This is a genomic window from Aureimonas sp. SK2 (assembly GCF_029813115.1).
Classification (GTDB): domain Bacteria; phylum Pseudomonadota; class Alphaproteobacteria; order Rhizobiales; family Rhizobiaceae; genus Aureimonas.
The window spans coordinates 1-55,259 of sequence record NZ_JAPZDS010000019.1 but is presented as its reverse complement, the minus strand read 5'-3'; the positions used below and the strand labels follow the sequence as shown (position 1 = coordinate 55,259).

Annotated in this window: 54 protein-coding genes; 37 read left to right on the top strand and 17 right to left on the bottom strand. The window is 67.4% G+C overall.

The annotated features are described in order from the left end of the window. Nucleotides 1-40: 40 nt before the first annotated feature. The 5 genes from O5O54_RS19405 to O5O54_RS19385 all read left to right on the top strand — a co-directional run bounded on the left by O5O54_RS19405 (nucleotide 41) and on the right by O5O54_RS19385 (nucleotide 4,085). The gene (locus O5O54_RS19405; RefSeq protein WP_279483501.1) at nucleotides 41-946 is read left to right on the top strand and encodes a DMT family transporter; all 906 of its coding nucleotides are present in this window, start codon (nucleotides 41-43) and stop codon (nucleotides 944-946) included. After that, on the top strand, nucleotides 943-1,578 hold the full coding sequence (locus O5O54_RS19400; protein ID WP_279483500.1) for a molybdenum cofactor guanylyltransferase: 636 nt from the start codon (nucleotides 943-945) through the stop codon (nucleotides 1,576-1,578). The genes O5O54_RS19405 and O5O54_RS19400 overlap by 4 nt, the downstream gene beginning before the upstream one ends. A 120-nt stretch (nucleotides 1,579-1,698) precedes the next feature. Beyond that, nucleotides 1,699-2,496 carry an ABC transporter substrate-binding protein gene (locus tag O5O54_RS19395; protein ID WP_279483499.1) on the top strand — a complete coding sequence of 266 codons (798 nt, stop codon included), beginning with the start codon at nucleotides 1,699-1,701 and terminating at the stop codon, nucleotides 2,494-2,496. An 87-nt stretch (nucleotides 2,497-2,583) separates the two neighbouring features. Beyond that, nucleotides 2,584-3,291, top strand: coding sequence for an ABC transporter permease (locus tag O5O54_RS19390; RefSeq protein ID WP_279483498.1), 708 nt, complete (start codon nucleotides 2,584-2,586; stop codon nucleotides 3,289-3,291). Then, a complete protein-coding gene (locus O5O54_RS19385) occupies nucleotides 3,288-4,085 on the top strand; it encodes an ABC transporter permease (RefSeq protein WP_279483497.1) in 798 nt (265 codons plus the stop codon). Before O5O54_RS19390 ends, O5O54_RS19385 begins: the two co-directional genes overlap by 4 nt. A gap of 38 nt (nucleotides 4,086-4,123) precedes the next feature. Here the strand turns inward: O5O54_RS19385 and O5O54_RS19380 are convergent, their stop codons facing one another. Continuing rightward, a complete protein-coding gene (locus tag O5O54_RS19380) occupies nucleotides 4,124-4,840 on the bottom strand; it encodes a TetR/AcrR family transcriptional regulator (RefSeq protein ID WP_279483496.1) in 717 nt (238 codons plus the stop codon). Nucleotides 4,841-5,020: 180 nt separating this feature from the next. Here O5O54_RS19380 and O5O54_RS19375 point away from each other — a divergent pair, with 180 nt between their 5' ends. Then, nucleotides 5,021-5,887, top strand: a complete 867-nt coding sequence (locus O5O54_RS19375) for an NAD(P)-dependent oxidoreductase (RefSeq protein WP_279483495.1) — start codon at nucleotides 5,021-5,023, stop codon at nucleotides 5,885-5,887. 21 nt (nucleotides 5,888-5,908) lie between these two features. Here the strand turns inward: O5O54_RS19375 and O5O54_RS19370 are convergent, their stop codons facing one another. Next, entirely contained in the window at nucleotides 5,909-6,397 is a 489-nt protein-coding gene (locus O5O54_RS19370; RefSeq protein WP_279483494.1) for an Lrp/AsnC family transcriptional regulator, read from the bottom strand. Between the two features lie 160 nt (nucleotides 6,398-6,557). Here O5O54_RS19370 and O5O54_RS19365 point away from each other — a divergent pair, with 160 nt between their 5' ends. Genes O5O54_RS19365 through O5O54_RS19355 form a run of 3 tightly spaced genes read left to right on the top strand, consistent with a single transcriptional unit; the run spans nucleotide 6,558 to nucleotide 9,029 of the window. Next, entirely contained in the window at nucleotides 6,558-8,063 is a 1,506-nt protein-coding gene (locus O5O54_RS19365) for a HAMP domain-containing sensor histidine kinase (RefSeq protein WP_279483493.1), read from the top strand. 41 nt (nucleotides 8,064-8,104) lie between these two features. Next, nucleotides 8,105-8,326, top strand: a complete 222-nt coding sequence (locus tag O5O54_RS19360; protein WP_407061734.1) for a DUF1289 domain-containing protein — start codon at nucleotides 8,105-8,107, stop codon at nucleotides 8,324-8,326. Between the two features lies 1 nt (nucleotide 8,327). After that, nucleotides 8,328-9,029, top strand: a complete 702-nt coding sequence (locus O5O54_RS19355) for a TIGR02281 family clan AA aspartic protease (RefSeq protein ID WP_279483492.1) — start codon at nucleotides 8,328-8,330, stop codon at nucleotides 9,027-9,029. A gap of 7 nt (nucleotides 9,030-9,036) precedes the next feature. Here the strand turns inward: O5O54_RS19355 and O5O54_RS19350 are convergent, their stop codons facing one another. Together O5O54_RS19350 and dusA are read right to left on the bottom strand one after the other, a co-directional pair. Continuing rightward, complete coding sequence (locus tag O5O54_RS19350; protein ID WP_279483491.1) at nucleotides 9,037-9,852, bottom strand: sulfite exporter TauE/SafE family protein; 816 nt, start codon at nucleotides 9,850-9,852, stop codon at nucleotides 9,037-9,039. Nucleotides 9,853-9,868: 16 nt separating this feature from the next. Next, entirely contained in the window at nucleotides 9,869-10,867 is a 999-nt protein-coding gene (gene dusA / locus O5O54_RS19345; RefSeq protein ID WP_279483490.1) for a tRNA dihydrouridine(20/20a) synthase DusA, read from the bottom strand. A 128-nt stretch (nucleotides 10,868-10,995) separates the two neighbouring features. On the opposite strand from dusA, the gene O5O54_RS19340 reads away from it, so the two are divergent. The 7 genes from O5O54_RS19340 to O5O54_RS19310 all read left to right on the top strand — a co-directional run bounded on the left by O5O54_RS19340 (nucleotide 10,996) and on the right by O5O54_RS19310 (nucleotide 18,437). Then, entirely contained in the window at nucleotides 10,996-11,277 is a 282-nt protein-coding gene (locus tag O5O54_RS19340) for an acyl carrier protein (protein ID WP_279483489.1), read from the top strand. Between the two features lie 76 nt (nucleotides 11,278-11,353). After that, nucleotides 11,354-12,559 carry a beta-ketoacyl-ACP synthase gene (locus tag O5O54_RS19335; protein WP_279483488.1) on the top strand — a complete coding sequence of 402 codons (1,206 nt, stop codon included), beginning with the start codon at nucleotides 11,354-11,356 and terminating at the stop codon, nucleotides 12,557-12,559. 44 nt (nucleotides 12,560-12,603) lie between these two features. Further along, nucleotides 12,604-13,887, top strand: coding sequence for a beta-ketoacyl-ACP synthase (locus O5O54_RS19330; RefSeq protein WP_279483487.1), 1,284 nt, complete (start codon nucleotides 12,604-12,606; stop codon nucleotides 13,885-13,887). A gap of 20 nt (nucleotides 13,888-13,907) precedes the next feature. After that, the gene (locus O5O54_RS19325) at nucleotides 13,908-14,951 is read left to right on the top strand and encodes a zinc-binding dehydrogenase (RefSeq protein WP_279483486.1); all 1,044 of its coding nucleotides are present in this window, start codon (nucleotides 13,908-13,910) and stop codon (nucleotides 14,949-14,951) included. Next, nucleotides 14,948-15,871, top strand: coding sequence for a lipid A biosynthesis lauroyl acyltransferase (locus O5O54_RS19320; protein WP_279483485.1), 924 nt, complete (start codon nucleotides 14,948-14,950; stop codon nucleotides 15,869-15,871). The genes O5O54_RS19325 and O5O54_RS19320 overlap by 4 nt, the downstream gene beginning before the upstream one ends. 94 nt (nucleotides 15,872-15,965) lie before the next feature. After that, complete coding sequence (locus O5O54_RS19315) at nucleotides 15,966-17,966, top strand: bifunctional diguanylate cyclase/phosphodiesterase (protein ID WP_279483484.1); 2,001 nt, start codon at nucleotides 15,966-15,968, stop codon at nucleotides 17,964-17,966. Between the two features lie 141 nt (nucleotides 17,967-18,107). Continuing rightward, the gene (locus O5O54_RS19310) at nucleotides 18,108-18,437 is read left to right on the top strand and encodes a response regulator (protein WP_279483483.1); all 330 of its coding nucleotides are present in this window, start codon (nucleotides 18,108-18,110) and stop codon (nucleotides 18,435-18,437) included. Between the two features lie 197 nt (nucleotides 18,438-18,634). On the opposite strand, the gene O5O54_RS19305 is transcribed toward O5O54_RS19310, so the two are convergent. Then, nucleotides 18,635-18,781 (bottom strand): hypothetical protein, encoded by a 147-nt coding sequence (locus tag O5O54_RS19305; protein WP_279483482.1) that lies wholly within the window; start codon nucleotides 18,779-18,781, stop codon nucleotides 18,635-18,637. 246 nt (nucleotides 18,782-19,027) lie between these two features. On the opposite strand from O5O54_RS19305, the gene O5O54_RS19300 reads away from it, so the two are divergent. Next, a complete protein-coding gene (locus O5O54_RS19300; protein ID WP_279483481.1) occupies nucleotides 19,028-19,981 on the top strand; it encodes a YbhN family protein in 954 nt (317 codons plus the stop codon). Between the two features lie 8 nt (nucleotides 19,982-19,989). On the opposite strand, the gene O5O54_RS19295 is transcribed toward O5O54_RS19300, so the two are convergent. After that, nucleotides 19,990-20,805, bottom strand: a complete 816-nt coding sequence (locus O5O54_RS19295; protein WP_279483480.1) for a DUF1194 domain-containing protein — start codon at nucleotides 20,803-20,805, stop codon at nucleotides 19,990-19,992. A 143-nt stretch (nucleotides 20,806-20,948) separates the two neighbouring features. On the opposite strand from O5O54_RS19295, the gene O5O54_RS19290 reads away from it, so the two are divergent. Next, complete coding sequence (locus O5O54_RS19290; protein ID WP_279483479.1) at nucleotides 20,949-22,694, top strand: hypothetical protein; 1,746 nt, start codon at nucleotides 20,949-20,951, stop codon at nucleotides 22,692-22,694. Between the two features lie 78 nt (nucleotides 22,695-22,772). Here the strand turns inward: O5O54_RS19290 and O5O54_RS19285 are convergent, their stop codons facing one another. The 5 genes from O5O54_RS19285 to O5O54_RS19265 form a co-directional block, all read right to left on the bottom strand. Then, entirely contained in the window at nucleotides 22,773-24,227 is a 1,455-nt protein-coding gene (locus O5O54_RS19285) for an aspartate aminotransferase family protein (protein ID WP_407061733.1), read from the bottom strand. 10 nt (nucleotides 24,228-24,237) lie between these two features. Next, nucleotides 24,238-25,251 carry an NAD(P)-dependent oxidoreductase gene (locus O5O54_RS19280; RefSeq protein ID WP_279483478.1) on the bottom strand — a complete coding sequence of 338 codons (1,014 nt, stop codon included), beginning with the start codon at nucleotides 25,249-25,251 and terminating at the stop codon, nucleotides 24,238-24,240. Further along, a complete protein-coding gene (locus O5O54_RS19275) occupies nucleotides 25,248-25,688 on the bottom strand; it encodes an EamA family transporter (RefSeq protein ID WP_279483477.1) in 441 nt (146 codons plus the stop codon). The genes O5O54_RS19280 and O5O54_RS19275 overlap by 4 nt, the downstream gene beginning before the upstream one ends. Before the next feature lie 134 nt (nucleotides 25,689-25,822). Further along, a complete protein-coding gene (locus tag O5O54_RS19270; RefSeq protein WP_279483476.1) occupies nucleotides 25,823-27,169 on the bottom strand; it encodes an FAD-binding oxidoreductase in 1,347 nt (448 codons plus the stop codon). Further along, on the bottom strand, nucleotides 27,162-28,604 hold the full coding sequence (locus O5O54_RS19265; RefSeq protein WP_279483475.1) for a UbiA family prenyltransferase: 1,443 nt from the start codon (nucleotides 28,602-28,604) through the stop codon (nucleotides 27,162-27,164). The genes O5O54_RS19270 and O5O54_RS19265 overlap by 8 nt, the downstream gene beginning before the upstream one ends. A 485-nt stretch (nucleotides 28,605-29,089) precedes the next feature. On the opposite strand from O5O54_RS19265, the gene O5O54_RS19260 reads away from it, so the two are divergent. Continuing rightward, the gene (locus O5O54_RS19260) at nucleotides 29,090-29,908 is read left to right on the top strand and encodes an outer membrane protein (protein ID WP_279483474.1); all 819 of its coding nucleotides are present in this window, start codon (nucleotides 29,090-29,092) and stop codon (nucleotides 29,906-29,908) included. Nucleotides 29,909-29,992: 84 nt separating this feature from the next. Here the strand turns inward: O5O54_RS19260 and O5O54_RS19255 are convergent, their stop codons facing one another. Further along, entirely contained in the window at nucleotides 29,993-30,454 is a 462-nt protein-coding gene (locus tag O5O54_RS19255) for an RpiB/LacA/LacB family sugar-phosphate isomerase (protein ID WP_279483473.1), read from the bottom strand. A gap of 106 nt (nucleotides 30,455-30,560) precedes the next feature. After that, entirely contained in the window at nucleotides 30,561-31,535 is a 975-nt protein-coding gene (locus O5O54_RS19250; protein ID WP_279483472.1) for a sugar-binding transcriptional regulator, read from the bottom strand. Nucleotides 31,536-31,754: 219 nt separating this feature from the next. On the opposite strand from O5O54_RS19250, the gene tkt reads away from it, so the two are divergent. From tkt to fba, 3 genes are all read left to right on the top strand, one after another. Continuing rightward, nucleotides 31,755-33,758, top strand: a complete 2,004-nt coding sequence (tkt, locus tag O5O54_RS19245; protein WP_407061732.1) for a transketolase — start codon at nucleotides 31,755-31,757, stop codon at nucleotides 33,756-33,758. Between the two features lie 87 nt (nucleotides 33,759-33,845). After that, nucleotides 33,846-34,610, top strand: a complete 765-nt coding sequence (locus O5O54_RS19240) for a triose-phosphate isomerase (RefSeq protein WP_279483471.1) — start codon at nucleotides 33,846-33,848, stop codon at nucleotides 34,608-34,610. Between the two features lie 19 nt (nucleotides 34,611-34,629). Next, complete coding sequence (gene fba / locus O5O54_RS19235) at nucleotides 34,630-35,697, top strand: class II fructose-bisphosphate aldolase (protein ID WP_279483470.1); 1,068 nt, start codon at nucleotides 34,630-34,632, stop codon at nucleotides 35,695-35,697. 51 nt (nucleotides 35,698-35,748) lie between these two features. On the opposite strand, the gene O5O54_RS19230 is transcribed toward fba, so the two are convergent. Both O5O54_RS19230 and O5O54_RS19225 read right to left on the bottom strand, forming a co-directional pair. Then, nucleotides 35,749-36,540 (bottom strand): inositol monophosphatase, encoded by a 792-nt coding sequence (locus tag O5O54_RS19230; protein ID WP_279483469.1) that lies wholly within the window; start codon nucleotides 36,538-36,540, stop codon nucleotides 35,749-35,751. Nucleotides 36,541-36,583: 43 nt separating this feature from the next. Then, nucleotides 36,584-37,483: an ROK family protein gene (locus O5O54_RS19225; protein WP_279483468.1), complete on the bottom strand. Its 900-nt coding sequence runs from the start codon at nucleotides 37,481-37,483 to the stop codon at nucleotides 36,584-36,586. A 172-nt stretch (nucleotides 37,484-37,655) separates the two neighbouring features. Between O5O54_RS19225 and O5O54_RS19220 the strand changes: the two genes are divergently transcribed. The 3 genes from O5O54_RS19220 to O5O54_RS19210 all read left to right on the top strand — a co-directional run bounded on the left by O5O54_RS19220 (nucleotide 37,656) and on the right by O5O54_RS19210 (nucleotide 40,572). Then, nucleotides 37,656-39,125, top strand: a complete 1,470-nt coding sequence (locus tag O5O54_RS19220) for a protein adenylyltransferase SelO family protein (protein WP_279483467.1) — start codon at nucleotides 37,656-37,658, stop codon at nucleotides 39,123-39,125. Between the two features lie 179 nt (nucleotides 39,126-39,304). Continuing rightward, entirely contained in the window at nucleotides 39,305-40,069 is a 765-nt protein-coding gene (locus O5O54_RS19215; RefSeq protein WP_279483466.1) for a cytochrome c oxidase assembly protein, read from the top strand. Then, nucleotides 40,066-40,572 (top strand): CopD family protein, encoded by a 507-nt coding sequence (locus tag O5O54_RS19210; RefSeq protein WP_279483465.1) that lies wholly within the window; start codon nucleotides 40,066-40,068, stop codon nucleotides 40,570-40,572. The genes O5O54_RS19215 and O5O54_RS19210 overlap by 4 nt, the downstream gene beginning before the upstream one ends. Here O5O54_RS19210 and O5O54_RS19205 read toward each other — a convergent pair. Further along, nucleotides 40,550-41,050 carry a DUF2231 domain-containing protein gene (locus tag O5O54_RS19205; protein ID WP_279483464.1) on the bottom strand — a complete coding sequence of 167 codons (501 nt, stop codon included), beginning with the start codon at nucleotides 41,048-41,050 and terminating at the stop codon, nucleotides 40,550-40,552. The two genes, O5O54_RS19210 and O5O54_RS19205, sit on opposite strands and share 23 nt — an antisense overlap. A gap of 48 nt (nucleotides 41,051-41,098) precedes the next feature. Between O5O54_RS19205 and coxB the strand changes: the two genes are divergently transcribed. Genes coxB through O5O54_RS19190 form a run of 3 tightly spaced genes read left to right on the top strand, consistent with a single transcriptional unit; the run spans nucleotide 41,099 to nucleotide 44,627 of the window. Further along, complete coding sequence (gene coxB, locus O5O54_RS19200; RefSeq protein WP_279483463.1) at nucleotides 41,099-41,767, top strand: cytochrome c oxidase subunit II; 669 nt, start codon at nucleotides 41,099-41,101, stop codon at nucleotides 41,765-41,767. Further along, a complete protein-coding gene (gene ctaD, locus O5O54_RS19195; protein WP_279483462.1) occupies nucleotides 41,764-44,274 on the top strand; it encodes a cytochrome c oxidase subunit I in 2,511 nt (836 codons plus the stop codon). The genes coxB and ctaD overlap by 4 nt, the downstream gene beginning before the upstream one ends. Next, nucleotides 44,271-44,627: a hypothetical protein gene (locus O5O54_RS19190; protein ID WP_279483461.1), complete on the top strand. Its 357-nt coding sequence runs from the start codon at nucleotides 44,271-44,273 to the stop codon at nucleotides 44,625-44,627. The genes ctaD and O5O54_RS19190 overlap by 4 nt, the downstream gene beginning before the upstream one ends. Before the next feature lie 61 nt (nucleotides 44,628-44,688). Here the strand turns inward: O5O54_RS19190 and O5O54_RS19185 are convergent, their stop codons facing one another. Beyond that, nucleotides 44,689-44,871 carry a hypothetical protein gene (locus O5O54_RS19185; RefSeq protein WP_279483460.1) on the bottom strand — a complete coding sequence of 61 codons (183 nt, stop codon included), beginning with the start codon at nucleotides 44,869-44,871 and terminating at the stop codon, nucleotides 44,689-44,691. A gap of 221 nt (nucleotides 44,872-45,092) precedes the next feature. Here O5O54_RS19185 and O5O54_RS19180 point away from each other — a divergent pair, with 221 nt between their 5' ends. From O5O54_RS19180 to glpK, 9 genes are all read left to right on the top strand, one after another. Then, nucleotides 45,093-45,878, top strand: a complete 786-nt coding sequence (locus tag O5O54_RS19180) for a DeoR/GlpR family DNA-binding transcription regulator (RefSeq protein WP_279483459.1) — start codon at nucleotides 45,093-45,095, stop codon at nucleotides 45,876-45,878. Nucleotides 45,879-45,956: 78 nt separating this feature from the next. Then, nucleotides 45,957-47,471 (top strand): glycerol-3-phosphate dehydrogenase, encoded by a 1,515-nt coding sequence (gene glpD, locus O5O54_RS19175; protein WP_279483458.1) that lies wholly within the window; start codon nucleotides 45,957-45,959, stop codon nucleotides 47,469-47,471. A 65-nt stretch (nucleotides 47,472-47,536) separates the two neighbouring features. Further along, nucleotides 47,537-48,607, top strand: coding sequence for an ABC transporter ATP-binding protein (locus tag O5O54_RS19170; protein WP_279483457.1), 1,071 nt, complete (start codon nucleotides 47,537-47,539; stop codon nucleotides 48,605-48,607). Nucleotides 48,608-48,618: 11 nt separating this feature from the next. Then, entirely contained in the window at nucleotides 48,619-49,698 is a 1,080-nt protein-coding gene (locus tag O5O54_RS19165; RefSeq protein ID WP_279483456.1) for an ABC transporter ATP-binding protein, read from the top strand. 4 nt (nucleotides 49,699-49,702) lie between these two features. After that, entirely contained in the window at nucleotides 49,703-50,590 is an 888-nt protein-coding gene (locus O5O54_RS19160) for a sugar ABC transporter permease (protein WP_279483455.1), read from the top strand. A gap of 80 nt (nucleotides 50,591-50,670) precedes the next feature. Beyond that, on the top strand, nucleotides 50,671-51,483 hold the full coding sequence (locus tag O5O54_RS19155; RefSeq protein ID WP_279483508.1) for a carbohydrate ABC transporter permease: 813 nt from the start codon (nucleotides 50,671-50,673) through the stop codon (nucleotides 51,481-51,483). 10 nt (nucleotides 51,484-51,493) lie between these two features. Then, on the top strand, nucleotides 51,494-51,778 hold the full coding sequence (locus tag O5O54_RS19150; RefSeq protein ID WP_279483454.1) for a DUF2160 domain-containing protein: 285 nt from the start codon (nucleotides 51,494-51,496) through the stop codon (nucleotides 51,776-51,778). A gap of 106 nt (nucleotides 51,779-51,884) precedes the next feature. Next, nucleotides 51,885-53,684, top strand: coding sequence for a carbohydrate ABC transporter substrate-binding protein (locus O5O54_RS19145; protein WP_407061735.1), 1,800 nt, complete (start codon nucleotides 51,885-51,887; stop codon nucleotides 53,682-53,684). A gap of 78 nt (nucleotides 53,685-53,762) precedes the next feature. Continuing rightward, nucleotides 53,763-55,259, top strand: a 1,497-nt coding sequence (gene glpK, locus O5O54_RS19140; RefSeq protein ID WP_279483452.1) for a glycerol kinase GlpK, incomplete at its 3' end; no start/stop codon positions are given.

The following is a 55,259-nucleotide window of genomic DNA, read 5'->3' as shown; positions in this document are numbered from 1 at the left end:
GATCGGCTACGTCCCCCGGACGATTTCCAGGCGACGCATCGTGCCGCAGATTCCCTTCCGCTTCGCCGCGCTCGGCGCCAACGGGCAGGCCAGCCTCCTCATGACGCTGTCGATGGCGACCTTCGCCACCAACGACATGCTGACGAAGCTCGCCACGCAGTCGATCGAGCCCGTGCAGATCATGGCGGTGCGCGGCGTGATGGCCTCGCTTCTCCTGTTCCTTTTCGCCAAATGGCGTCGGGCGCCCCTGTCCTTCGGCGTTCTTCGCGAGCCATCGGTTCTCGTGCGCGCCTTCGCGGACATCTGCACCACCCTCTCCTATCTCAACGCCCTGCAGCATCTGCCGCTCGCCAACACGTCGGCGATCTTTCAGGCTTTGCCGCTCACCATCACGCTGGGCGCGTTCCTGTTCCTGGGAGAAAAGATCGGCTGGCGGAGATGGGCGGCCGTCGCCGTCGGTTTCGTTGGCGTGCTCATCATCCTTGCGCCCGGCGCGGAGGGCTTCAACCTCTACGGCCTTTGGGTACTCGCCTCCGTCGTCTTCGCGGCGATGCGCGACCTCGCCACCCGCAAGATGCCGCCCGGCCTGTCGTCGCCGCAGATCGCGCTGGTCACGTCGGTGGCGGTCACGCTGACCGGCTTCACCTTTCTGCCCGTGGTGGGCTGGCAGCCGATTTCCGGCTCGGTCTGGGTCGTCCTCGTCTGCGCATCGGTGACGCTGGCCTGTGGATACGCGCTGATCGTCGCGGCCGTGCGGACCGGCGAGATGAGCGTCGTCGCGCCCTTCCGCTACACGATCCTCCTGTTCTCGATCCTCCTCGGCATCGTGGCCTTCGGCGAGCGGCCGACGATGCGCGAGACCTTCGGTTCTCTGATCGTGGTGGGCAGCGGGCTCTACACGCTCCATCGCGAGACGCGGAAGCGTCCCGCCGCGCCGGTGGCATGAGCCCCGGCGAGCCCCCCCTCTTCGGCCTGATCCTGGCAGGAGGCCGATCCTCGCGCATGGGGCTCGACCGCCCGAAGCCGCTTCTGGAGATTGGAGGGAAGAGCATGGTGCGCCGCGTTGCGGACCGCCTCCACCCCTTCGTCTCGCCGCTCCTCGTCGCGACGGACCGTCCCGACCTCTATGGGGATCTCGGCGTCCGCACGATCGTCGACGAGGCGCCCGGCCATGCCGGCCCGCTGGCCGGTCTGCAGGCCGGCGCGCTCCATGCGCTCGCCGGCGGCGAACCGCATGCGCGACTCGTCAGCGCGCCGGCCGACACGCCCTTCCTGCCGGAGGACTTCGTCCCGCGTCTCGCGGATGGAGCAACGCCGGACGAGTTGCGCGTCGCTGCCTTCGAGGACAGTCTTCATCCCGTCTGCGCGCTCTGGCCCCACGACGCGCTTCGGCATCTCGCCGCTCTGCGTCTCGACGCCGCCGCGGCCCCGTCGCTTCGGTCCGTCATGCGCGAGTTCCGGGTCGTCGTCGTGGCCTTTCCCGCCGCGGCCGGGGCGCCGGCGGGCGATCCCTTCTTCAACGTCAACACGCCGGACGATCTCGCCGTCGCCCGCCGCACGGCCCTTTTCGGGGGATGATCCGGCAGGGCGACCGGCGGCGGGTTGCCAAAATGGACGGAAACGGCAACATCAGCTTTCCAACGCGCAAGCCTATATCGCAGGCATGCATTCTTTTGCATCGGCAGGACACATCGGCTCATGACACTGATTCAGAAGCTCCTCGCAGCCGCCGCGCTCGTCACCTTCGTCGCCAGTCCCGCCAGCGCCCAGGAGGGCGATGCGAACAAGACCTGGACGGAAGTGCGCATCGGCTCGGAGGGCGCCTATCCGCCGTTCAACTATCTCGACGCCTCGGGACAGCTCCTCGGTTTCGACATCGACATCGCCAACGCGCTCTGCGAGCAGATGAAGGTGAAGTGCACCTTCGTGACGCAGGACTGGGACGGCATGATCCCGGCGCTCCAGAACAATCGCTTCGACGCCATCATCGCGTCCATGTCGATCACGCCGGAACGCTCGCAGCAGGTGCTGTTCACCAACAAGTACTACAACTCGCCGGGCGCACTGGCCGTGCCGAAGGACTCGACCATTGCCGACACCAGCGCCGCTTCGCTTTCGGGCAAGACGATCGGCGCGCAGGGCTCCACGACCCACGCCCAGGCCGTCCAGACCTTCTTCCCGGATGCCGACGTGCGCGTCTATCCGACCGCCGAGGAGTACAAGCTCGACATCGAGAACGGCCGCCTCGACGCGGTCAGCGACGATGTCGTGGTGCTGACGCAATGGCTGGAAAGCCCGGCCGGCGCCTGCTGCAAGCTTCTCGGCACGCTGCCCGTGGACGAGGCGATCTACGGACCCGGCGCCGGCATCGCACTGCGCAAGGGTGACGAGAAGCTCAAGAAGATGTTCGACGACGCGATCGTGGCGATCCGCGAAAACGGCGTCTACAAGACGATCAACGACAAGTACTTCAAGTTCGACGTCTACGGCGGCTGACGCCGCGATGAAACCGCGGCCGGCACGCACCCTTGAGCGCATGCCGGCCGCTTCGGCCAACCGGTGTCGGCGGATCGCGATCGGTCAATGGACTATTTTCCGCTTCTCGCCTTCGGTGACACCGGCTGGGGCGACGAGATCGCCCGCGGTGCGCTCGTCACCGTCTCGCTCGCCCTGGCGACGCTTCCCTTCGGCCTCCTGCTCGGCCTCGCGCTGGCGCTCGCCAAGCGGGGAGAGGATCCGGCGCTGCGCCTTTCCGCCGACATCTACACGACCATCTTCCGCGGCCTGCCCGAGCTCCTGACGCTCTTCCTCGTCTATTACGGCGGCCAGAACCTCCTGAACGCCGCGACCGCCGCGCTCGGCCTCGGGCAGTGGACGCTGTCGAGCTTCGTCTCCGGCATGGTCGCACTCGGCCTCGTCTTCGCCGCCTATTCCTCGGAAGTGTTCCTGTCCGCCTTCCGGGCGATCCCGAACGGCCAGTGGGAAGGGGCGCGGGCGCTCGGCCTGCCGCATCGGCGCATCCTCGGCCTCGTGATCCTGCCGCAGCTCCTGCGCATCAGCCTGCCGGGCCTGTCCAACGTCTGGCTCAACCTCCTGAAAGATACCGCGCTGGTCTCGGTGATCGGCCTCGCCGACATCATGCGCGAGACGGGCGTCGCCGCGCGCGTGACGCGCGAGCCCTTCTTCTTCTTCGGCCTCGCCTGCGCCCTCTATCTCGTCCTCACCCTGATCTCGGCGGTGGGGCTGCGGCGAGTCGAACTCTGGACCAAGCGCGGCGAGGTGGTCCGATGAGCGCCTTGCCCCCGCCGGCCGTTCAGCGCCGCCCCGGCCTCTTCGGCATCCTGACCCTCGGCCTCTGGGCCGCCGCAGGCCTCGCGCTCCTCGTCTACCTCGCGACGGCCCGGAACCCGCAGCTCGTCCAGACCTACGGCCCCGCCTACCTCAGGGGCCTGTGGACGACGCTGTCGCTCGTCACCCTCTCCTATGCCGTGGGCGCGCTTCTGTCGGTGCCGATCGCCGCAGGGCGTATGGCCCGCAACACATTCGCACGCGGCGCGGCCTTCTCCTATGTCTCGTTCTTCCGCGGCACGCCGCTCATCGCGCAGATCTTCCTGATCTACTACGGCTTCGGCAGCTTCCGCGCCCAATTCGAGGCGGTCGGCCTCTGGTGGTTCTTCCGCGACGCCTGGTACTGCGCGATCTTCGCGCTTTCGTTGAACACGGCCGCCTATCAGGCCGAAATCCTTCGCGGCGCGATCCAGAGCGTCGGCCAGGGCCAGTGGGAAGGCGCCCGGGCGCTCGCCCTGCCGCGAAGCGTGACGATCCGCCGGGTGATCGTGCCGCAGGCTCTGATCGTCGCGCTACGGCCCTATGCCAACGAGTTCATCCTGATGGTGAAGGCCTCGGCCATCGTCGCCATCATCAGCGTGTTCGACCTCTTCGGCGAAACGCGCCGCGCCTTTTCGCGCAGCTTCGACTTCCAGACCTACGTCTGGGCGGCCGTCTTCTATCTCGTTCTGGTCGAAATCGTTCGCCGCCTGACCAACCTCGCCGAACGGCGCCTGACCCGGCATCTGACGCGCTGATCGCCGACGGCGGGAACGACCATCGCAGCCGCGAGCCGTCAGCCGCGCAAGCCGGGACCACTGGCCTTCTGCCGGAGCGCGCCGGCGCCGAACAGCTTGATCGCATCGCGCATGCGCGACTTCAGGACCGCGTCCCCCTCGGTCCGGCGCGCCCCCAGAACGCGCTCGCGGACTTCGTGACCGCAGACGGCCTGAAGGAACTGCTGGGCCAGGAACACGGGCGGAAGATCCACCAGTTCTCCCCGCTCGACCGCTCGGGCGAACACGCGCGACAGCGTGGCGATCACCGGCTCGATCACCTGCTCGTCCGAGTACCGCGAGAGTTCGGGCATGCGATGCCCTTCGGCCATCAGCAGTCGGTAGAGCGACACCTGACGGCGGTCGAGCGCATGGGCCAGAAGCCATTCGCCCATCTCCAGGAGGAGGTCCGCGACGGGGCCGGGATGCGTCTCGAACCGGCCGAGTTCCCGGCAGTCCAGAACCGCCTGCTGGCGCAGCGCGGCCTCGAAGAGCCGCATCTTGGACGGAAAACGGTCGTCGAGCGTACGCTTGGAGACGCGGGCCTCGGCCGCCACCGAATCCATGCTGGTGGCGGCATATCCGGCGGACATGAACTGGTGAAAGGCGATCTCCAGGATAGCGCTCGACAGGCTCGCGGCCGCGTCCCGGGTCGGGCGCCCCCTGCGGCGCTCCTCCGGATGCAGGGGGCGGGCGGGCAAGCCGACGGCCGGGTCAGGGTTCTCGCCTATTCCCAAGATCGCGCATCCCTCCAATGCCGACAGCCGACGAATGCGGTTTTAAAGGCTCCGGCATCGCGGGCGACCATGCAGCCCGGCACCGTCTACACCATACTGCATGTCACCGGTGCGATTCGCTGTGCAGGTTTCCGGGCACAGCCGTTCGATAGCACGCACGAGAACGAGGGGATTTCCCAAATGGTTGCAACCAGCTTCATCGGCCTTGGCGTCATGGGCTTCCCGATGGCGGGGCATCTCGCCGCCAAGGGCCACGACGTCACGGTCTTTAATCGCAATCCTGCCAAGGCGAAGGCCTGGGAGGCGGCGCATGGCGGGCGAAGCGCACCGACCCCGCGCGAGGCGGCCGCCGGGGCCGACATCGTGTTCGTGTGCGTCGGCAACGACGACGATGTGCGCTCCGTGATCTACGGGGAGAACGGGGCCATGGCCGGCATGAAGGCCGGGGCCATCCTCGTCGATCACACCACCGCTTCGGCCGAGCTCGCGCGTGAGCTGGAAGCCGCCCTAAAGGCCGAAGGCAAGCGCTTCCTCGACGCGCCGGTATCCGGGGGCCAGGCCGGCGCCGAGAACGGCGTCCTGACCGTGATGGTGGGCGGCGAGGCGGAGACGTTCGAGGCCGCCCGGCCGGCCATCGAGGCCTATTCGCGCATGATCGGGCTGATGGGTCCGGCGGGCTCCGGCCAGCTTACCAAGATGATGAACCAGATCTGCATCGCCGGCCTCGTGCAGGGCCTGTCGGAAGCGGTGCATTTCGGCCAGAAGGCCGGGCTCGACATCGTCAAGGTCGTGGAGGTCATCTCCAAGGGCGCGGCGGGCTCCTGGCAGATGGAGAACCGCCACAAGACCATGAACGAGGGGCGCTACGACTTCGGTTTCGCGGTGGAATGGATGCGCAAGGACCTCGGCATCTGCCTCGCCGAGGCCCGGCGCAACGGCGCCTCGCTGCCGGCGACGGCCCTGATCGACCAGTTCTATGCCGAGGTCGAGGGCATGGGCGGCAAGCGCTGGGACACGTCCTCGCTGCTCGCGCGCCTCAACCGCTGAGGCGAAGCGCGGCGGGAGGGCTCAGCTCTCCCGCTGCTGCTCCTTGTCGAGGACGAGGAAGTCGAGCGGCAGCTCGGTCGTGTACTTGATCTGCTCCATGGCGAAGGCCGACGACACGTCGCGGATTTCGATCTTGGCGATCAGCCGCTTGTAGAAGGCATCGTAGGCAGCGATGTCGGGCACGACGACGCGCAGGAGATAGTCGACGTCGCCGCTCATGCGGTAGAACTCGATGACCTCGGGAAACTCCTGCACCACCTCGGAAAACCGGCGAAGCCATTCGACCGAATGGGAGCCGGTCCGCACCGACACGAACACCGTCACCCGCGCGTTGACCTTCACCGGATCGAGCACCGCGACGCGGCGGACGATGACGCCCTCCTCTTCCAGCTTCTGGATCCGGCGCCAGCAGGGCGTGGTGGAAAGCCCGACGCGCTTGGCGACGTCGGCCACCGCCAGCGTCGCATCTTCCTGCAGCAGCCGCAGGATCTTCTTGTCGAGTCTGTCCACGCCGAGCCCCTTTCCCCGCGAGCGGATCGTCCGGGCCGCCCCTCGCCGCCCTCCGCTCGCGCATCCGCGATCTTTCGCGGTTTCTTAAGCCAATTCTTTAAGTTTTCCGCAACAGGATGGTGCCGAACGACTGCATGCCACCCTTGCCCGAACCGTTTCCATGTCGCTTGCCGCCCCGCCATCCATGGACAAGACGGCCCTGCCCCGCGGAGGGCAGGGTCATCGCGTGGAACTGGCGCGCACGCTCCGGCGCACGCGCGACAAGCTGACCTCGGCCGGCGGCATGCCGCCGCGAATCGAGCTGGAGCTCCTGCGGGAGCATGTCGACAACGTCGCCGCGGGCCTGCCCTTCCTGGCCGTCCTCGTCGGCGCGGCGGGCGCGGCGTTCGCGTGGTCGGCGCCCTCGATCATGCTTGCCTGGCTTGGCCTGAACCTGATCATGGCGCTACCGCTCGTGCTGGTGCTTCGCGCCTTCGAGAAGGCCGCGCCGTCGATCGTGACCGCCTTTGCGTGGCGCCGCCGGTTCCAGATGGCGCATCTGGCGCTGGGGCTCCCCTGGGCCGTCCTCCTCCTGTGGGGGTCCTGCGGGAGCTGCGGCTTCCAGACCATGGACGCCGTTCAGTTCGCCCTTGCCGCCTCGGCCATCGCGACCGTCGCGCTGGTCGGCGCGGGCCTCCGGGCGGTGGTTCCGTGGAGCTTCGGCCCGCTCCTCCTCGCACTCGCCTATCTCGCGGCGACGGCCGACGATACCGCCCGCTTCGCCCTGCACGGCGTGCTTCTGGCGGCGGTTCCGTTCTTCTCGGTGGTGGCGGAGCGGCTTCGCACCTCCAAGACCGCACGGGTGCGCCATCGCACCGAGCGCGACCAGTTCACCTTCGAGATCGAGGCAGCCCGCATCGCTTCCGACCAGGCCCGTCAGCGCGCGGAAGAGGCGAACCTCGCCAAGTCGCAGTTCCTGGCGACCATGAGCCACGAATTGCGCACGCCGCTCAATGCGATCCTCGGCTTTTCGGAAGTGATCAGCGAGGAGATCCTGGGGCCCGTCGGCAACGAAACCTACCGCGACTATGCGCGCGACATCCACAATTCCGGCCAGCATCTCCTCGACCTCATCAACGAGATCCTGGACCTTTCGCGCGTCGAGGCGGGCCGATACACGCTGAACGAGGAGGCGGTGAGTCTCGTCGCCATCGCCCAGGCCGCGATCGGCTTCGTGCAGATGAAGGCCGAAACCAAACGGATCGAGGTCCGGGCCGAGTTCGAAAAGGACCTGCCGCAGCTCTGGGGCGACCCGCGCTCGTTGCGCCAGGTGATCCTCAACCTCCTGTCCAACGCCGTGAAGTTCACGCCACCGGCGGGCCGGATCCTGGTCCGCGTCGGCTGGACGGCCGGCGGCGGGCAGTATGTCTCCGTGCGCGACAACGGGCCGGGCATCCCCAAGGAGGAGATGTCGCTCGTCCTGTCCTCGTTCGGACAGGGCTCCAACGCGATCAAGAGCGCCGAGCAGGGCACGGGCCTCGGCCTGCCGATCGTCCAGGCGCTGGTCAGCCTCCACAACGGCACGTTCGAGCTGAACTCCGAACCGGGCGCCGGAACGGAGGCGCTCGCGACCTTCCCGCACGCCCGCGTCCTCGAGGTGATGCCAGCGCTTGCCGATCTCCCCTGACAGCCTCGGACACGTCGCCGCGAGGGTGCGTTGCGGCGGGCGTGGCCGCGACTTATCTCCTCTTCATGACCGTTTCGCCCGCCGCCCTCTCCTCCCCTTGCGTCGATGTCTGTACCCTCGACGGTGCGGGCGCACTCTGCATCGGCTGCGGCCGCACGCTGCCGGAGATCGCCGCCTGGTCCGGCCTTTCGGAGCCGGCGCGCCTCGCCATCATGGGTGAGCTCGGCGAGCGGCTGCGGCTTCACACCGATGGAGGACGCTGAGATGCGCTCGGGCACCGTCCTGGTCATCCTTCTGGCCGTCATCGGCCTCGCGATTCTCGCCCTCACCTTCGGCGGCGGACAGGTCCTGGGCCTCCGGGACGACGCCTTCGCGTCGCTGGTGTACATGGGTCTTTGGACGACGCTTCTCGGATCGAGCCTCCTGATCGCCTTTCGCGGGCGCTGGGGGCAGGCCGCCAAGAGCGCCGCGATCTGGATCGTCGCCTTCGCCGTGCTGATCGGCGCCTATGCATTCGGGCCGGAGTTTCGCGCCGTAGGCGACCGGATGATGGCCGTGCTGGTGCCCGGCCGCACCGCGACCATGGGCGGCCCGGACGGGCAGGTCATGGTGGCGCGCGGTGGCGGCAACCACTTTTCCGTGGATGCCGAGGTGAACGGACGCCGCGTGCCCTTTCTGGTGGATACCGGCGCGAGCCTCATTGCCATCGACCGTGCCACGGCCGCGGCGGCCGGCATCGATCTCGGATCCTTGCGCTACACCGCCCGCATCCGCACCGCCAACGGCGATACCGTGGCGGCGCCCGTCACCCTGGATACGGTGCGGATCGGCTCCATCGAGCGGAGGCGCGTGCCCGCCGTCGTCACCCAGGGCGAGGGGATCGGCGTCAACCTTCTCGGCATGAGCTTCCTCGGAACCCTGTCCTCGCTCGACTTCCGGGGCGACAGGATGATCCTCTCCGACTGACGACGGATCACAAGGCTCCGATCATGAACCGGATCGAGACCGTGAGAAGGAAGAGGCCGAAGCCGACCTCCAACTGACGCTTGGTCAGCCGATGCGCCAGCGTGGCGCCGAGCCTCACGGTCGGCATCGAGAGCGGGATCAGGATCGCCAGCGCCGCCAGACTGACATTGCCGAGGTTGAAGGGTGGCAGGCCGGAATGGCCCCAGCCCCCGACCAAGAAGGGTACGACGCCGGGAACGGCGATCAGGACGCCGACGCCCGCCGACGTCGCCACGGCCTGATGCATCGAGCGGCCGTAGAGCGTCATGAAGGTGTTGTTCAGGACGCCGCCGCCGATGCCCATGATGGCCGACAGCGCTCCGATCACGAGTCCCGCAACGGTTCGCCCGACGCGCCCCGGCAGGTCGCTGCCGAGCATGAAGGGCAGCCGGCCGATCAGCATGCGCACCCCGAGCACCAGCGCGATCGCCGCGAAGATCGCCTCCAGCACCTCCGAAGGCAGAAGGTTCGCTACGGCCCCGCCGAGGACAGCGCCGAGCGGAACGGTGACGATCCACTGCTTCAGCAGCACCGTATCCACCGCGCCGCGCGCCATGTGCGCCCGGAGCGAACGGATCGAGGTCGGGATGATCAGCGCGAGCGAGGTGCCGACCGCGATCTGCATCCGGTTGTCCGGCGCGACGTCGAGCACCGTCAGCACCTGGTAGAGAACGGGCACGGTGACGGCCCCGCCTCCGATCCCGAGCAGCCCGGCAAGGAAACCGGACAGGAGCGCGCCGGCCGCCAGGAGAGCGACCAATGTGCCGACTTCGGCCCAATCCATGGATCGTCGTCCCGCGTCAGGCCGCAGCTTCGGCCGGGGAATCGAGGCGGACCTCCGCAAAGGCCTCGCGAATCAGTTCGGGCGTCGCGCCCGGCCGCACCGCGCGCTCCGACAGGATCTGGCGCCAGCGGCGCGCGCCGGGCTGGCCGGTGAACAGGCCGATCATGTGGCGCGTGACGTTGGACAGGCGCCCGCCGGCCGCCATGTGGCGCCCGGCATAGGACACCATGTCGTCGATCACGGCGCCGTAGTCGATCGGCTCCGGCGGCTCGCCGTGGATCAGCGACGCGACATGCGCGAGGTCCGATGGATTCTGATAGGCGCCGCGCCCCATCATCACCCCGTCGACACGGGTGAGATGTGCAGCGGCGGCTTCGACCGTCGCAAGGCCGCCGTTCAGGCCGACGAACATGCCGGGCAGGCGCGCCTTCAAGCGATACACCCGGTCATAGTCGAGCGGCGGGATCTCGCGGTTCTCCTTCGGGCTCAGTCCCTGAAGCCAGGCCTTACGGGCGTGGACCCAGATGGCGGAGACGCCCGCATCCACCGCCGCGTCGGCGACCGCGTCGAGTGCGGGCTTGGGATCCTGCTCGTCCACCCCGATGCGGCACTTCACCGTTACAGGGACGGACACCGCCTCGCGCATCGCCGAGAGGCACCGGCCGACCAGCGCCGGTTCGCGCATCAGGCAGGCGCCGAAGGCCCCGGACTGGACGCGGTCCGAAGGGCAACCGACGTTGAGATTGATCTCGTCATAGCCGAAGGCCTCGCCGATCCGGGCGGCTTCAGCCAATTTGCCGGGGTCCGATCCGCCGATCTGGAGCGCGAGGGGATGCTCGGCCGGATCGAAGCCGAGAAGCCGATCGCGGTCGCCGTGCAGGATGGCGTCCGCCACCACCATCTCCGTGTAGAGCAGCGCATGGGGCGCCAGCCGCCGGTGGAGGTAACGACAATTCCGATCCGTCCAGTCGATCATGGGCGCAACGGCGAAGCGGATCGGGAGATAAGGGCGCATGAGGTCCGGGCCGTTGTTCGGCGAGAGATCGGGCAAGGGTGGAGCGGGCTGCGTCGCTTTGCAAAGCCTGAAGGATTGCCTATAGGTTCGCCCCACGAACGATCTGACAGATTTACGAGGAAGATCCCTTGTCTTCAACCTTCGACCGGGTGGCCGACATCATCGCCGAGACGAGCGAGATCGACCGCGACCAGATCACCCCCGAGAGCCATACGATCGACGATCTCGGGATCGATTCCCTCGACTTCCTCGACATCGTCTTCGCGATCGACAAGGAGTTCGGCATCAAGATCCCGCTGGAGAAGTGGACGCAGCAGGTCAACGAGGGCGCGGCATCGACGGAGGAGTACTTCGTCATGAAGAACCTCTGCGCCAAGATCGACGAGCTGCGCGCCGCCAAGGCCGCCTGACCGCGTCCGGCCGACGACCGACCATTCCCGTCGCGGGCGCTCAGGCGCCCGCGCTTCCTTTTCGACGGAACCGACGATGGACCAACCCGCGCGCGACGTGCTGATCACCGGTGTCGGTCTCGTTTCATCGCTGGGCGAAGGGGTCGAGACGCACGTCTCCCGCCTCGCCGCCGCCGAAGGCGTCCAGCCGACCCTCGAAGAGGTCGCGCCGACACGACATTTCGTGCATCCACTGCCCCCGGTCGACTGGTCGCTGCAGATCCCCAAGAAGGGGGACCAGCGGCAGATGGAGACCTGGCAGAAGCTCGGCGTCTACGCGGCCGGTCTCGCGCTGGCCGATGCCGAGGTGGCGCCGGACGAGGCGACGCGCGCCCGGGTCGACATGATCGTGGCGGCCGGCGGCGGCGAGCGAGATCCCGGCGTAGACGCTCTGGTCATGGCGCGCGCCCGGGGTCAAGACGACCCGCGGCCGATCATGAACGAGCTTCTGTCGAGCGAACTGCGCCCGACGCTGTTCCTCGCCCAGCTTTCCAACCTGATGGCGGGCAATATCTCGATCGTCCACAAGGTGACGGGGTCCTCACGCACCTTCATGGGCGAGGAAAGCGCCGGCATCTCCGCCGTGCAGGTGGCGTCCGCCCGCATCCGGGCAGGGCAGAGCCGCATCTGCCTCGTGGGCGGCGCCTTTTCGGCCGACCGCAAGGATCTCCTCGTCAACTACGAACTCGGCGGCTTCCTTCTGGAGGGCGACTGGCGGCCCGTGCCCTCTCGCGGGGGTGACGGGTCCGGCTTCGTGCCGGGAAGCGCCGGCGCCTTCCTGGTGCTGGAGGATGCCGAACATGCCGCTGCGCGCGGAGCGACCGCCTACGGCCGGCTGCGCTTCGTCGCCGGCGACAGGGGACCGAGGGGCGACGCCCGCCTCGCCGAGCGTCTCGGCCGCCTGATCGACGAAAGCGCAGCGGGCGACGACGAGCTCCTGATCCTGTCCGGCGCCACGGGTCTGGCGGCGGAGACGGCGGCCGAGCTGGAGCTCCTGCGCCAGCGCTTTCCGCAGGCGGCGCTGCGCACCTACGGCAGCGCGCTCGGCCATGCCATGGAGGCGCAGTTCCCGATGGGCGTGGCCCTGGCCGCGATCCACCTGTCCATGGGCCGCCTGCCCGCGCCCGCGGCCGGTGGCGAGGAGCGGCCGGCGGAGTTCGCGCCGGCGCAGGCGCTGGTCACCGGAGTCGGGCATGTCCGGGGCGAAGGCGTCGCCCTTGTCGAGGCGATCGAGCCGCGCTGACGCCGGCGGAGCATGGGCCGGACGGCCCGGGACGGATGGGACTGATGGCTTCTCGCGATCTCGATTTTCAGGGCCGGCCGATCGTTGCGGTGACGGGCGTCGGCATGGTGTCCTCGCTGGGCCGCGGCGTGGCCGACAACTGGGCGGCGCTCACGGCCGGACGCTCTGGCATCCACCGCATCACCCGCTTCCCCACCGACAACCTGCGCACCACGATCGCGGGCACGGTGGACTTCATGAATGTCGAGCCCTGGAGCGGCATCGCTCTGTCCTATGCGCTGGCCGAGGCGGCGGGCACGGAGGCGATCGCGATGGCGGGTCTCGACCCTGGCGCCTTCGGCGCGCCGCTCTTCCTTGCGGCGCCGCCGATCGAGCTCGAATGGTCGCAGCGCCTCGCGCTCGACAAGATGTCCGGCGAGGCCCGCGAGGAGGCCGGATATGACCGCCTTCTGGAACTCGCCCGCACCAACCGGTCGGCCGACATCTACGACCTGACGCTGTTCGGCGGCATCTCCGAGCGCCTCGCGGATCGGCTCGGCACACGCGGCCTGCCGATCACGCTTTCCACCGCCTGCGCCTCCGGGGCCAGCGCCATACAACTCGGGCTGGAGGCGATCCGGCGCGGCGATGCGGACCGCTGCATCGCCATTGGTACCGACGGTTCGGTCGGCGCGGAAGCGCTGATCCGCTTCTCGCTCCTGTCGGCGCTCTCCACCCAGAACGAGGTGCCCGAACGAGCGTCCAAGCCCTTCTCCAAGGACCGCGACGGCTTCGTCATGGCCGAGGGGGCGGGCGCGCTGGTGCTGGAGTCGCTGTCTTCGGCCCGCGCGCGCGGCGCCGCGATCCTCGGCGTCGTCCACGGCATCGGCGAGCAGGCGGACGATTTCCATCGCACCCGCTCCAAGCCGGACGGCTCGCCGATCATCTCCACCATCCGCGCGGGGCTGGAGGATGCCGGCCTGACGCCCGCCGACATCGGCTACATCAACGCCCACGGCACCTCGACGCCCGAAAACGACCGGATGGAATACACGGGCCTTGCCGCCGTGTTCGGCGAGGCGATCGGCTCGGTGCCGATCTCGTCGAACAAGTCGATGATCGGCCATACGCTGACGGCCGCCGGCGCGATCGAGGCCGTGGTCTCGATCCTGTCGATGCGCGAGGGCGTGCTGCCGCCGACCATTAATTACGCCCAGCCGGACCCCGCCATCCCGCTCGACACCGTGCCGAACGCGGCGCGATCGGCGGATGTGGCCGCCGTCCTCTCCAATTCCTTCGGCTTCGGCGGCCAGAACGTCTCGCTCGTTCTCGGCCGCGAGCCGCGCTGACCGTTCGTCCAGGAGCTTCCATGCGAGCCTTGCAACTCGTCGCCGATCGAGACCTGCGCAGCGTCGAGGTCGAGGCCCCCGGCGCCCCCGGCCCCGGCGAGGTCACGGTTCGCATCCAGGTCGTCGCGCTGAACCACATCGACGTCTGGGGCTGGCGCGGCATGGCCTTCGCCAAGCGAAAGTTGCCGCTGACCATCGGGGCCGAGGCTTCCGGCATCGTGGAGACGCTGGGCGCCGGGACCTCCGGCCTCGTGCCGGGGCAGCTTGTGTCGATCTACGGCGCACGCACCTGCGGCCTTTGCCATGCCTGCCGCGAGGGCCGCGACAATCTCTGCGAGCATGTCGGCGGCGTCCACGGCTTCCATCTCGACGGCTTCGCGCAGGAGCGGATCAACCTGCCCGCCCGCCTCCTCGTCCCCGCCCCGCCGGGTTGCGACGCGGTCGGAGCGGCGCTCGCGCCCGTCACCTTCGGCACGGTCGAGCACATGCTGTTCGACAACGCCAGGCTACAGCCGGGCGAGACCGTCCTGGTGCATGCCGGCGGCTCGGGGATCGGCACGGCGGCCATCCAGCTCGCCAAGCGGCACGGGGCGACGGTCATCACCACCGTCGGCTCGGACGAGAAGATCGAGCCGGCCCGGGCGCTCGGCGCCGATCACGTGATCAACTACCGGTCCGACCGCTTCGAGGGCGTCGTGCGCAAGCTGACGAAGAAGAAGGGGGTCGACGTCGTGTTCGAGCATGTCGGCAAGGACACGTTCGCCGGTTCCATGTTGTGCCTGAAGCGCGGCGGACGGCTCGTCACCTGCGGCTCGACCTCCGGCGTTTCGACCGAAGTCAACCTCATGATGCTGTTCCAGCAGCAGCTCAAGCTCCTCGGCTCCTTCGGCTGCCGCATGGAGAACATGGCCGATGCCATGGAAAAGATGGCGCGCGGCTGGGTGCGGCCGGTGATCGACACGGAGGTCGGCTTCGACGACATCGACGTCGCGCTGAAGCGAATGGAAGGGCGACAGGTCTTCGGCAAGATCGTCCTGCGGGTGGACCGCGACCTCGCGGCATGAGCGGACGGCTCCTCGAAAAGGCCTGGAAGCGGCAGCGGCAGGCGCGCGACTGGGTGATCGCACAGGCCCTGTTCGGGCTGCTCGCCATCCTGCGGCGCTTTCCCGCCCGCAAGGGTCTGGCCCTCGCCGATCGCCTCGCGCAATGGATCGGCCCCAAGACGTCCCGCCACAGGGTCGCGGTGGAGAACCTGCGCCTCGCCTTTCCCAATATGGACGAGGCCGCCATTCAGGATCTCGCCCGTCGGAACTGGGGTCAGATGGGACGGATCGCGGCCGAGTACGTGTTCCTCGACGACATCTTCGACTTCGATCCGTCGAAGGATGCGTCGGACGGGATGGTCGAGGTGGAAGGGATCGACGTCTTCCTCGAACTGCGCGACAACCCCAAGCCGATCATCTTCTTCACGGCGCATCTCGGTTCGTTCGAGCTCCTGCCGATCTGTGCCGCGGCCATCGGCATCGAGCTGACCGCCCTCTTCCGCCAACCCAACAACCGCTACATCGCCCGCGAGGTCCTGTCGGCGCGCCGCACGCGCGGCGGGCATCTCGTTCCCTCAAAGGCCGGTGCGGCCTGGGCGCTGGCCGGTACGCTGGAGCGCGGCGGCAACGTCGGCATGCTCGTGGACCAGAAGTTCAAGCGCGGCGAGCCGACGACCTTCTTCGGGCGCCCTTGCCGCACCAATCCGCTCCTGCCCAAGCTCGCACGCAAGTTCGAGTGCGACATCTATCCCGCGCGCTGCGTGCGCCTGCCGGGTGGCCGCTATCGCCTGTCGCTGGAACCGAGGCTGGATCTCGCGCGCGGGCCGTCAGGGGAGATCGACGTACGGGCAAGCTGCCAGCAACTCAACGATGTGGTCGAACGCTGGGTTCGGGAATATCCGGACCAGTGGATGTGGTTCCACCGCCGCTGGGCCATGTGACCGGATCGCCGGGAACACCCGTAACGACCGAACTTCGGACCCCATTCTTTAACCTTCGCGCGATACGCTTCGGAGGTCAAGGAATGCGGATGCCATGATCAATTTCCTCAAGCGATATTCCGCTACAGCAATCGGCGCGGGTGCCGTCCTGGCGGCCGTCGCGACGGCGGGCGTCTATATCAGCCGGGAAACGGTCTCCAACCTCGTTGCGGGAACCGCGCAGGAGCGCGCTCAGGGTTTCGTGCGATATCTCGGGGAGACCAACGGCGCGCTGGACGCGCTTCTGACCGGTCTCTCGCGCGATCCCGACCTGGAAACCGAGGTGCGTGCCGTCGCCCTGGCTTCGGGCCTCGAGAACTTCACGATCTTCGACATCGACGGGCAACCGGAATTCTCGCTGAAGTCGGAAGCCCATGCGTGGCTGCTGCGCGAGCGGCCCGGCGGCATCCGCGGCATGGACAGCCTCGCGCAGAGCGCGGTCGAGCGTCCCGGCGAGTGGACGGAGGTCACCCGGACCGAAACCGGCGGACGCCTCGTGATCAGCCCATTGGACAAGGGCGGGCAGCGCCTCGCCTTCGTCGCTGTGACGCCCGACATGACCGGCGTCGAGGAGCGCTACGTCACGGTCATCGGCCTGTCGATCGCGGGCCTGATCGGGGTGCTGGTGGTGGCGGCCGGCGTTCCAGGCCTCATCTACATCCGCCGCAAATGGCGGATCGAACAGGCGGACGAGCGCATCCAGTTCCTCGCCAATCACGATACCTTGACCAAGCTCCTGAACCGCAAGCGCATCGAGGAAGACGCCGGTCGCATCCTGGCGACCTGCCGCGCGACCCGCGAGCGGCTCGCCGTCTGGGCTCTCGACATCGAAGGTCTGGCCGACATCAACGAGAGCGTCGGCCAGGAGGGCGGCGACGAGCTCCTGCGCACGGTCGCGGACCGGCTGCTCAGCGTGATCGACCGTAACGACCTCGTCGCCCGGACCGGCGCGGACGACTTCGTCATCATCCAGCGCAACCTTCAGAGCATCAACGACATCGAAGCCCTCGCCCGCCGGATCCGGCTGGAGGTCGAGACCCCGGTCGCCATCGGCGGCCTGACGCTGCAGCCCCGGCTCTGCGCGGGCGTCTCCACCGTGCCGGAGCACGGGCGCACCATCGTCCAACTGTTCCAGCACGCTGAACTCGCGCTGCTCGTCCACAAGAGTTCGAAGCGGGGCGACTATGTCCTGTTCGAGCCGTCGATGGACGAGGAGGCCAGCCAGCGCCGGATGATCGAGCGCCGCATGCGCGAGGCGCTGGACCAGGATCAGTTTGAGCTCTTCTACCAGCCGATCGTGCGCGCGACAGACAAGCGCATCCTGGGTTTCGAGAGCCTGATCCGCCTTCCCGACGGCCTCGGCGGCTACATCCCCCCGTCCCTCTTCATCCCGATCGCGGAAGCGCGCGGCTACATCAAGGCGATCGGCGACTGGGTGCTGCGCGAGGCGACCCGCCAGATCGCGCTGTGGCCCGACGACCTGTTCATCTCGGTCAACCTGTCCGCCGTTCAGTTTCGGGACGGCGACCTCGTTCAGATCGTGAAGGACGCTCTGGAGACGTCGGGCATCGCGGGTCACCGGCTGGAGATCGAGGTCGTCGAGAGCCTGCTTCTCGACCGGTCCGATTCCGTGCTGACGCAGTTGCAGGAGCTGAAGACGCTCGGCGTCTCCATCGCGATGGACGACTTCGGCACCGGCTACTCCTCGCTCGGCTACCTCTGGCGCTTCCCCTTCGACAAGCTGAAGATCGACCAGTCCTTCATGATCGCCTTCGAACAGGGCGAATCGAGCATCCGGCAGATCATCGGCACCATCGTCAGCCTCGGCCATCACATGAACCTCAAGGTCGTGACGGAAGGCATCGAAACGGCCGAGCAGGCCGCGATGCTTCAGGAACTCGGCTGCGACCAGCTCCAGGGCTACCTCTTCGGCAAGCCGGTGGCGGCCGAGCGCGTGGCCGCTGAGATGATGACGTCGATCTCCCTGCGCGCGAGTCGGCTCACCGCCGCGGCGGAGCCGATCGGAATGGACGAGCCCCGGCTTGCCGCCGTCTGAGGTCGTCGATCATACATCACCGGCGCGTCGGCGATCGCTAGTATGGTAAATGAAAAGTCAATAAGATCAGGCAAGTTTATTTTTCATCGGAGCGAACCAAGTCCAGCCGACGCCGTTCTACAGGAAACGAGGGCTTCTAAGATGCGCGTACTGATCCTGGAAGACGAACCCCTGATCGCGATGGATCTCGAGGACATCATCCTCGACATGCTGGATGCGGACTGCGTCTGGGCGAGCAGTCTTAACGACGGCCTGATGCGGATCAGGGAAGGCGTGGACTTCGCACTCCTGGACTTCGATCTGGGAGGCGCCAACTCGCTGCCCGTGGCGCGCTGCCTCGAAGCGATGAACATTCCCTTCTGCTTCGTGTCGGGCAGCCTGTCCGAAGTTCCCAGCCGGTTCAGCAACGTGCCCAAGGTCGCCAAGCCCTACAAGTCGGCGGACATCGCTCGGGTCTTCGCCGCCGCCTGAGGGCGCGGCGGCGGCCTGCCCTCCCCGCCTGCTTCGGTACGCAAGACCTGATCCGAAGCGCGCCGGCGGAGCGGCACGGACATCATCGCTCCGGTATGCTTACCAATCACCTAACGCCGACAGTGCAAACCCACAGACAATGAAAAAAGGCCGGCAAGCCGGCCTTTCGCTGCTTCGGTGACCCGCCCTTCGCGAGATCAGCGAGCGACGTCGCGAACTGCGGCGCCCGTGGCATCGACCGTGTTGCCGACGTCGCGCCCGACGCCCCGCACGGTATTGGCGCAGCCCGACACGACCATGACGGCGGCAAGCGTAGCGGCGACGACGGAAATGCGACGGATCATGACCAAACTCCTCAGGGTCCCGATTGCGGCAAGGGAACGGCGAATACGCCCGCCGGTTCCACGCTCCCGCCACATTTCCTCCGGGCAGCGGGCGCAGCGGCTAAACCGTAACGATAGCTCGCGCGCGATTTGTCCGACAGTTGAAGGCGGGTCGCTTTCCTCCGACGGGTCTAGCGCTTATGTCTGCGTCCGGGCGAGGCGGACGCCTCGGCTGGCGCGGACGCCTCGGCAAGGGAAGGAACGGGCATGAAGTGGAAGGACGCCATCTGGCCCTGCGTGGGACTTGCGGCCGTGGTCCTCTCCTGTTGGATTCTCTACAAGGAAGTCAGAGGCCTTTCCCTGGACGATATCTGGACAAGCTTCCAGAATGTCGGCTGGGGTCAGTGGGCGCTTTCCACCCTGTGCGCGATCCTGGCCTATGCCGTGCTCGCCTACTACGACCGCCTCGCGTTGCGGCACCTCGACCGCAAGGTCTCCCTGCCCTTCGTGGCGGCGACGTCCTTCACCACCTATGCTCTGTCCCACAATATCGGCGCGTCGGTCTTCTCCGGGGCCGTGGTGCGCTATCGTGCCTACAGTTCGCGTGGACTGACGCCGTCCGAGATCGCGCTGCTGATCGCCTTCTGCTCCTTCACCTTCGCGCTTGGTATCCTGGTGCTCACGGCGCTGACGCAGATCGCCGACCCGACGATGATCCGCCGCTATGTCGACGTCGATCCGTGGGTGCCCCTCGGCATCGCCGCCGTCATCGTTGTCGGCATCGGGCTTTACGTCGTCGGGAGCTTCAAGGGGTTCAGACCCCGCAAGATCGGCAGCTTCCTGCTGCAGTATCCGAGGCGGGACGTGGTGCTTCGGCAGCTCGTCGCCGCGCCGCTCGAGATCGTCGCGGCGGCCGGCATCATCTTCTTCGCTCTGCCGCCGGACAACAATCCCGGCTTCGTGATCGTGCTGGCGATCTTCGTCGTGTCGTTCTCGCTGGCGCTCGTGTCGCACGCACCGGGCGGCCTCGGGGTGCTCGAAGTGACCTTTCTCACCGGCCTGTCCGACGTGCCCGAAACCGACGTCCTCGCCGCTCTTCTGGTCTTCCGGATCCTCTACCTCCTGATACCGTTCGCGATCGCGATCGTCATGGTGCTGACCTTCGAGCAGAACGCCATCCGCCAGCGCCGCCGGGCCGCCGCCGGCGCTCAACGATCGTGAGGAGCCGCCTACTGCTGCCAGCGCTCCTGCCACTGGCGCTCGCCGATGAGGCAATTGGCGGCGCCGCCATCGGCGGCCGCCTTCAGGACGCCGGCCGTCTCCGGCTGTCGCAACGGCCATAGTCCGGCAAGCTCCAGAACCAGCTTGCGCCGTACGACCTCGGGAAACTGCTCCCAGTCGTTGACCGGGATCATGAAGGCGCCCGGCCCGCCGATCACGCAGTCGCTGTAGTAGCGATCGAGGTCGCGGATCGAGCCCCAGGCACCCTGTCGCTCGTCGCCCTGCGTCATCAGAGGCAGACCGTTGATCGTAATGCCCCGGGCGATCGCGGCATCGCGCGCGTCCGTTACCGGGCGTCCCTGATTGTTGGGTCCGTCTCCCGACACGTCGACCACCCGGCGCATGCCTTCGAAGCCGTTGCCATCGAAAAGATTGGCGGCAAAATCGATCGCCGAGGAAATCGAAGTGCGGCGCAGCCGGTCGGGCGCGGCGTTCGACAGGCGATAGGCGAAGGCTTCCGCCGCTTCCTTGCCGTCGATCAGCGTCCAGGGCAACACCACGCTTTGCGACATTTCCCCGGCCCATTCGACATAGGTCACCGCGACGCGCCCGTGGACCCCGTCCGCGATGGCCTCATGCAGTTCGGGACTTCGAAAGGCGGCGACATAGCCGTTTCGCTGGATGTCCAGCTCGCCGTAGTCCATGGACCAGGACACGTCGACCGCGATCACGAGCTCGACGTCGACCGGTTCCTCGGCCGCCGCGCGGGTCGGAGCCAGCATCAGAAGCGATCCCGAGATCGCGAGAGCGACAAGGTTCAGCATCCCGGCAGGGTCCGCCGATTTGCGGCCCGGCGCAAGTGGTGATCGTGGGGATGTGACCGCAGGTGGCAATCGGACGCAACGTAATGGGAGCTTAAGCATAGTTTGGAAGAGTGGCGGCGCCGCGCAACGACCGAAAGCTGCCGATGTCCATTCCCCTCGATGCCAGCGTCGGCGCAGACCGCCCATCGCGCGTCTCGCCCTTTTCCGCGCTCCTGTCGCCCTATGCCATCGGCGCCATGGTGCTGGCTGCCTGCGCCGTCACCCTGACGCTCCACGTCACGCTGCCGGTCGGTCCGATGTACTGGGACCTTTTCGTCTATGTGGACGGGGGCTGGCGCGTCCTGACCGGGCAGATGCCGTCGGTGGACTTCTTCACCCCGGTCGGCCCGCTCGGCTACTGGCTCTACGCAGCGGCCATGACGCTGTTCCCGGACGGGCACCCGCTCCTGCTCGCGCAGTGGATGCTGATGCCGGTGACCTTGACGGCCCTGCTGCCCGTCCTCGCGTGGATCGACAAGCGGTCGCGGCGCCTCGCGCTGGCTCTTCTGCTGCCCTTCCTGGTGTTCCAGCTTCTGCCGACGAATGTCGAGCAGTACTCGACCTTCCCGGCGATCGACGGGTTCGGCATCTACAACCGGCACATGACGCAGATCCTCTACGTCCTGACCGTCGCGCTCGTCTTCGAGCGGCGCCAGCGCATGCTCTTCTTCGTGATCGCCTGGACCTGCGCCGCCCTGTTCCTCACCAAGATCACGGGCTTCATCTGCGCCGGCATGCTCTGCGCCTTCGCCTTCGCGGCCGGACGGGTCCAGTTCCGGACGGCGCTTGCGGCTCTTTTGGCTTTCGCGCTGGTGCTGGCGGGTCTTGAAGCCGCCTTCGGCGTCGTCAGCGCCTATGTGCAGGACATCCTCACCCTCGTCCGGCTCAACGAGAACATCATCCTCGTTCGCTTCATCCAGGCGTCGTCGCTTCACTTCGGCGTCGTCGGAACGGGCGCCCTCTTGCTGCTCGCGCTTCTCTGGGTGGATCGCAAGGGGCTGGTCGCCGCCGCATCGAACGCCGTCCGCCAGCCACTCCAGGGAGCGCGCTGGGCCGCGCTGTTCGACCGGGACGTCCTTTGGCTCGGCGTCGCCCTGTTCGTCGGCATCTTCTGTGAGACGCAGAACACCGGCAGCCAGGCCTTCATCTTCCTGTGGCCGATCCTCCTGCGCATCGCCTGCAACGCCTCGCTGCACTCGACCCGCGCCACGACGGCGATCCTCGTGCTCGTCGCGGCCGTCGCGATGCCGCCGATCGTCAACGTGGTGCACCGGACGAGCCGCGCCCTGGTGGTGCAGATCAAGTACGACCACGTGCCGCTCGAGGAGCTCCGCGCGCTGGACACCGTGAGCCAGCGGACGGAGATGACCGAACGCGCCGACAAGATGCTTCTGCACTACTCGCGCTTCCCCGAGGCCTACCAGGCGCTGGCCGACATGAAGGAACTCCCGACCTTCTGGCTCTATTCCGACCTGGACTTCCAGTCCGGCTGGATGACCTCCACCAACGACGCCGTGCGCGAGATCCGCGCCTACGAGGCCGCCCACAACGTGCGGTTCGAGACGATCATGAGCCTGAACTTCACCAACGTCTTCCCCTACGCGATGGAGCGCAGGGCCACGCCCTACATCGCGATCGGCGCGGATCCGTTCCGCGCCGTTCCTCCGGCCAGTGCCCGCACCACGGAAGCCGTGCGCCAGACCGACCTGATCATGATGCCGCTCTGCCCCATCACCGTGGCGAACGAGATGCTGCACGACGTCTATCGCGAGGGCATGAAGGACCATGTCCGGGTATCGCTGTCGCCCTGCTGGGACGCCTATATCCGACCGGACCTGGCGAACCGCTGAGGCCGGCCGGAGCGACCAACGAAAAAGGCCGGGTCCTGCGACCCGGCCTTTTTCATGCGCATTCCCGGAGAGGATGGCTCAGCCCATCTGCGTCTTCACGAAGTCCTTGACGATCGACACGATGCCGCGGCCGAGGAGGTCGTCCAGCGCGTCGCAGAACTGGTCGACGTTCTCGTGGCTGCAGATCAGCGGCGGCTCCAGGCGGATGACATTGCGGTTGTACTCGGTGAAAGCCACGAGGCAGTCGTAGTCCTTCAGGAGAAGGGCGCCGATGAAGCCGGACAGCGAGCCCTTGAGCTTGTCGTCCAGGAGGGCCACGACCGGACGCAGCGCGAAGGGCAGCGTCTGCGAGAAGTCGTGGAACTCGAGGCCGACCATCAGCCCCCTGCCCCGGACCTCCTTGATGATCGACGGGTACTTCTGCTTGATCGCCTGCAGGCGCTCCTTGAGATAAGCGCCGACGACCTCGGCATTGCCGATCAGGTCCTCGTCGTAGAGCGTGTTGAGCGCCTCGATCGAAGTGGCGCAGCCCTCGCCGATGCCGCCGAACGTGGCATGGGCGTGGATCATCGCGGTCTTCGGCGTGCCGTAGGCCTTCATGTAGACGTCGCGCTTGGCGATCATGGCGGCCATGGCCGCCTTGCCGCCGCCGAAGCTCTTGGCGAGCGCCGTCACGTCCGGCACCACGCCGTGGTGCTCGAAGGCGTAGAAGCGACCCGTGCGCCCGTAGCCGCACTGCACCTCGTCGGCCACCCAGATCACCTTGTGCTGGTCGCACAGGGCGCGAACGCCCTGCCAGTATTCGGTCGGCGCCTCGATGATGCCGCCGCCGCCCTGCACCGTCTCCAGCACCACGACGCCGACATCCGGGTCGGAGCGCACCACGGCGGTGAGCGCCGCGAGGTCGCCGAAGGGCACGCGGTAGGTGTTGTCGACCAGCTTGAACTCGCCCTTGTAGAGCGGCGAGTCGGTGATCGACAGGACGCCCTTGGTCTTGCCGTGGAACGAGTTCTCGGCATGGACGATCTTGCAATTCTTGCGGCCGGAGGCGCGCTCGGCCACCTTGATGGCGGCCTCCATGGCTTCCGAGCCGGACGATCCGAGGAACACCATGTCGAGGTCGCCCGGCGAGCAGGCCGCCACGTTCTTGGCCAGCGCCGCGGCATACTGCGACAGGAAGGCGATCGCGATCTCGTGCCGCTTCTCGTCCTGGAAGGTCTTGCGGGCCTCCAGGATGCGCGGATGATTGTGGCCGAAGGCCAGCGAGCCGAAGCCGCCGAAGAAGTCGAGGATCTTCCGGCCGTTCTGATCGATGTAGAACATGCCCTCGGCCCGCTCGACCTTCACCTTGTGAAAGCCGAGCAGCTTCATGAAATGGAACTGACCGGGGTTGATGTGCTCCTTGAAGACGTCCGCCATGGTGCCGACGTCCATGGCCTTGGCCTGGTCGAGGGTCAGCATGTCGGGCTTCTTCGGCCCCTGCCGCGGGGCGGCGTCGAGCGAGGGGGCGGCGGTCGTCGGACGATCGAGCATCAAGAGGTCCTCACTCGGCGGGATGGGGATAGGCGGAGGCGGGAGCCGGACGGCCCTCCTTCTTCGCGCGGTACTCGCTGTAGGCGGCGATCAGCATGTCCTCGTCGCGGTACTGTGGCACCCAGCCGAGGTCGCGCTTGCCCTTGGAGACGTCGAGCACGCATTCCTCGTCGGCGATGAGGTACTGCTCGGGGTCCATCAGCGGCTTGTTCAGCCAGTCGAGGAGATCCAGCGTGCGCTTGACGGCAAAGCCCGGAGTCGGGATCAGGATCGACTTCGAGCCGGCATGGCGCACGAGGTCGCCGAGGAGCTTCCTGACCGGCGGCGGGTTCAGCGAGCCGAGATTGTAGGCCTCGTTCGGCACGTCCGCCTTCCAGGCGAGACGCGCGGCTTCGGCGCAGTCGAACACGGAGATGAACTGGTAGGGATTGCGGCCTGATCCGATCATCGGAACCGGAAGGTTCGCGTCGATCAGCTTGAACAGCTTCTCCAGGATGCCGAGCCGCCCCGGCCCGATGATCAGGCGCGGGCGGAAGAGCGAGATGCGCATGCCGCGTTTGCGCCAGTCGGCGGCGAGATATTCGGTGTCGAGCTTGGACTGGCCGTACTCGCCGAGCGGGGCGACCGGATGGTCCTCCGTCATCGGCGTCGTGACCGTGTGGCCGTAGATCATGTCGGTGGTGAAGTGGACGAGGCGGTCGGCGCCGGCGCGGTCCATCGCCTCGATGATGTGCTTCGTGCCGTCGTAGTTGACGGGATAGAAGAACTCGTGGCGCTTCGCCCGCACCTGCAGGGGCGAGAGCATCTTGGCCGACAGGTTGTAGACCATGTCGCCCGGCTCGATCGGCACGGCGTCGACGGCCGCCGGATCGGTGACATCGACATGCATGTGGCGGGCGCAGGAATAGTGCGACAGGTCGCTCTTGGCGATGTCGGCCACCACGACCTCCTCGCCGTCCGAAACGAGGCGCTTGGCGAGGTGGCGGCCGACGAATCCGTCGCCGCCGAAGATCACGTGCTTCATCGGGTGGCTCCTTCAGTGGAATGGTTCTGGGCGACGGTCGCGAGCGGCGCGTCCTCGGCCACCTTCGAGCCGGTCCGTGCGATCAGGATCGTGCCGACGCAGATCAGGGCGATTCCGCCGATGCGGGACGCGTTGAGTTCCTCGCCGAACAGAAACCAGGCGGCGAAGGCGACCACGACATAGGCGAGGCTCAGGAACGGATAGGCGTAGCTCAGCTCGACCTTCGACAGGACAAAGAGGTGCGAGGCCATCGAGACCACGAAGGTCAGGAGCCCGAGGAAGACGAAGGGGCTGAAGACGATCGACAGGATCTTGATGAGCGGGTTGACGCCGGCGAAGCTCAACGGCCCCAGCTGCATCATGCCGTATTTCAGCAGCATCTGCGCCGCCGCGTTGGTGAACACGGTGAAGAGAATGAAGGGGATGTATCGGCTCATGCCTGCCTTCCCGGCTGGGGTTTCGGACCGGATCCTTGGCGGAGCCGGAATGCGATGCGGTTAAGAGGCCGGAGGATTCCGGCTTCGGCAGAGCCTTTCTCGGGCCAGCGTCAATCAATCCTTGCGGCCGTCCCTCAGGCCGCCGCGCCGAGCCGTCTGCCCCCGTCGAGCCGCAGGGCGGTCCGGCTCCAGAAGTCGGAGCGGATGGCGGGGTCGCGCATCGCCTCCAGCTTGCGCCAGCGCGGAAAGGAGGCCTCGAAGACCTCGGGCGCCATGCGCGAATCCTTGTAGGGGTTCACCGCACCGCCCGCCTCCACCGTGATCCGGTCGAGCTCGGCCATCAGCGCCAGGGTCGACGCCCCCCGGTTGGGGAAATCGAGGGTCAGCGTGTAGCCGCGCCGCGGGAAGCTGAGGAGCCCGGGGCTCGGCATGTCGCCGAAGCGCTTGAGCACCGTCAGGAACGAGCCCTGCCCGTGCGAAGCGGCGCAGTCGAGCAGCGCGCGCACCGCCTGCCGCCCCATCTCCTCCGGCACGACGCTCTGGTGCTGGTGCAGGCCCTGCGGTCCGTAGAGCCGGTTCCAGGCGCCGACGCGGTCGAGCGGGTAGAAGAACCCGTCGAAGGGCACCGAACGGGTTGCCTCCTCCGCCCTCAGCTTGCGGAAGTTCGCCTCGTTGAACGCCTTGAGCGCGAAGCCGCGCAAGGGGCTGACCGGCGGGGTGAAGGGCACGGTGAAGAGGGGCCGGCGCGCCCGTCCCATCCGGTCGCCCGACCCCGCATGGTCGCCGCAGATCAGATGCCCTCGCCCGAAGGAGGCGCCCTTGGCGAGCTGGTCGATCCAGGCGACCGCGTATTCGTGGCGGTCGTCGGCCTCGGCCGCGCGGGCAAAGTAGTCGTCGAGACAGGACAGGCGGTGCGTCGTCTCGCGGATCGTCAGCGAGGGCACGGCCATCAGCCGGAGCCGGACGCGCGTCACGATGCCGGTCAGCCCCATCCCGCCGATCGTGGCGGCGAAGAGGTCGGCGTTCTGCGCTCGCGAGCACGTGACCGCGCCGATGTCGGATCGCACCAGCGTGAAGGCTTCGACCCATTGGCCGAAAGTGCCGCGCCGGTGATGGTTCTTGCCGTGGACGTCGTTGGCGAGCGCCCCGCCGAGCGTCACGAACTGGGTGCCGGGGGTGACCGGCAGGAACCAGCCGTGCGGCGCGACGCGCTCGGTCAGCTCGTGCAGCAGGACGCCGGCCTCGGCCTCGACGATCCCGTCCATCGTGTCGAGGGACAGGATCCGGTTGCGGCTGCGCATGTCGATCAGGACGCCCGCATCGTTCAGGCAGGTGTCGCCGTAGGATCGGCCGTTACCCCGCGGCAGGAGGCCCGACGGTGTGCGCAGGGTGGGAAAGGCGTCGGCCTCCGGCGCTACGACCGCACGCCGGCCGCCGGGCGGGGGCGGCGTGCGCCCCCAGTTGTCATAAGGTTCAGGCATAGGCCGCCACCATGAACATGCAGGCGCCGAGCACCATCATCACCTGGGAGCGCCAGTCGCGCATGATAAAGACCACCGGGTCGTCGTTCATCTCCTGGCGCCGGGCGAGAACCCAGATGCGCACGATGATGTAAAGGACGAGCGGGCAGAGCGGCCACAGAAGATAGGGGTGCTGGTAGAGGTCCCGCACCTCGCCGCTGTCGATATAGAGCGCGAGCACCAGGACGGCCGCGAAGCCCGACGCCATGCCCGCCTGGCCGACGGTGTCGAGATCGACGTCGACATAGCCCCGGCCCGTGGAGGAGCGGTTTGCCCCGCCGCCGAAGTCCAGGATCTCAACGAAGCGCTTCACCAGCGCCAGCGACAGGAAGAAGAAGATCGAGAAGGCGAGCAGCCAGAACGATTCCGTTGACTGGATCGCGACCGCGCCGGCGATGATGCGGGTCGTGTAGAGGCCGGCGAGCGTGAGGACGTCGATCAGCAGCATGCGCTTCAGCGCGAAGGAATAGGCGGTCGTCGCCGCCATGTAGAAGGCGAGCGTCGCGGTGAACTGCCACGGCAGGAGCGCCGATATCGCAAAGGATGACAGGAACAGCCCCGCGGCGAGCATCAGGCCCGCCGGGATCGGCACGAGGCCGCTGGCGAAGGGACGCCTGTGCTTGGTCTTGTGGCGCCGGTCGGCCGACAGGTCGAGGAGGTCGTTGAGGATGTAGACCGAGGACGCGGCCAGCGAGAAGCAGACGAAGGCCAGAAGCGCCTTCACGATCATCGGGCCGTCAAGGAACTCGTGGTTCAGCACCATGGGCACGAAGACGAGGACGTTCTTGGTCCACTGGTGCGGACGCATCGCCTTCAGCATGCCGCGCAGCATCGACCCCTCGTCGGTGATCAGGCGTGCGGGGCGCGTCGCGCTCCCGTGCCAGCGCCGCGCGGAGCGGTCCGGCTGGACGACGGTGGCGCTCTCGGCCGCCTCGAACAGGCAGACGTCGTCGTGCGAATTGCCGAAATAGTCGAAGCCCTGCTCACCGCAGGACGCGCGGATCCTCTCGAGCTTGCGTCCGGACGACAGGTTCACCTGCCGGTCGCTCGCCATCACCTCATCGAACAGGCCGAGATGCTGCGAGACCTTGCAGGCCAGACGCTCGTTGGACGCCGTCGCGAGAACGATCCGCCGCCCGGCCTCGCGCTCCCGGCGCAGCGCATCGACGACCTCGCCGCGATAGGGCAGCGTCGAGGCGTCTATCTCGGTGCGCGCGGCGAGCTCGTCCTTTAACACCGCCTTGCCCTGGAAGGCCCAGCCGAACAGGCGCCAGAAGCTCAAGGGTTCCTGGCGGGCGAAGTGGAACAGGCTTTCCCAGAGAAGATCTCCGCGGATCAACGTTCCGTCGAGATCGACGAACAGCGGCCGTCCCGTCCGCGTGACGTATGTATCCATGACGATGTCCCTGCCGACGCTTCAATGCTGGCGAGGACTATCTTCGCGACCGCGTTTCCTGACCGTAAAGCGAAAGCGAATCAGACGTATTCCGAAGATCATGATTAAGAGGACGGTATCATCCGCCCGTCGATTCTCCGGTCGAGGTTCAGTTCCCGGCAAGGTTCGGGTCCCGCGCGTCCTCCTTCGAAGGATGAACCGCAGCTGTCCGCTAGGCATCACCAAGTGGTGAAGCGGCACGCCGACGGATCGGCTCGAGCCTAAAACGCCCGGCGCGAAAGGGTTTGAGCGAAGTCGGCCGCATCGTAGCGCTCGAGCGTGCGTGACGCATCGGCAACAGAGGGTGACCATGCCGCCTCAGTGCCATTGCTGTCGATCGCGCTCCATTATCTTATGCGCAGGACAGTCGGGGCCACGCCTCGGCGATCGCCCCAAAAACAGGCCGCCCCGCAACGACGGACGGCGGACCGCTGGAGAGCCGAACCATGAAGCGCCTTGCCATTCTTCTCGCCTCCGCCGCGCTCGTGTCGCCGGCGCTCGCCGCCGACGTCGTGTACGAGGAGCCCGCGGCGCCGATGGCCGTGATGGCCCCGGTGTCCAACTGGACCGGCCTCTACCTCGGCATCCAGGGCGGCGGTGCTTTCAACCCGAGCAACGGCGACAACCTCTCCATCGTCCCGAACTTCACGGGCGCCGGCGCGACCTTCCTGACCAATGCCTTCGGCAACAGCTTCTCGACCGAGTTCGAGTCGAGCTTCATCGGCGGCGCGCATGTCGGCTACGACTACCAGATCGACCGCTTCGTGGTCGGCGCGCTGATCGACATCAACGCGCTCGACATCGCGCAGCGCTCCAGCGCCTTCTCCAACACCCCGGCCTTCTACACGGCCGAGCGCAGCCTCGACTTCCTGGCGACCGGCCGCCTGCGCGCCGGTTACCTCGTGACCGACAGCGCCCTCCTCTACGCCACGGGCGGTGTCGCCTACGGCGAGGTCGACTACGGCTTCGCGACCAACAGCCCGGCCGTGACGGCCGCCTTCCCGGCCGTTCTCAGCTCGGACGAGGACGAGTGGGGCTACTCCGTCGGCGGCGGCATGGAAGTTAAGGTCACGCAGAACATCTCGTTCGGCGCCGAATACCTCTACACCAACCTCGGCGATGGCGGCTCGTTCACGCGCCTCAACGGCGGTCCGTTCGACGGTTCGGGCACGGCGGTCATCCCCGGCCAGTTCACCGATTTCCGCTCCAACGGCGACTTCGACTTCCACACGATCACGGCCAAGCTGTCCTACCGCTTCAACTAAGAAGCCGACCGCTTCCCATACAGAAAAGCCCGCCGCATCCTCCGATGCGGCGGGCTTTTCATTGGCCGTTTGCCAAAGAGCAACTCAGCCGGCGTTGTACTTGCGATCCAGCGCGTCGATCGCGTCGACGTTGGCGGCGGACGCGCCGGCCGGATCGAACTCCGATTCCAGGTACTTGTCGACGATCGCCTTGGCGAGTTCGGAGCCGATGACGCGGGCGCCCATGGTGATGATCTGGGCGTTGTTGCTCTTGGCCGCACGTTCGGCGGAATAGGTGTCGTGGGTCAGGGCCGCGCGGATGCCCGGCACCTTGTTGGCCGAAATGTTGACGCCGATGCCGGTACCGCAGCACAGGATGGCGCGGTCGTACTGGCCGTCCACGACCTGGCGCGCGATGCGCTCCGAGGTGGTCGCATACTTCTCCGACGCGCCGTCCGGCGCTTGGCTCGCATCGACGACCTCAAGGCCGGCGCGCCCGGCGAGGTGGTCCTTGATGGCCTGAACGAGGGGCTGGCCCGCACCGTCGCCGCCGAGAATGATCTTCATGAGTCTCACCTGTGCTGATTGGAGCCGGAGTGCCGGCCGTTGAGCGGCGTTCGACAACGCCTTTCTGATCATAATAACGCCCCAGCGTTCATACGATCAAGGCAGATCAGCTCCCTCGGGACGCTTGATCCAAGGCGAGGATACCATGGGCATTTGCTAGCGAGGTCGCGATCACGTCGATCGCACCCGTGCGCAGAGCGGCCAGGATCGGCATGGCCTTGGTCGGCTCGGCGGCAACGGCGATGGCCGTCGGGATAGCGCGGATATCGGCCAGGCGCAGCCCCACGACCCGTCCGCCGAGAATCTCGTTTCGCTCGCGTCCCTCGATGTCGTAGAAGTCGTAGCCCATGAGGTCGCCGACGACGCCGGCCGCGCGCGCGGCCAGCAGCTCCTCTCGGCGGAACCAGCCCATCCGCGCCATGTGGCTCTCCTCGCCGAGATCGCCGACGCCGACCAGCGCGAAGGCGGCGCTCCGGCCGAGATCCAGCGTCTGCTTGACGGTCGGGTTCGCCATCAGCCCGGCGCGCAGCGCGGCGTCCGGCACGTAGGCCGGGGCATAGAGGGTTTCGGGAACGCCGCCGAACCGCCGTGCAAGCTTTCGGCAGATGTGGTCCGCGTTGGCCGGCTCGCCGGCCTGATGCGCGCCGCCGGTTGCCGAAATGAAGGTCGCTGCCTCCAGGACCGGTCGCCCGCGCGTTTCCGCTACGGCAGCGATGTTGCGCCCCATGCCGACGGCCACCACCGCACCCTCGAAGAGCACCCGTTCCAGATAGTCCGCGACTAGCAAGGCCACCTCGGCCCGCTGCGCGTCGGGATCGCGCCGGTCGACCGCGATCAGCGCCGTCCTCACGCCGAATCGCTCTTGAAGCCGCCGTTCGAGGTCGGCTTCGATCGCGCGATGGATCCGGATTCGCACGTCCACGATGCCGGCTTCGCGCGCCTGTCGCAGCAGCCGGTTCACCTTCATGCGGGATAGGCCGAGTTCGTCCGCGATTTCGGCCTGGGTCGCCTGCCCCTCGTAGTAGCGACGGGCCACCTGCATCATCGTCTCGACATCGGCGGGCGCTACGGTTTCGGTCATCGTCTCACCGTTCCTGCGGATGCGTCCGGCTACGGCCGGTCCATGTGTTCATATGTCGGCCATTTGTTCATATGAACGTTTTTCATGCCATGGAGATTGATTCAAGCGCCTGCTCGTGTTTGTGGTGGCGCGGAGGACTAAAGGGGCGTCGAGTGCCGCACGCCCCGCCCACAGGCACCCAAAGGCGACGACGCCGCGATCGAGGGAGACGAGGACACCGTGGATACGACACAAGCCCCCAGCCTGGACCCCAAACAGATCCGCGCCATGGCGAGCGGCATCCGCTTCCTGTCGATGGACGCGGTGGAGAAGGCCAATTCGGGTCATCCGGGCATGCCGCTCGGAATGTCGGACGCCGCCACCGTCCTGTTCAGCCAGTTCATGAAGTTCGACGCCAAGCGTCCGAACTGGCCCGACCGCGACCGCTTCGTGCTTTCGGCCGGCCACGGCTCGATGCTGCTCTACAGCCTGCTGCACCTGACGGGCTACGAGGACTTCACGATCGACGAGCTGAAGCGCTTCCGCCAGCTCGGCTCCAAGGCGGCCGGCCATCCGGAATTCGGCGAAGGCGCCGGCATCGAGACGACGACCGGCCCGCTCGGCCAGGGCCTCGCCACCGCCGTCGGCATGGCGCTCGGTGAGAAGATCCTGCGCGAGCGCTTCGGCGAGGAACTCGTCTCGCACTACACCTACACGATCGCCGGCGACGGCTGCTTCATGGAGGGCGTCAGCCAGGAGGCGATCTCGCTCGCTGGCCACCTGAAGCTGAACAAGCTGATCGTCCTGTGGGACGACAACCGCATCACCATCGACGGCGCCACCGACATCACGACGTCGGACGATCTCGCAAGCCGTGTCGAGGCGTCGGGCTGGGCGACGGCCGCCGTGGACGGACACGACCCGCAAGCGGTTGCCGCCGCGATCGAGGCCGCGCGCCGCTCCGACAAGCCGACGCTGATCGCCTGCCGCACCACGATCGGCTATGGCGCGGGCAAGAAGGCCGGCACGTCCGGCGTCCACGGCTCGCCCATCGGCGCCGAGGGCATCTCCTACGCCCGCGAGTATTTCGAGTGGGCGCACGAGCCCTTCGTGCTGCCCGACGTCGTCACCGACTTCTGGAAGGCCGTGGGCCGTCGCGGTGCGGCGGAAGCCGACGCCTGGGAGAAGCGTCTCGCCGCCTCTTCCCATGCCAAAGCCTGGAAGACCATCATGGCCGACGGCTTCGACGGCGATGCCGCCGCGATCCTCGCCGACGTCAAAGCGAAGTTCGCGTCGGACGCGGCGTCCGTCGCGACCCGCAAGGCCAGCCAGACAGTGATCGAGGCCCTGTCGGCCAAGTCGGCCAAGCTGATCGGCGGCTCGGCCGACCTCACCGGCTCGAACCTCACCAAGGCCGGCGCCATGAAGCCGGTGACGGCCGCCGACGCCACCGGCAACTATATCTACTACGGCGTGCGAGAGCACGGCATGGCGGCCGTCATGAACGGCCTGTCGCTCCACGGCGGCTTCACGCCCTTCGGCGGCACCTTCCTGTGCTTCTCCGACTACGCCCGCCCCGCCATGCGCCTGTCGGCACTGATGCACCAGCCGGTCGTCTACGTCATGACGCACGATTCGATCGGCCAGGGCGAGGACGGCCCGACGCACCAGCCAATCGAGCACCTCGCCTCGCTGCGCGCCATGCCCAACATGCTCGTCATGCGGCCGGCCGACGGCGTCGAGACGGCCGAGTGCTGGGAAGCCGCGCTCACCAACACGAAGTCGCCGACGACGCTGGTCCTGTCGCGCCAGAACCTCAAGCCGGTGCGCACCGGCACGCAGGGCGAGAACCTTTCGGCCAAGGGCGGCTACGTTCTGGCCGAGGCCGAGGGCGGTGCCCGGCAGGTCACGATCCTCGCCACGGGCTCCGAGGTCGAGATCGCGGTGGCGGCGCAGAAGCTTCTGAACGACGCCGGCGTCAAGGCGGCGGTGGTGTCCCTGCCCTGCTGGGAGCTGTTCGCCAAGCAGCCCAAGTCCTACCGCGACGAGGTTCTCGGCTCGGCCCCGCGCATCGCCATCGAGGCCGCCTCGCCCTTCGGGTGGACGCGCTTCGTGGACGAGGAGGAGGATGTCGTCGGCCTGCCCGGCTTCGGCGCCTCGGCGCCGGGCGGCGACCTCTACAAGCATTTCGGGCTGACGCCCGAGAAGGTGGCCGAAAAGGCCCGCGCCAAGGTCGGCGCCTGATCCTTCCGAAATCCTTATGGGGCCGGCCGAACCTATCGGTCGGCCCCGTTCGCATCCGCATCGGACAAACCGCGCAAGGCAGCCTCGATGACAAAGCGCCCCTGGATCGGCACCAGCTGGAAGATGAACAAGACGATCGCGGAGGCGGATACCTTCTGCGCGAGCGTCGCGCGCTCTCCCTTCGCACAGGACGACCGGGCGCAGCTCTTCGTCATCCCGCCCTTCACCGTGCTCCATCGCGTGGCCGACGCGCTAGGGAAGACCGACGTGATCGTCGGCGCCCAGAACGTCCACTGGAAGGATGCGGGCGCCTGGACCGGAGAGATTTCGCCCGTACAGATCAAGGACTGCGGCGGACGCCTCGTCGAGATCGGTCATTCCGAACGTCGCGAGCACTTCGGTGAGACCGACGAGACGGTGGCGCTCAAGACCGAAGCGGCCGTGCGTCACGGGCTTGTCGCTCTCGTCTGCATCGGCGACACGCGCGAAGAGTACGATGCCGGCCGCACGGCCGAGGCCCTTCGCCGCCAGACGGAGGCGCTGATCTCGAAGGTCGACTGGAGCAAGCCGGCCAAGGTCGTCATTGCCTACGAACCGGTTTGGTCCATCGGCGAAGGTGGCACGCCTGCCGAACCCGGTTTCGCAGACGGGCAGCATGCGCGCATCAAGGAGCTGACGCGCGAGAAGCTCGGCTTCGCCCTGCCCGTCCTCTACGGCGGCAGCGTGAACCCCGGCAATTGCGTCGAACTCGCCAGCCAAGACCATATCGACGGCCTGTTCATCGGCCGTTCCGCCTGGAATGCGGAGGGCTACCTCTCCATCGTATCCGACGTCGTCTCGTCCCTGTCCTGACCCCGCCTGGAGCACATCTTTGGCCCTGATCACGCTTCGCCAGCTTCTCGACCACGCCGCCGAGCACAGCTACGGCGTGCCCGCCTTCAACATCAACAACATGGAGCAGGGCCTCGCCATCCTGGCGGCCGCCGCCAAGACGGATTCTCCGGTGATCCTCCAGGCGAGCCGGGGCGCGCGCGCCTATGCCAACGACCTGATCCTCGCCCGGCTGATCGAAGGCCTTGCCGAAATGCATCCGGACATTCCGATCTGCATGCATCTCGACCACGGCAACAACGAAGCCACCTGCATCACCGCCATCCAGCACGGCTTCACGTCCGTGATGATGGACGGCTCGCTGAAGGAAGACGGCAAGTCGCTGGCCGACTACGCCTACAACGCCGCGATCACGCGGCGCGTCTCCGACATGGCGCATTGGTGCGGCGCCTCCGTCGAAGGCGAGATCGGCGTTCTCGGGAGCCTGGAGACCGGCGGCGGCGAGCAGGAGGACGGCCACGGCTTCGAGGGCACGCTCGGCCACGACCAGCTCCTCACCGACCCGGACGAGGCCGCGCGCTTCGTCGAGGACACCCATGTCGACGCGCTGGCCGTCGCCATGGGCACCTCACACGGCGCCTACAAGTTCTCGCGCAAGCCGGACGGCGACGTTCTGGCGATGAACGTCATCGAGGCGATCCACGCCAAGCTGCCGAACACGCATCTCGTGATGCACGGCTCCTCCTCCGTGCCGGAGGATCTCCAGGAGATCGTCAACAAGTACGGAGGCCAGATCAAGCCGACCTGGGGCGTGCCGGTCGAGGAGATCCAGCGCGGCATCCGCCACGGCGTGCGCAAGATCAACATCGACACCGATTGCCGCTTGGCGCTGACCGGTGCGATCCGCAAGGTCTTCGCCGAGAACCCGGAAGAGTTCGACCCGCGCAAGTATCTCGGTCCCGGCATGGCCGCGATCACCAAGCTCGCGGCGCAGCGCTTCGAGGAGTTCGGGACCGCCGGCCACGCCGGCAACATCAAGCCGATCGACCTCGCCGACATGGCCAAGCGCTACAAGAACGGCAGCCTCAAGGTCTCCAACGCCGCCTGACGCTCTCGGGCGCGGCGCTGGTGGCGCCGTGCCCGCTTTATCGTTGAATGCCTAAGCGTAGCGCGCGAGATCGCTGAGCGCCGGAAACAGCTCCGGCGAGGCGGCGACCAGGGCGTTGCCGGAAAACAGGCCGTCGCCGTCCAGGAAGGCGCTGACCTGTCCCCCCGCGCCCTCGATCACCGCCATGGCGCCGAGGCAGTCGTACGAGTTGATGTGCGATTCGAGATAGCCGATCAGCCGGCCCGCCGCGACATAGGCGAGCGAGAGCGCGCCCGAGCCGTCCCGATAGAACATGCCGCCGTTCTCCAGAAGCCGCGCGAACACCGGCAGGAGGTCGGACGGCGGGCGGCGGGTCGAGTAGCCCGTCGCGATCAGTCCTTCCTTCACGCTGGACGCGCTGCGCACCCGGATCGGCTTTCCGTTGAGCGTCGCGCCCCGACCGGCGCCGCCCGCGAATAGCTCGTCGCGCGCCGGAGCCAGGACGAGCCCGAAGCGGTTCACGCCGCCTTCCACGAAGGCGATCGAAATGCACCAGCTCGACATGCCGCAGACGAAGGGCTGCGTGCCATCGATCGGATCGACCACCCAGATGCCCTGCCCCGCCGAGAACTCGCTGCGACCGCTTTCCTCCCCGAAGAAGGCGTCCTCCGGAAAGGCTTCGGCGAGGCGCGCGCGGATCAGCTTCTCCACCGCGACATCCGCATCGCTGACGACATCCTGCAGCCCCTTGGAGGAGATGGTCAGCGTTTCGACGCGGCGGAAGTAGTCGAGCGCCAGCACGCCCGCCTCGCGGATCAGCTCGAGGGCGAAGTCGGAGCGGCGGTCGAGTTCGTTCAAGGTCATCGGAAGCTTTCGAGTTCGGGCAGGGGACGAATGGTGCGCGGCGTCAGCTGTCCTTCCAGAGCCAGGCAGCGCCGCGCACGCCGCTGGAATCGCCGTGGCGCGAGGGCACGATCGGCGTATGGAAGACGGTCGAGAACGTATATCTGGCAATGCGCCCCGGCAGCTCGTCGTAGAGCTCGGGAATGTTGGACATGCCGCCGCCCATCACGAAGACGTCCGGGTCGAGCGTGTTGACGACGACCGAGAGCCCGCGCGCCGTCCGGTCGAGATAGCGGTCCCAGACGAGGCCCGCCAGCCGGTCGCCGGCGCGCACCTTGTCCATCACGGCGCGCGCCTTCAGCTCCGTGCCGGTGTGAAGGGCGTATTCCGCTTCGAAGGCGCGGCCAGAAACCCAGGTTTCCAGGCACCCGTGCTTGCCGCAATAGCAGGGGCGGCCGGGCAGTTCGGAGGCGTGCGGCATGGGTAACGGGTTGTGGCCCCATTCGCCGGCCGAGTTGTTCGGCCCATGATGCGCCCGTCCGCCGACCGCGATGCCGGCACCCGCGCCGGAGCCGAGGATCACGGCGAAGACGACGTTGTGGCCCGCCCCCGCCCCGTCCACGGCTTCGGACGCGGCGAGACAGTCGGCGTCGTTCTCGACGCGCAGGTCACGGCCGAGCCGCTCGCGGAGGTCGGCCTCCACCGGCCGGCCGAGCAGCCAGGTGGAACTCGCGCCCTTGCCGATACGCGTCTTCGGCTCCAGCGAGCCGGGAATGCCGATGCCGACGGAACCGCGCTGGCCCGTCTCGGTCTCCAGCCGGTCGATGATGGTGCGGATCAGCGCGATGCAGCCGTCGTAGTCGTGGCGCGGCGTATCCTCGCGCAGGCGCGCGAGCTCCTGTCCGTCCGGCGAAAGCGCGACGCCCTCGATCTTGGTCCCGCCCCAGTCGATCCCGATCAGCATGCCGCATCCCCTCCCGTGGACGCCCGTCCGCGCGCAACGCCGCGCAAGAAGCGTCATAGATGCTCATGATACCAGATGCCAGCGGAAGCTTGCCCATGACCGCACCGGCGGGTGGAAACCCATCGTGGTCCGTCCCATCTGCGAGGGGCAACACCCGACCCGGAGGCCCGCGATGGGCATCGCCATTCCGTTCGACAACAGCTACGCCCGCCTTCCGCCGGGGTTTCACGCGCGCGTGGCGCCGAAGCCGGTGGCCGCGCCGCGGGTCGTGAAAGTGAATCACGCGCTCGCCGCCGAACTCGGCATCGACGCCGGGGCGCTGGAAACGGCCGAGGGAGCGGCGGTTCTGTCCGGTGCGGCGGCGGCGCCCGGATCGGAGCCCATCGCCCTCGTCTATGCGGGGCACCAGTTCGGCCAGTTCGTCCCGCGTCTCGGCGACGGGCGCGCGCTCCTGATCGGCGAGGTCGTGGACGGCAGCGGCCGGCGCCGCGACCTCCAGCTCAAGGGCTCCGGCATCACACCCTATTCGCGTCAGGGCGACGGGCTGGCGGCGCTCGGGCCGGTGCTGCGCGAATATCTCGTCAGTGAGGCGATGCACGCATTGGGCCTTCCGACGACGCGTTCGCTCGCCATCGTGACGACCGGAGAGAGCGTCTACCGCGAGACCGAACTGCCCGGCGCGGTACTCACCCGTGTCGCCGCCAGTCACATTCGCGTCGGCACGTTCCAGTATTTCGCGGCGCGCGGCGAGACCGAGAACTTGCGCGCCCTCGCCGACTACGCCATCGCGCGTCACCAGCCGGACGCCGTCGGTGCGCCCGACCGCTACCGCCGCTTGCTGGAAGGCGTGGCGAAGCGGCAGGCCGAGCTGATCGCGCGCTGGATGCTGGTCGGCTTCGTCCATGGGGTGATGAACACCGACAACATGACCGTGTCGGGCGAGACGATCGACTACGGCCCCTGCGCCTTTCTCGACGCCTACGATCCCGCCACCGTCTTCAGCTCCATCGACCGCGGCGGCCGCTACGCCTACGGCAACCAACCGGCGATCGGACAATGGAACCTTGCGCGGCTCGCCGAGTGCCTGCTCCCGCTTCTGTCCGAGACCGAGGCCGAAGCCATGGAACAGGCGACGGGCGCGCTGTCGCTCTATGCCGACGCGTTCAACGCGGCCTATGCGCGGGGACTCCTCGCCAGGATCGGTCTGCCCGAGGGCACGGGCGACGACAGGCCGCTCGCCGAGGACCTCCTGAAGCGCATGCAGGCCGGTGGCGCGGACTTCACCGCGACCTTCCGCGGCCTGTCCGCGATCCTGGACGGCGGCGACGCGGCCACCGTCTCCAGCGGCTTCCGCGACCCGGCGGCCTTCGACGCCTGGGCTCGGGACTGGAAAGCGCGGCTGTCGCGGGACGGCGCGAGCCCCGGCGAGCGGGCCGAGGGCATGCGACGAGTGAACCCCGCATTCATTCCGCGCAACCAGCGCGTGGAAGAGGTGATCGCCGCAGCCGTCGGCAGGGACGACTTCGGCCCCTTCGAAGCGTTCCTCTCCGTCCTCGCGCGACCCTACGAGGACCAGTCCGAAGCGGTTCGCTGGGCCGATCCCGGCCCCGCGGCGCCCTATCGGACCTTCTGCGGAACCTGATCGTTCCGGGGGACGTTGCTTCCCGGCTACACATGCCGCCCCGATGACGGTCACGAACGCGTCAAGTCCGTCCTGACGGGTCCGCCGCCATTGGCGAACCGGCGCCCCGCCTTAGTCTTCCCTTCTCCCCGGCCTTCGCGGCCGGTTCCCGGAGACGAGACGAGGTGGTTCCCCCGGCCATGCTGGAGCGAGCGGACGATCCCTATTGCGGCAGCCCGCCGGTGCCGGCGGACCTCCTGACGGCCTGGAATCTCGATCCGGCGCTGATCGCCGTCATGGGCCTCGGGTTCGCGGCCTCGCTTGTCGCGATCCATCGAAGCGGCATCGACGTCGCCCGGCGTCGCGCTTGGCTGATCTCGGGCTTTCTCGTCCTGGCGCTCGCCTTCCTGTCGCCGCTTTGCGCCCTGTCGTCGGCGCTCTTCTCGGCGCGCGTGGTGCATCACATGCTTCTCGTCGCCGTGGCGGCCCCCATGCTGGCGATCGCCCTTCCCGCACGCGCGCCGGTCGGTGCCGGCTGGCTCGGTGTAGCCACGCTCGCCCATATCCTGACGCTCTGGGTCTGGCATGCCCCCCAGCCCTACGCCTTCGCGCTCTCCAGCGATCTCGCCTACTGGATCATGGAAGGCACGCTCATGGCGGCGGCCTTCGCCTTCTGGCGCGGCGTGCTCGCCCCCTGCTCGCCGATGGCGTCCGTACTCTTCGCCCATCTCACGGTGATCGTGCAGATGGGGCTCCTCGGCGCCCTCATCACCTTCGCGCCTGCCCCCCTCTATGCGCAGCACTTTCTCGCCACCACGCCCTTCGGCCTGACGGCTCTGGAAGACCAACAAGTCGCGGGGCTCGTGATGTGGGTGCCCGCCCTCGTTCCCTATCTCCTCGCCGCCCTGTCCGGCGTGATCCGGTTGGTCGGCGGCGAGGATGCACGAGAAGGGTCCGCCGCTTGATCCTCGTCTGGACAAAGAGCCTTCACATCGCGGCGCTCGTGGTCTGGTCGGCCGGCCTTCTCGTCCTACCCGTCCTGATGACCCAGCGCGAGGCGCTCGGGCACGGGCGCGACCTCGACAGGCTCCATTCCTTCACCCGCTTCGCCTATATCGTCGTGATCTCGCCGGCCGCCTTCGTGGCCGTCGGCTCCGGCACGGCGCTGATCCTGCTGCGCGAGGTGTTCACGCCCTGGTTCGCGGTGAAGCTGCTGCTGGTCGGCGTGCTGGTCGCCGTCCACGTGCGGCTCGGTCTCCTCGTGCTCGCGGTCTTCAAGGAGGAGGGCCATTTCCGCCTCTGGCGCGTCCTGCTGGCGACGGTTGTGATCTCCGCCCTTCTTTCCGGGATTCTGTGGGTCGTGCTCGCCAAGCCCGACCTCGACCTCGACTGGCTTCCCGATTTCGCCTTCGAACCCGGCGGGCTCGGCCGGGTCGGCGACGACGTCATTCGTCGTCTGACACCATGATGCCGACGCCATGATGCAGGATCAGCTTGCCGCCGTGCCATCCCGCCAGCCCCGTGAAGACGCTGCCGAGCACCGACAGGAACAGGCCGACCGGCAGAACCGACTGCGGATCCACAAGGCGCAGCCCCCAGTTGGCCGCGATGATGGAGATCAGCATCATCGCGGCGATCGCGTGGGTCCAGCTGGCCGCACGCGCGCGGATGCCCGGCACGAAGATCAGCTCCATGGTGCCGACCAGCGCCGCCGCGACGCCGAAGCCGAGCGCCCCGCCGGCCGACCACAGCCCGGCGCGCAGCCAGAAGTCGTCGCCCGACCACCAGTAGAACAGGTCGCAGGCGAGCGTCGCGATGACGAGGGCGATGGGAAAGTGCACGGCCATCGCATGAATAGGATGCCCCGCCACCGCGATGGCGGAACTCACGTCCTTCTCGGCGACGCGTCGAAGAACCGGGCTCTTGCTGTGGATCGACTTGCTCATCGGGGGGGTCCTGTCCTGGCATCCGTGCGGGGCCTTCGCCGCAGGGGGATGTGGAGCGCCGCAGCCTCTCTGCCACTCCTCTCGGCCTGTTCGGGACCGCTCTCGACGCTCGAGCCCGCCGGCCCGGCCGCCGCGTCCACGGCCCTCCTCTGGTGGGTGATGCTGGTCGGGGCGACCGCGATCTTCGTGTTCGTCCTCGCGCTGGTCGGCCTCGCCTTCCTGAAGCCGGGCATCGGCCGCGACGTGCCGCCGAAGCGCTGGCTGGTCTGGGGCGGCCTCGCTTTTCCCGGCGTGGTGCTGAGCGCCCTTCTCGTCTTCGCGCTCCTGACCGGCGAGCGCCTCCTCGCCCATCCCGACACGCCGGGCCTGTTCACAGTGGAAGCCCACCCCCGGCAGTGGGACTGGCGCTTCCGCTACGAGGACGGCCGCGAAAGCGCCAATGTGCTGCATCTGCCGGCCGGACGCCCGGTCGATATCAGAGTGGTCGGCTCGGACGTGATCCACGCCTTCTGGGTGCCCCGCCTCGGCGGCAAGATCGACGCCATTCCCGGCCATGTGAACACGATCCGGCTGCAGGCTGACCGGCCCGGCACCTATGGCGGCGTCTGCGCCGAGTTCTGCGGGGTGGGCCATCTCGACATGCAGTTCAGGGTCGTCGCCCACGAGCCGGCCGATCTCGAAGCGGCCCTCGCCACTCTCGAGCTGGGGGGCCAATGAGCGCCGCCAACCCTATCCGTCTGCATCACGAGCTGGAACGCATCTGGCGTACGCCGCGCGGGCTCGGACAATTGTCGGCCGTGAACCACACGGTGATCGGTCGGCGCTTCATCCTGGTCGCCTTCGTGTTCTTCGCGATCGGCGGGATCCTGTCGATGCTGATCCGCGCGCAGCTTGCATCGCCGCATAGCGCCTTCGTGGGACCCGATCTCTACAACCAGATCTTCACCATGCACGGCACGGTGATGATGTTCCTGTTCGCCATCCCGATGTTCGAGGGACTGGCCATCTACTTCCTGCCGAAGATGCTGGGCGCGCGCGACCTCGCCTATCCCCGCATGACGGCCTACGGGTTCTGGTGCTACGTCTTCGGCGGCTCGATCCTGATCGTCGCCATGCTGGTCGGCGTCGCGCCCGACAGCGGCTGGTTCATGTACACGCCGCTCTCGTCCGGCCGGTATTCGCCGGGCATCAACGCCGACGTCTGGCTGCTCGGCATCACCTTCGTCGAGATTTCGGCCGTCGCGGCGGCCGTGGAGCTCACCGTCTCGATCCTGAAGATGCGCGCGCCCGGCATGTCGCTCGCGCGCATGCCGATCTTCGCCTGGTACATCCTGGTCACCGCCGGCATGATGCTGGTCGGCTTCCCGCCGCTGATCCTCGGCTCCATCCTCCTCGAGCTGGAACGCGCCTTCGATCTGCCCTTCTTCGATCCGACGCGCGGCGGCGACTCGCTTCTCTGGCAGCACCTCTTCTGGCTCTTCGGCCATCCGGAGGTCTACATCATCTTCCTGCCGGCGGCGGGCATGATCTCGACCATCCTGCCGGTCCTCGTCGGTCACCGGCTGCTCGGCTATTCTTGGATCGTCGTCTCCGTGATGGCGATGGGCTTCCTCAGCTTCGGCCTCTGGGTCCATCACATGTTCACGGTGGGCATCCCGCATCTCGCCCAGGCCTTCTTTTCAGCGGCCAGCGTCCTCGTCGCGGTGCCGACGGGCGTGCAGATCTTCCTGTGGATCGGCACGATGATGGCGGGCCGTCCGAGGATGACCTTGCCGATGCTGCACCTGATCGGCTTCTTCGTGGTGTTCGTCTGCGGCGGCCTGACCGGCGTGATGCTCGCCATCGTGCCCTTCGACTGGCAGGCGCACGACACCCATTTCGTGGTCGCCCACATGCACTACGTGCTGGTCGGCGGCTTCGTCTTTCCCATGCTCGCGGCGGCCTACTACTACCTGCCGCATTTCAGCGGGCGGAAGCCCCTCTACGGCGTCGGGCACGTCGCGTTCTGGCTGATCTTCATCGGCTTCAACCTCACCTTCCTGGTCATGCACCTGACCGGTCTGCTCGGCATGCCGCGCCGCTACTACACCTACGAGAGCGGCTACGGCTGGGACTGGCTGAACCTCGTCTCCTCCATCGGCGGCTTCATCACGACCATGGGCTTCGCACTGGTCGCCTTCGACTTCATCTTCCAGTTCCGCTACGGGCGCGTCGCCGAGCGCAACCCCTGGAAGTCCGGCGGGCTGGAATGGGCGACCGCGACACCGCCGCCCTCCTACGGCTTCGCCTCGCTACCGAAGGTGGACGGCCGCGATCCCCTGTTCTCCGATCCCGACCTCGGCCGGAAGCTCGCCGCCGGCCAGGGCTATCTTGCGACCCCCCGCAACGACTGGCAGGAAACGCTGGTGGTGGAGATGGCGACGGGAAAGCCGCAGGCGATCCAGCTCCTGCCGCAGCCGACCTATCTGCCCATCCTCACCGCGCTGGCCACGGGCTCCTTCGTCCTGTCGCTCCTGTTCAAGGTCTATGCCTTCTCGCCGGTGGCTGTCGCCCTGACGCTCGTCATGTTCCTTCTCTGGACGCGGGCGACGGGCGCGACGGTGGACCGCGGCGAGATCGACGCCGGCCAGGGGCTCCACCTCCCGGTTCATCCGGAGACGCCGCGCCCGCTTTCGTGGTGGGGCATGAGCTGCGTGCTCCTGGCCAACGGAACGATGTTCGCATCGCTCCTGTTCGGCGTCCTGTTCCTCTGGCTCGTCGCACCGGGCTGGCCTCCTCCGGTGGTCGCGGATCTGCCGCTCGGCGTGCTGTCCGCCGCGGCGCTGGCCTTGATCTTCGCCGCTCTCGGCAGCGGGCTCGCGCTGGCGGGTCTGAAGGAGCACGGATCAGCCCTTCTCGGCACGCTTTTGGCAGCGCTGGGAGCGGCGACCGGCACGGCGCTCCTGGTCTGGCTCACGTTCCAGGTGCCGACGCCGACTGCCCATGCGCATCTCGCGCTGACCGCGGCGCTGCTGGTCTACAGCGCGGTTCACGGCGCCTTGGGAACGGTCTTCGCTTTGTTCGGCCTTTGGCGCATCCGGGCCGGGATCGTTTCGCAGCGGCGCAGCGCCGACCTGTCGATCGGCGGTCTCTGGCATGGCTATACCGCCGTGACGGCGGCGGTCGGCCTCGCCCTCGTCGCCGTCATGCCTTGGCTGGCTTCGGTGGAAAGGATGGCGCCATGATCCGGGAGCGTTCGGCCGCCAACCTCCTGATCCTCGTCGCCGGACTGGTGATCTGGAGTTCCGCCTTCGTCGCGCTCTACGCGCTGCTCTCGATCGGATGCGCCTTCGGCTGGGAGGATCGCGGCTTCGGACCGGTCTCGCTCCAGCGGGCGGTGCTGGTCGGCGCCTGGCTCGCGCATCTCGTCCTTCTCGGCCTGCTCGTCGCTTGGACCTCACGGCGGGCGAAAAGAGCAAAAGGGGACGACGAAATCGCCCGCTTCTTCGCGCGCACGGCGCTCGCCGCGGCGGTGGTTGCGGTCGCGGTGACACTGGTCAACTACGCGCCGATCCTCGTGCTTTCGATGTGCCTGTGACGGTCGGTCGGGTCGGCGAAGGCCGGCCCTGCCGATATCCGGATGCGGAAAGCTAGGCGCCTCAGCGAATGGCTTCGAACCCGTTGCACCAGGCACGCCAGTCCGCGCTGCCCGGGCGATAGGGGTTGTCACGACGCGAGCGGTTGCTGCGAGCGGCATCTTCGCCTTCCATGCGCACCATGTCGTCGCGCGTCAGGGCGAAATTCGCTGCCTTCACCATTCGATTCTCCTTCACGATCTCCATCAGTCCCTCCCGCCCATGGATCCCAACATTTGGTCAGCCATACGACGGGGGCCGCTCTATAGAGCGTCCGCTCGCCCCGTCAAAGGGGCGGCGGTCGTTTTTCCGCCGATGGTTTTCCGTGTCTGAGACTGACCCCGTTTCCTTTCGCACGCAACTGACAGTATGTTTCGGTTCGTCACACCGCGCTTTCGCTTTTCGCCGCCCGCCGATCGAGGTTCTTAATGTTGTCCGAGCGTCAGGCACGAATCGTCGAGGCCGCCAAGCGTGAGGGCAAGGTGCTGGTGGACGCGCTGGCGGCGCGCTTCGAGGTCAGCGTCCAGACCATCCGAAAGGACCTGAACGAGCTGTGCGAGCAGCGGCTCCTGTCGCGGATCCACGGCGGAGCGGTGCTGGGGTCGGGCGCGGAGAACGTCGGCTACGACGCGCGGCGGGCCATCGCCGCGGCGGAAAAGCTCGAGATCGGGCGCGCGGCGGCCGACCTCGTGCCCGACCGCTCCTCGCTCTTCATCAATATCGGCACCACGACGGAGGCCGCGGCGCAGGCCCTCCTGCATCACGCGGGCCTCCTTGTCATCACCAACAATCTCAACGTCGCCAACGTGATGCGGGCCAGTCCTCAGATCGAGGTGATCGTGGTCGGCGGCGTGATCCGGCGCAGCGACGGTGGGATCGTCGGCGAGGCGGCCGTCGACTTCATCCGGCAGTTCAAGGTGGATTTCGCCATCATCGGCGTGTCCGCCATCGATTCGGATGGTGCCCTCCTCGACTTCGACTATCGTGAGGTCCGGGTGGCCCAGGCTATCATGGCCAATGCGCGCCATGTCATCCTGGTCTCCGACGCCTCCAAGTTCGACCGCACCGCGCCCGTTCGCATCGGCCACATCTCGCAGGTGCAAAGCTTCGTCACCGACCGCTGCGATTCGGAGGAAGTGCGCGACATCTGCCGACAGGCCGGCGTCCGCGTGGTCGAGACGGCCGCCCCCCCGGCGAAATCCGACGTCGCTTGACTTTCGTTTATTTTCGTTTCTAATCCTCTCACTTTCGCATTGCGCCACTTTCTGCTGCAATGCGAAACCGGTGAGGCCATGCAGCGGTTTGACGTTTTCATCATCGGCGGCGGGATCAACGGCTGCGGCATCGCCCGCGATGCGGCTGGTCGCGGCTACTCGGTCGGGCTCGCCGAAGCGAAGGATCTGGGCAGCGGGACGTCGTCCTGGTCCACCAAGCTGATCCATGGCGGCCTGCGCTATCTCGAGCACTACGAATTCCGGCTGGTGCGCGAGTCTCTGATGGAGCGTGAGGTCCTCTGGGGCATCGCACCGCACATCATCCAGCCGCTGCGCTTCGTGCTGCCGCACCATTCGGGCCTGCGTCCGTCGTGGCTCCTGCGCCTCGGGCTTTTCCTCTACGATCACATCGGCGGCCGGAAGAAGCTCGCGGCGACGCGCACGGTCGATCTCTCCGGCCCGCTCGGCGCGCCGCTGAAGCCCGAGTTCGCCAAGGGGTTCGAATATTCCGACGCGCGGGTGGACGACACGCGCCTCGTGGTGCTGAACGCGCGCGACGCGGCCGGGCGCGGCGCCTCGATCCGCGTCCGCACCCGCGTCACGGCCGCCCGCCGCGAGGGCGAGGGCTGGGCGGTGACGCTGGAGGACGGCGAGACCGGCGCGGTCGAGACCGTCTTCGCGCGCTTCCTCGTCAACGCCGCCGGCCCCTGGATCGACCGCGTGATCCAGTCGGCCTTCGACCGGCCGGACGCCCACAACATCCGCCTCGTCCAGGGCTCGCACATCGTGATGCGAAAGCTCTTCGATCACGACCGGGCCTATATCTTCCAGAACGCCGACGGGCGGATCATCTTCGCCATCCCCTACCACGGCGACTTCACCCTGGTCGGCACGACCGACCGCGACTACTCCGGCGATCCGTCGGACGTCGCCATCACGGAGGAGGAGACGACGTACCTGCTTCAGGCGGCGAGCGAGTATTTCGAGAAGCCCCTGCGGCGCGAGGACATCGTCTGGAGCTTCTCGGGCGTGCGCCCGCTCTTCGACGACCATGCCTCCAAGGCGCAGGAGGCGACGCGCGACTACGTCCTGAAGGTGGACAAATCCGCCGGCGCGCCGGTGCTCAACATCTTCGGCGGCAAGATCACGACCTACCGGCGCCTGTCCGAGGATGTCGTGGAGGCGATCGAGAAGGCGCTGGGCGCCAAGGGTCGCGCCTGGACGGGCGCCGCTCCCCTGCCCGGCGGTGATTTCCCGGTGGACGGTTTGGCCGCGCTGGAGGGGAAGCTCGCGGCGGCCGCTCCGAGCCTCTCGGCCGAGACGCGCGCCCGGCTGGTGCGCGCCTATGGCACGGACGCGATCGCGATGGCGACGGAGGCGGGCGGCGACTGGGGCCGCGACCTCGGCCACGGTCTGACCGAACGCGAGGTGGCCTGGCTGGTGCGCAACGAATGGGCGCGTACGGCCGAGGATGTTCTGTGGCGCCGCTCCAAGCTGGGGCTCCGCTTCGGGACCGGCGAGACGGCGGCTCTGGAAGAGTTTCTCGGCTGCCTCGGTCCGCAAACGCGACGATCGGACCTGGCGGCGGAATAGGGCCATCCGCGCTCGGGAGGGCGCGGGCGGCAGGGAAAGACACTGAGCTGCACGGGAGGACACGAGTGCTGCTGTTGGAACAGGTCGGCAAGCGCGTCGGCGCCGAGACCCATATCGAGGACGTGAGCCTGACGCTGCAGCGCGGGTCTTTGAACGTCCTTCTGGGGCCGACCCTGTCGGGCAAGACCAGCCTGATGCGGCTGATGGCGGGGCTCGACCGGCCGACGAGCGGTCGGATCTTCATGGACGGTCGCGAGGTGACGGGCGTTCCCGTGGCCCGGCGCAACGTCGCCATGGTGTACCAGCAGTTCATCAACTATCCCGCGATGACGGTGTACGAGAACATCGCCTCGCCGCTTCGCGTGAAGGGCCGATCGGAGGCCGAAATCCGCGAGGCGGTGGCGGGGGCGGCGAAGCTCCTGAAGCTCGAGCCCTATCTCGATCGCACGGTGCTGAATCTCTCGGGCGGCCAGCAGCAGCGCACGGCGCTGGCCCGTGCGCTGGTGAAGAAGGCCGACCTCGTGCTCCTCGACGAGCCGCTCGCCAATCTCGACTACAAGCTGCGCGAGGAACTGCGAGAGGAACTGCCGCGCATCTTCGCCGAAGGCGGGGCGATCTTCGTCTATGCCACGACGGAGCCGACCGAAGCGCTGCTGCTCGGCGGCAACACGGCGACGCTTTCGAAAGGGCGCGTCACCCAGTTCGGCCCGACGCCCGACGTCTACCGCCGTCCGGCCGATCTCGAGACCGCGCGCATCTTCTCCGATCCGCCGCTCAATGTCCTCGCGATGACCGCGCGGGGCGGTCGCCTCGTCTCGCCGCACGGCTTCTCCGCGCCGGCCCCAGGACTAGCCGACGGCGACTATCTCGTCGGCCTGCGCGCGCACCATCTGGGCGCCGGCCCCGCCGAGGGTGGCGCGACCGGTTTCGAAGCGCGCGTGGTGGTGACGGAAGTGACGGGATCGCAGACCTATCTGCACGCCGATCTCGGCGGCGAGCGCATCGTGGCCGTCCTGCCCGGCGTGCGGCCCGCCGAGCGGGGCGAGCCGATCGCGCTCCATTTCCAGCCCGCCCACATGCAGGTCTTCGGCGCAGACGGCCGGTCCGCCGCTCCCGTTCTCGCGCGGGCGGCCTGAGGAGCGAATCGATGGCGAAGATCCAGCTCGACCATATCCGCCACGCCTACACACCCGAACTCGCGCGCGCCGGGACCTACGCCCTGCGCGAGGTGGACCACGTGTTCGAGGACGGCGGGGCCTATGCGCTGCTCGGCCCTTCCGGATGCGGCAAGACCACGCTTCTCAACATCATTTCCGGGCTTCTGACGCCGTCGGAAGGCCGCCTGCGCTTTGGCGACCAGGACGTGACGGATCTGGCTCCGGAAGCGCGCAACATCGCGCAGGTGTTCCAGTTTCCGGTCATCTACGACACGATGACGGTGGCCGAGAACCTCGCCTTCCCCTTGCGCAACCGCAAGGTGCCCGAGGCCGAGATCTCGCGGCGCGTCGCCACCATGCTCGACCGGCTGGCGTTGACGCCGAAGGCGAACCGCAAGGCGCGCGGCCTCACCGCCGACGAAAAGCAGAAGATCTCGCTCGGCCGCGGCCTCGTGCGCAACGACGTCAACGCAATCCTTTTCGACGAGCCGCTGACCGTCATCGACCCGCAGATGAAGTGGGTCCTGCGCTCGCTCCTGAAGGAGCTTCACCGCGAGTTCCGTGCGACCATGGTCTACGTCACGCACGACCAGACCGAGGCGCTGACCTTCGCCGAGAAGGTCGTCGTCATGTACGAGGGGCAGGTCGTGCAGATCGGCACGCCCAAGGAGCTCTTCGAGCGCCCGCGCCATACCTTCGTCGGCTACTTCATCGGCTCGCCCGGCATGAACGTTCTGCCCTGCCGCATCGAGAACGGGCGTGCGGTTCTGGACGGCGGGTCCGTCGAGACCGGAGTCGCGGCCCCGGGCGCGGCCGGCCGGATCGAACTCGGCGTGCGGCCTGAATTCGTCCGTCTGGTGCAGGCGGGCAGCGAAGGCGCGCTGCCCATCCGCATCGACAAGATCGAGGACATCGGCTCGGAGCGCATCGTGCGCGCGCGCCTCGGCGCCGAGAAGCTCGCCGCGATCCTGCCCGAGGGCGCCGAGGTGCCGGCGGACGCCGCCGTGCGCTTCGAGCCAGGCGCGGTCAACCTCTATGCCGACAGCTGGCTGGTCGGGGAAAGGGCCTGAGGCGATGGAGAAAACCTGGAACAACAAGGCCTGGTTCATGGTCCTGCCGGTCCTGCTGCTGGTGGCCTTCTCGGCGGTCATTCCGCTCATGACCGTGGTCAACTATTCCGTGCAGGACTCCTTCGGGAACAACGAGTTCTTCTGGGCGGGGACGGAGTGGTTCACCGACGTCCTCTCCTCCTCCCGCTTCCACGACGCCCTGGTGCGCAACCTGATCTTTTCGGGCATCATTCTCGCGATCGAGGTGCCGCTGGGCATCCTCGTCGCGCTCGCCATGCCGAAGAAGGGAATCTGGGTCCCGGTCTGCCTCGTCCTGATGGCGCTGCCGCTGCTTATTCCCTGGAACGTCGTCGGCACGATCTGGCAGGTCTTCGGACGCTCCGACATCGGCCTTCTCGGCTATACGCTCGCCCATCTCGGCATCCCCTACAATTACGTGCAGAACTCCTTCGACGCCTGGGCGACGCTGATCGTCATGGACGTCTGGCACTGGACGAGCCTCGTCGTTCTCCTCTGCTATGCCGGCCTCGTGTCGATCCCCGACGCATACTACCAAGCCGCCAAGATCGACGGCGCCTCGCGCTGGGCCGTGTTCCGCTACATCCAGTTGCCGAAGATGGGCCGCGTGCTTCTGATCGCCGTGCTCCTGCGCTTCATGGACAGCTTCATGATCTACACAGAGCCCTTCGTCGTGACGGGCGGCGGTCCCGGCAATTCGACGACCTTCCTGTCGATCGACCTTGTAAAGACGGCCGTCGGGCAGTTCGACCTCGGTCCGGCAGCGGCCATGAGCCTGATCTACTTCCTGATCGTCCTGCTTCTGTCCTGGGTCTTCTACACCGTGATGACCAATGCCGGCACCGACCGGCCCAGCGCGGGAGATCCGGCATGAGTGCCACCACCGCGACCGAAGCGCACGGCGCCATTCCGCCGGCGCTCCATTCCGAACAGGCGCTCAAAGCGCGCTCGCGCATGGCCTCCGGCCGGTTCCGGCCGAAGGCGCTGATCCCGGCGCTCTACATCCTGTTCCTGCTCCTGCCGATCTACTGGCTCGTCAACATGAGCTTCAAGACGAACCAGGAGATCGTGTCGACCTTCACGCTGTGGCCGGCAAACCCGACGCTCGACAACTACCGGACGATCTTCACCGACCCGTCCTGGTATTCCGGCTACATCAACTCGATCATCTATGTCGTGATGAACATGGTGATTTCGGTCTCGGTGGCACTGCCGGCGGCCTACGCCTTCTCGCGCTACCGGTTCCTGGGCGACAAGCACCTGTTCTTCTGGCTGCTCACCAACCGGATGGCCCCGCCCGCCGTCTTCGCGCTGCCCTTCTTCCAGCTCTACTCGGCCTTCGGCCTGATCGACACGCATATCGCGGTGGCGCTCGCGCACTGCCTGTTCAACGTGCCGCTGGCGGTCTGGATTCTCGAAGGCTTCATGTCGGGCGTGCCGAAGGAGATCGACGAGACGGCCTATATCGACGGCTACTCGTTCCCGCGCTTCTTCTTCAAGATCTTCATGCCGCTCATCGCGAGCGGCATCGGCGTCGCCGCCTTCTTCTGCTTCATGTTCTCCTGGGTCGAGCTCCTGATCGCCCGCACGCTGACCGTCACCGACGCCAAGCCCATCTCGGCCATCATGACGCGAACGGTTTCGGCATCGGGCATGGACTGGGGCGTGCTGGCGGCGGCCGGTGCGCTGACGATCATTCCCGGCGCGATCGTGATCTGGTTCGTCCGCAACTACATCGCCAAGGGCTTTGCCCTGGGCCGCGTCTGAGGAGGCATCGATGGATTTCTCATGGATGGCCTGGACTTGGCCGACCGCTGCGTTCTTCGGATGTATCTTCGCGCTCATCGCGATGATGGGGGTGTGGGAATACGCCTCGCCCGGCGGAAGCCCGCGCGTCGGGGTCCTGCGCTTCGAGACCACCCGGGGCGACCGGCTCTTCGTCTCGCTGCTCGGCTCGGCCTTCATCTGCCTGGGCTCGCTGTTCTTCTTTCCCGACGTCGACCTCTGGTGGGCGCTCGGGGTGTGCCTCGTCTATGCGGGGCTGGTGTTCCGCTTCGTCTGAAGCGGTGTCGAACCCCGCCCACGCGCGGCCGGTCGCGCGGGAGGGCCTTGATGACCGGCCGCGAATAACGGGCTTTTGGGAGGAGACCAACATGAAGAAGCATTGGATGATGAGCGCGGCGGGCCTGGCCATCGCGCTGGCAAGCGGACCCGCCTTCGCCGACATGAATGCGGCGAAGGCGTTCCTGGATGCCGAGATCAAGGACCAGTCCAGCCTTTCGCGCGCCGATCAGGAAGCCGAGATGCAATGGTTCATCGATGCGGCGAAGCCCTTCGCCGGCATGGAGATCAAGGTCGTCTCGGAAAACATCACGACCCACGACTACGAGTCGAAGACCTTAGCCAAGGCCTTCTCCGACATCACCGGCATCAAGCTGACGCACGACCTGATCGGCGAAGGCGACGTGATCGAGAAGCTGCAGACGCAGATGCAGTCGGGCGAGAATATCTACGACGCCTATGTCAACGACTCCGACCTGATCGGCACCCATTGGCGCTACAATCAGGTGCGTAACCTCACCGACTGGATGGCGGGCGACGGCAAGGACGTCACCTCCCCGACGCTGGATCTCGCCGACTTCATCGGCACCAGCTTCACAACCGCGCCGGACAAGAAGCTCTATCAGCTTCCCGACCAGCAGTTCGCCAACCTCTACTGGTTCCGCTACGACTGGTTCAACGACGAGAAGAACAAGGCCGACTTCAAGGCCAAGTACGGCTACGACCTCGGCGTGCCCGTCAACTGGTCGGCCTATGAGGACATCGCCGAATTCTTCACCGGCCGCGAGATCGACGGCAAGAAGGTCTACGGCCATATGGACTATGGCAAGAAGGACCCGTCGCTCGGCTGGCGCTTCACCGATGCCTGGCTCTCGATGGCCGGCAACGGCGACAAGGGCCTGCCCAACGGCCTGCCCGTCGACGAATGGGGCATCCGCGTCAACGACCAGTCGCAGCCGGTCGGCTCGTGCGTGGCGCGCGGCGGCGACACCAACGGCCCAGCGGCCGTCTACTCCATCGAGAAGTATCTCGAGTGGCTCAAGAAGTACGCTCCGCCGACCGCGCAGGGCATGAACTTCTCCGAAAGCGGCCCGGTGCCGGCGCAGGGCGAGATCGCCCAGCAGATCTTCTGGTACACGGCCTTCACGGCCGACGCCGTCAAGAAGGGCCTGCCGGTGGTCAACGAGGACGGCACCCCGAAGTGGCGCATGGCCCCCTCCCCGCACGGCGTCTACTGGGTCGACGGCATGAAGCTCGGCTACCAGGACGTCGGCTCCTGGACCCTGATGCAGTCCACCCCGACCGACCGCGCAAAGGCCGCCTGGCTCTACGCGCAGTTCGTTACCTCCAAGACGGTGGACGTCAAGAAGAGCCACATGGGCCTCACCTTCGTGCGTGAGTCCACGATCCGGCACCAGAGCTTCACCGACCGCGCCAAGGACCTCGGCGGCCTCGTCGAGTTCTACCGCTCGCCGGCCCGCAAGCAGTGGTCGCCGACCGGCACCAACGTGCCGGACTACCCGAAGCTCGCCCAGCTCTGGTGGCAGGCGATCGGCGACGCGGCGGCCGGCAACAAGACGCCCCAGGAAGCCATGGACTCGCTCTGCGCCGAGCAGGAGAAGGTCATGGCCCGCCTGGAGCGCGCCGGCATCCAGGGCGACAAGGGTCCGAAGCTCAACGAGGAGCACGATCTAGCCTATTGGAACGCCGAGGCGCAGAAGAACGGCACGCTCGCTCCCCAGATGAAGAAGGAGAACGAGAAGGAACAGCCGATCACCGTCAACTATGACGAGCTGGTGAAGAGCTGGGCCGACATCAACGCAGCCGGCGACCCGGGCGACGCCGCGGCCGGCACGACGGCCGTGAAGGAGTCGAACCAGCCCGATACGATGAAGCCCGCGAACTGATCTCTCCGCGGTTCAATGAGCGGGAGGGCCGGATCATCGGCCCTCCCGTATCCATTTAACGATAAAGGGCACCGCCTCATGACCGGATACGTGCTGGCGATCGACCAGGGCACCACGTCCTCCCGCGCCATCGTCTTCGACGACAGTTTCCGCGTGGTGGGCGTCGGCCAGCAGGAGTTCGAGCAGATCCTGCCGCGCTCCGGCTGGGTCGAGCATGACCCGGAGGCGATCTGGCGCACGGTTGTCGAGACGGTGAAGGCGGCGCTCGCCGACGCGTCCCTCTCGCCGCGCGACATTGCCGGCATCGGAATCACCAACCAGCGCGAGACGACCCTGATCTGGGACCGGGAGACCGGCCAGCCAATCCACAACGCCATCGTCTGGCAAGACCGGCGCACCGCGGATATCTGCCGCCGCCTCGTCGAGGACGGCGCGGAGGAGACGATCTCCGAGCGGACGGGCCTCGTGATCGACCCCTATTTCGCGGGCACCAAGATCGCCTGGATGCTCGACAACGTATCGGGCGCAAGGGCCAAGGCCGAGGCCGGCAAGCTTGCCTTCGGCACGGTGGACACCTTTCTGCTCTGGCGTCTGACGGGCGGGCGCGTCCACGCGACCGACGCGACCAACGCCTCGCGCACCATGCTCTTCGACACGGCACGCAACGACTGGGACGACGAGCTTCTGAGGCTTCTGAACGTCCCGCGCGCGATCCTGCCGGAGGTGCGCGACTGCGCCGCCGATTTCGGCACGACCGACGCCTCGCTGTTCGGCGAGGGGATCCGCATCTGCGGCATGGCGGGCGACCAGCACGCCGCGACGCTCGGCAACGCCTGCTTCCGCCCGGGCATGATGAAATCGACCTACGGGACGGGGTGCTTCGCCGTCCTCAACACGGGGCTTGAGCGCGTGCGCTCGAAGAACCGCCTCCTGTCCACCATCGCCTACCGGCTGGACGGGCAGACGACGTATGCGTTGGAAGGCTCGATCTTCATCGCGGGCGCGGCCGTGCAATGGCTGCGTGACGGTCTCAAGATCGTGGAGAAGGCGTCCGACACCGGGCCGATGGCAACACGCGCCGACGATGGGCAGGACATCTATCTCGTCCCGGCCTTCACGGGCCTCGGTGCGCCCTGGTGGGACGCGGAGGCGCGCGGCGCGATCTACGGACTGACCCGCAACACCGGCCCCAACGAGATCGCGCGCGCGGCGCTGGAGGCCGTCTGCTTCCAGACCGCCGATCTCCTCCAAGCCATGCGGCGCGACTGGACCGGCGCGTCCGACACGGTGCTGCGCGTCGACGGCGGGATGGTGGCGAGCGACTGGACCATGCAGCGCCTCGCCGACATCCTCGATGCGCCGGTGGACCGGCCGACCGTGCTGGAGACCACCGCGCTCGGTGCCGCGTGGCTGGCCGGGCGCCATTGCGGCGTCTGGCCCGACATGGACGGCTTTTCCGCCCGCTGGCGCCTGGAGCGCCGCTTCGAGCCGGCGATGGACGCCGTCCAGCGCGGCGCCAAGCTCAAGGGCTGGTCGCAGGCGGTCCGTCGCACGCTGACGGAGACGGTCGCGGGT

Bases quoted from the DNA above. Each gene is read 5' to 3' on its own strand.
- O5O54_RS19260 (WP_279483474.1), top strand. From the start codon at position 29,090: ATGAAGCGCCTTGCCATTCTTCTCGCCTCCGCCGCGCTCGTGTCGCCG.
- O5O54_RS19325 (WP_279483486.1), top strand. From the start codon at position 13,908: ATGCGAGCCTTGCAACTCGTCGCCGATCGAGACCTGCGCAGCGTCGAG.
- O5O54_RS19270 (WP_279483476.1), bottom strand. From the start codon at position 27,169: ATGCCTGAACCTTATGACAACTGGGGGCGCACGCCGCCCCCGCCCGGC.
- O5O54_RS19385 (WP_279483497.1), top strand. From the start codon at position 3,288: ATGAGCGCCTTGCCCCCGCCGGCCGTTCAGCGCCGCCCCGGCCTCTTC.
- O5O54_RS19265 (WP_279483475.1), bottom strand. From the start codon at position 28,604: ATGGATACATACGTCACGCGGACGGGACGGCCGCTGTTCGTCGATCTC.
- O5O54_RS19220 (WP_279483467.1), top strand. From the start codon at position 37,656: ATGGGCATCGCCATTCCGTTCGACAACAGCTACGCCCGCCTTCCGCCG.
- O5O54_RS19350 (WP_279483491.1), bottom strand. From the start codon at position 9,852: ATGGATTGGGCCGAAGTCGGCACATTGGTCGCTCTCCTGGCGGCCGGC.
- O5O54_RS19390 (WP_279483498.1), top strand. From the start codon at position 2,584: ATGGACTATTTTCCGCTTCTCGCCTTCGGTGACACCGGCTGGGGCGAC.
- O5O54_RS19250 (WP_279483472.1), bottom strand. From the start codon at position 31,535: ATGACCGAAACCGTAGCGCCCGCCGATGTCGAGACGATGATGCAGGTG.
- O5O54_RS19310 (WP_279483483.1), top strand. From the start codon at position 18,108: ATGCGCGTACTGATCCTGGAAGACGAACCCCTGATCGCGATGGATCTC.
- O5O54_RS19185 (WP_279483460.1), bottom strand. From the start codon at position 44,871: ATGGAGATCGTGAAGGAGAATCGAATGGTGAAGGCAGCGAATTTCGCC.
- O5O54_RS19180 (WP_279483459.1), top strand. From the start codon at position 45,093: ATGTTGTCCGAGCGTCAGGCACGAATCGTCGAGGCCGCCAAGCGTGAG.
- O5O54_RS19160 (WP_279483455.1), top strand. From the start codon at position 49,703: ATGGAGAAAACCTGGAACAACAAGGCCTGGTTCATGGTCCTGCCGGTC.
- O5O54_RS19275 (WP_279483477.1), bottom strand. From the start codon at position 25,688: ATGAGCCGATACATCCCCTTCATTCTCTTCACCGTGTTCACCAACGCG.
- O5O54_RS19300 (WP_279483481.1), top strand. From the start codon at position 19,028: ATGAAGTGGAAGGACGCCATCTGGCCCTGCGTGGGACTTGCGGCCGTG.
- O5O54_RS19255 (WP_279483473.1), bottom strand. From the start codon at position 30,454: ATGAAGATCATTCTCGGCGGCGACGGTGCGGGCCAGCCCCTCGTTCAG.
- O5O54_RS19145 (WP_407061735.1), top strand. From the start codon at position 51,885: ATGATGAGCGCGGCGGGCCTGGCCATCGCGCTGGCAAGCGGACCCGCC.
- glpD (WP_279483458.1), top strand. From the start codon at position 45,957: ATGCAGCGGTTTGACGTTTTCATCATCGGCGGCGGGATCAACGGCTGC.
- O5O54_RS19280 (WP_279483478.1), bottom strand. From the start codon at position 25,251: ATGAAGCACGTGATCTTCGGCGGCGACGGATTCGTCGGCCGCCACCTC.
- O5O54_RS19290 (WP_279483479.1), top strand. From the start codon at position 20,949: ATGTCCATTCCCCTCGATGCCAGCGTCGGCGCAGACCGCCCATCGCGC.
- O5O54_RS19330 (WP_279483487.1), top strand. From the start codon at position 12,604: ATGGCTTCTCGCGATCTCGATTTTCAGGGCCGGCCGATCGTTGCGGTG.
- O5O54_RS19305 (WP_279483482.1), bottom strand. From the start codon at position 18,781: ATGATCCGTCGCATTTCCGTCGTCGCCGCTACGCTTGCCGCCGTCATG.
- O5O54_RS19395 (WP_279483499.1), top strand. From the start codon at position 1,699: ATGACACTGATTCAGAAGCTCCTCGCAGCCGCCGCGCTCGTCACCTTC.
- O5O54_RS19165 (WP_279483456.1), top strand. From the start codon at position 48,619: ATGGCGAAGATCCAGCTCGACCATATCCGCCACGCCTACACACCCGAA.
- O5O54_RS19205 (WP_279483464.1), bottom strand. From the start codon at position 41,050: ATGAGCAAGTCGATCCACAGCAAGAGCCCGGTTCTTCGACGCGTCGCC.
- O5O54_RS19335 (WP_279483488.1), top strand. From the start codon at position 11,354: ATGGACCAACCCGCGCGCGACGTGCTGATCACCGGTGTCGGTCTCGTT.
- O5O54_RS19230 (WP_279483469.1), bottom strand. From the start codon at position 36,540: ATGACCTTGAACGAACTCGACCGCCGCTCCGACTTCGCCCTCGAGCTG.
- O5O54_RS19365 (WP_279483493.1), top strand. From the start codon at position 6,558: ATGTCGCTTGCCGCCCCGCCATCCATGGACAAGACGGCCCTGCCCCGC.
- O5O54_RS19240 (WP_279483471.1), top strand. From the start codon at position 33,846: ATGACAAAGCGCCCCTGGATCGGCACCAGCTGGAAGATGAACAAGACG.
- O5O54_RS19215 (WP_279483466.1), top strand. From the start codon at position 39,305: ATGCTGGAGCGAGCGGACGATCCCTATTGCGGCAGCCCGCCGGTGCCG.
- O5O54_RS19400 (WP_279483500.1), top strand. From the start codon at position 943: ATGAGCCCCGGCGAGCCCCCCCTCTTCGGCCTGATCCTGGCAGGAGGC.
- O5O54_RS19315 (WP_279483484.1), top strand. From the start codon at position 15,966: ATGATCAATTTCCTCAAGCGATATTCCGCTACAGCAATCGGCGCGGGT.
- O5O54_RS19355 (WP_279483492.1), top strand. From the start codon at position 8,328: ATGCGCTCGGGCACCGTCCTGGTCATCCTTCTGGCCGTCATCGGCCTC.
- O5O54_RS19285 (WP_407061733.1), bottom strand. From the start codon at position 24,227: ATGCTCGATCGTCCGACGACCGCCGCCCCCTCGCTCGACGCCGCCCCG.
- O5O54_RS19375 (WP_279483495.1), top strand. From the start codon at position 5,021: ATGGTTGCAACCAGCTTCATCGGCCTTGGCGTCATGGGCTTCCCGATG.
- O5O54_RS19320 (WP_279483485.1), top strand. From the start codon at position 14,948: ATGAGCGGACGGCTCCTCGAAAAGGCCTGGAAGCGGCAGCGGCAGGCG.
- O5O54_RS19190 (WP_279483461.1), top strand. From the start codon at position 44,271: ATGATCCGGGAGCGTTCGGCCGCCAACCTCCTGATCCTCGTCGCCGGA.
- O5O54_RS19155 (WP_279483508.1), top strand. From the start codon at position 50,671: ATGGCCTCCGGCCGGTTCCGGCCGAAGGCGCTGATCCCGGCGCTCTAC.
- O5O54_RS19225 (WP_279483468.1), bottom strand. From the start codon at position 37,483: ATGCTGATCGGGATCGACTGGGGCGGGACCAAGATCGAGGGCGTCGCG.
- dusA (WP_279483490.1), bottom strand. From the start codon at position 10,867: ATGCGCCCTTATCTCCCGATCCGCTTCGCCGTTGCGCCCATGATCGAC.
- coxB (WP_279483463.1), top strand. From the start codon at position 41,099: ATGTGGAGCGCCGCAGCCTCTCTGCCACTCCTCTCGGCCTGTTCGGGA.
- O5O54_RS19150 (WP_279483454.1), top strand. From the start codon at position 51,494: ATGGATTTCTCATGGATGGCCTGGACTTGGCCGACCGCTGCGTTCTTC.
- ctaD (WP_279483462.1), top strand. From the start codon at position 41,764: ATGAGCGCCGCCAACCCTATCCGTCTGCATCACGAGCTGGAACGCATC.
- O5O54_RS19295 (WP_279483480.1), bottom strand. From the start codon at position 20,805: ATGCTGAACCTTGTCGCTCTCGCGATCTCGGGATCGCTTCTGATGCTG.